Raw genomic sequence first — 57349 nt, 5'->3', positions numbered from 1 at the left:
GCGATAGATCGCCCAGTTCAGGCTCTTGGGATCCACGATCACGGGCTTGCCGAGCTTTCGCGCGGCATCGATGGTGTGGCGGATCACGCGCGCCGTCAGCACGCCCTTGGCGTAGTCGGACAGCAGCACGATGTCGGCGCGCGCGATCTGCGGCAGGATCGCGTCGATCAATTTCGTTTCGACGTCATCGGACGCAGGCAGCGCCTGCTCCCAATCCGCGCGCAGCATGTGCGTGGAAAAATGCTCGGAGACGAAACGGACTTTTCGCGTGGTCGGCCGCGAGGGGTCGCACACCAGCACGCCTTCGATCCGGGCTTGCTCATTGAGCGCCGCCTTGAGCCGTGCACCGGCCTCGTCCTCGCCGACGAGACCGACGAAGATGCAGCGCGCGCCTAGCGAAGCGATATTGCGCGCGACGTTGCCCGCGCCACCGATGTGGATCTCGCTGCGCTGGGCGGCGATGACAGGCGCCGGCGCTTCCGGCGAGATCCGCGACACCTCGCCATAGACGAACTCGTCCAGCATGATGTCGCCGATGCAGAGCACCGTGCGGCCTGAGATGGCTTGCGCGAGGGCATCGAAATCGAGAATGGGCGTCGGCATGGTCCAAAGGGCCTCAGCGAAAGCGATCGGGCCGGTCGAGATAATCCCCGACATAGGCCTTCACCGCGTCCTCGAGCGTCGTGAAGCCGCCGTTATAGCCGGCGCGGAGCAGACGATCGACCTCGCTCTGGGTGAAATACTGGTAGCTGTCGCGAATCTGCTCGGGCATGTCGATGTATTCGATGTTGGGCCTGGTGCCGAGCGCCGCATAGGCAGCCAGCATGAGGTCCTTGAAGCTGCGCGCCTTGCCGGTGCCGACGTTGAACAGGCCGGACACCGACGGAGTCGCCAACAGCCACATGATGACGCGCACGACGTCGTCGACATAGATGAAATCGCGGCGCTGGTCGCCGTGCTCGATGCCCTCGCGATGCGACTTGAACAGCTGCACGATGCGGCCAGCCCTCACGTCATCGAAGCGCCGCGCCAGCACGCTCATCATCGAGCCCTTGTGGTACTCGTTCGGGCCAAACACGTTGAAGAATTTCAGGCCGGCCCATTGCGGCGGGAGCCGGTCGCCGCGCGCAACGCGCTCGGCGACGGCGAGGTCGAACAGGTGCTTGCTCCAGCCGTAGAGATTCATCGGCCGCAGTTTCTTCAGCGCCGGCAAAGAGGCGTCGTCGTCAAAGCCTTCCATGCCGTCGCCATAGGTCGCCGCCGAGGATGCATAGATGAACGGCACCGCGTTCATCGTGCACCAGTCCAGAAGGCGCATCGACAGGCGGAAATTGGTCTCGATGACGAGGTCGCCGTCGGTCGCTGTGGTTGCGGAAATCGCCCCGAGATGGATCATGGCGTCTAGCTTGCGCCCCTTCAGCCAGTCGAGCAGCTCGGCCGGGGGAACGATATCCACAAGCTGCCGCTTGGCGAGATTGCGCCACTTGCCCTCGGTGCCGAGCAGGTCGCAGACCACGACGTCGCTACGGCCGGCCTCGTTCAGCGCGGCCACGACATTCGATCCGATAAAACCGGCCCCGCCGGTCACCAGCAACATTCCACCTACCTGCCCGATTTTCTTAAGGCCCGACCCTGCCGTAGCGCATCATCTGCCAAAGTGTAAGCATTTTGGGCAGGCGCTTTCTGGACTCGCGCTCTCCCTGCTTTACGTCCCGGCCCGGAGCGGCTAACCGAACCGCCACATCAGCTCGCCTTCGGTCCTATTAACGAATGAATCAAGATTCGCAACTTAGTGGAGATGCAGATCGGGACGACACACGCCCGATCCTGATCATTCCCTACATGTGGATCGGCGATTTCGTCCGGAATCACACCGTGGTGCGGGTCCTGACGGAGCGCTGGCCGAATCGGCCGGTCGATCTCCTCACCACGTCGCTGTGCGCCCCGCTGGTCGATTACATGCCCGGCGTGCGCGCTGGCATCGTCTGGGACATGCCGCGCAGTCGGCTGGCCGTGGGCCGGCAGCTCGGCCTGGCAGAACTCATTCGGAAACGGAGCTACGGCACCGCCCTGGTGCTGCCCCGGACCTGGAAGGCCGCCATCGCGCCTGCGCTGGCCGGTATTCCTGAACGGGTCGGCTTCGTCGGCGAGTTCCGGTTCGGGCTGCTCAACCGCTGGCGCTGGGGTGAGAAGAAGCTGCCCCGCTTCATCGACAAGAACGCCGCCCTGGCCCAGCCCGACGGCGCGCCCCTGCCGGCGGAATGGCCGGTGCCGCAACTGCGGGTCCCGGCCGAGGAGGTCGCCCGCTGGCGCCAGGCCAATGGCCTCAGCGCTGGCGCGGCGGTGGCGCTCGCCCCCGGCTCGGTCGGCGTCTCCAAGCGCTGGACCTATTATCCGGAGGCCGCCCGCTTGCTGGTCGAGCGCGGCCTCGAGGTCTGGGTGGTCGGCGGCCCCGCCGAGAAGGGTCTTGCCCAGGAGATCGTCGCCGCCGGCGGCCCGGGGACCGCTGGCGGCCCAGGGGTGCGCGATCTCACCGGCAATGATTTGCGCAACGGCGTCCTCGCCATGGCCGCGGCGGGCGTTGCGATCTCCAACGATTCCGGCCTGATGCACATCGCAGCCGCCCTGGGCACGCCGACCATGGGCATCTTCGGTCCCACCAGCCCCTACCTCTGGGCCCCGCTGAACGGCCTCGCGGCCACCGTGGTCCAGGACAAGAGCGTGCTGTCCTGCCAGCCCTGCCAGAGCACGATCTGCAAGATGAACGACCACCGCTGCATGCGGGATATTGCGGCGGCGGAGGTGGTGGGGATCGCGCAGAGGGTGTTGGGGGAGGCGGGGGCGAGGGCAAAGACGTAAGTGGTGAAAGGCCTATGGGGAATCCATCCACGCGTAGTCTTGCCTTGATTTCAACATAGGGTGCCTTCCGCTCCTTCGCCCTTAATATGGCGCGCTCCAAGTTTTCTTTCGGAAGGCCTTCGTCATCTTCAATTTGCGCGTCGCTTACGCCATCATCAAATTCAATGTCGACGAAAATTCGTTCGTTCGCATCCTGATCCAACGGGAGTTTCAAACGATAGTATATCGATAACCTCCGGAACGAGCCGGGCACCTTTGGTCGTTCACATCTGCACGTGTCTTGTCCTTAGTTTCGGCTTCCAGTGCACCGGTGACGACGACCATGCATTCTTCTTTGGCGGCCCATCCGTAAAGGCGCGCCCCAGCAGGATGAAATTTCCAAACGCCCTTATTGGTCGGGCGCATTCTTTTCAGATCGCCGCCGCCAGGTCTCTCGGAGCAGCGCAGATCACAAAACATTTGTTCAATGTGCTCTCCAATGGTTTTGCCACCAATCTTGAGATCTTCATCATGCAGGGGATCGGTATCAAACCAGTTCCAAAAAGAGGGCTCTATCCAAAGCTGCCGGATTGGTTGCCTGGTTTCCCAATCAGGGAGTTCATAGAGCTCCAGCCCGGCCCCTCGTAAAGCATCCTCTACTGTTGCCATATAAGTCAACAACTGTTAGTAACAAGTTATCGGGAATGATTTACGCCTAATAGGAGTGTCACATTATTGCTACTAGAAGTTGGCCACTAGAACAACTAAAGGCGGTATAGCTCTCCTTCAGGTTTGACGCTTGTGGCCGGCTCCACCCGGCAAAAACAAAGTCCGAAACCGATGACGGCACGGGCTCGACGAATTTTGACTGGTTCTTGGAGGCAATTTCCCGCCTCTTTCAAGCGGGCATTCCATCGGCCCCAGCCTTCCCGCCCATCCCGGGCGCTGCGGCGACGCCGCTCTTGCGCATCCTCCGTCAAATCCTCAATCTCGCCGGTGGTGCCGACCATGACGGCTGCACCGCTCAACGGCGCTTTTCGCGCCTCTTGGCATTCTTTAGCCGAGTGCTTAGCGGTAAGCTTCGCAAGGGAGCGGCAATGCGCACGTTTGGGATTTGGGTTTTCGGGCTGTTAGCCAGCGCCATCTTCGGCGGCCTGATTGGCGACCGGCTCTATACTGGCATTGGCACAGATGGTGGGTTCTTCGGGATTTTGGCCGGAGCGTTCGCGTTTGCCTGCATGAGGCTTTGGCTCGGCCAACCGCGTCAAAATTCAAGCTAAGACACAACCGAGCTTTTGGGACGATACCTGTCTAGCACTGTTTTGCCCGACGGGTCAAATCGACTTCGCAAAATCCGCAAGAGACCGCACCGGTCGCCAAGCCGTTGATTCCGTTATCCCCGGCTACTGTGCATGGGGTTGTTTTGCGAGTTTTTTTGTCGCGATGGCGAAAACCGACGTTCAGAGCAGCGACCAGTAGACCGCGCCGATGCGCGCCGCCTCGGCATCGAGGCTGAACTTCTCGAGCACCCGCGCCCGCCCGCGCTCACCCATTGCGGTCGCCGCGGCCACATCGCGCATCAGCGGCTCGAGCGCGGCGACCAGTGCGTCGGCATCTCCCGTCGGGATCAGCACGCCAGTGACGCCATCTTCGACGACAAGCTCCGCCGCGCCGGCGCGTGCGGCGACCAGCGCGCTGCCGGCCGCCATCGCCTCGATCAGCGTCAGGCCAAAGCCTTCGTTGCGTGACGTGAAGGCGTAGATCGTCAGGCGCTGATACCAGCGCTGCACCGCTTCGATCGGCAGTTCGCCGGTGATGACGATGCGCGATTGCAGGTTGGCTGCTTCGATGCGCTTCTTCAGGTCATTGGCAAAAGGAGTTTGCTCGGGCGTGACCTGACCGACGATGACGGCGGTGAAGTCAGGATAGCGCGGCAGCAAGCGGCACATCGCATCGACGAACACATCGGTGCCCTTCTGCGCCCGCACGCGGCCGAAGCAACCGATGGCGTAACGGCCCGGCAACGCGGCTTCCGCGAAGGCAGCAGTGCGATCGATCGGCGGCGCATAGATGTCGGTGTCGACGCCGTGCGGGATTACCGTCGCCTTCACCTTCAGGAACGAGGCCGAGAGATCTGATGTCGCGATGATCGCATCCATGCGCCGGATCAGCCAGCGCGTGATCCAGCTGTGATGCCGCTGCGCCGCCGAGGTAAACACGAGCTTGAGCGGCCAGCCAAGCGCGCGCAACACGACGCCCGCGATCATCTCGTTGTTGCGGCGCGCATGCCAGATCACGGGCCGCCTGCGACCCCACAGTTTCAGAAAATCGGCAACGCCGAGGCGCGCGATCCCCTCCGGCGCGTCCGAGCCGAACCAGGCCGCGCGAAACAGCTTTGCCAGCCGCGGCGCCACCATCCGGTTGGTCGCGGTGACCCCGGAATAGCGCCTGTGCAGATTTGGCACGATCACTTCGAGATCATCGGGGGGATTGGCCACGTCACGCTCCGTTTAGCAGGCCCCCTATACGCAACATTAAGCATAGTGACCAGTTCAGCCGCGCCGATACCCCCTCTTCACCACGCAAGCGCTAGTTTGCGCGTTGATCGAAGACGGGTGAGATCATGACTGTGCTAGTCACCGGCGGTGCCGGCTACATCGGAAGTCACACGGTCCTGGCGCTGGCGGAAGCCGGCGAGGACGTCGTCGTGATCGACGATCTCTCCACCGGTTTCTCCGCTTACCTGCCCGAAGGCGTGCCGCTGTTCATCGGCGATGCCGGCGATGAAAACCTGCTCGAAGGCGTGATCGCCCAGCACGATGTCGAGAGCATCATCCATTTCGCAGGCTCGGTCGTCGTGCCGGACTCGATGCGCGATCCGCTCGGCTACTACCGCAACAACTTCATGACCGCGCGCAACCTGCTCAACGTCGCAGTCAAGCGCGGCATCGGCCGCTTCATCTTCTCCTCGACCGCCGCGGTCTACGGCAATCCGGACCAGGTGCCGGTGCCCGAGCACGCGCCGACGCGGCCGCTGTCGCCTTATGGCTCGTCGAAGCTGATGACCGAGATCATGCTGCACGACGTCGCCGCCGCCTACGGCATGCGATATGTGACCTTGCGTTACTTCAACGTCGCCGGCGCTGATCCGCAGGCGCGCATTGGGCTCGCCACCGTCGGCGCCACACATCTGCTCAAGATCGCGGTGGAGGCCGCCACCGGCCAACGCGCCAAGATCGACGTGTTCGGCACCGACTATCCGACCCCGGACGGCAGCTGCATCCGCGACTTCATCCACGTCACGGACCTCTCGCAGGCGCATCGCTCGGCGCTGGCCTATTTGCGCAATGGCGGTGCCTCGACGACGCTCAATTGCGGCTATGGCCGCGGCTATTCGGTGCTGGAGACCATCGACGCGGTGCGCCGGGTGTCGGGCCGCAGCTTCGCCGTGCAATACGCCCCGCGCCGGCCCGGCGACATCATGACCATGGTCGCCGACACCAGCCGCATCCGCAGCCTGCTCGACTGGCGGCCGCAATACGAGGACCTTGAGACCATCGCGGCCCATGCGCTGGCCTGGGAGGACAAGCTGTTCCGCGAGCGCCACGGCGAGCTCCGCCACGCTGCCTCGGCCTAGAATCATCCCAAGCGCAAGCCCTTAATTGGACTTGAAAAACCCGGCTTGAGCGGGCACAGAGGCCCATCGATCCCTGACGCGCGGGCAGGATTTGTCCTGCGCCGTCAATGGACACCGGATGGCCCAGTTTCCAAAGAAAATCACCGACGATCCCTACGCGGCAGCGGTCCTGATTCGCCGCCTGGTCACGGAACAGGGCGTCGTCTACTGGCGGCGCTACCTCGTTGCCTTCGCGCTGATGGCGCTTGCCGCCGGATCGACCGCGGGCGCAACCTATGTGCTTGGCCAGGTCATCAACCAGGCCTATGTCGACAAGAACATCCCGGGCATCGCGATGTTCTCAGGGCTGACGGTCGCGCTGCTCTTCATCAAGGGCGTGGCGACCTACGGCCACATGGTGATCCTGACCAAGATCAGCAACGCCATCCTCGCCACCAACCAGCGCCAGCTGTTCGCCAAGCTGATGCGCGAGAGCGTCGGCTTCTTCTCCGAGCGACATTCGTCCGAGTTCCTGGCGCGGCTGACGGCCGGCGCGAAATCCATCACCGATGTCCTCAACATGCTGGTCAACGCCATCGGGCGCGACCTCCTGATGCTGCTCGCCATGATCGGCGTGATGGTGTGGCAGGATCCGCTGATGTCGTTCATCGGCCTCGTCGCGGTGCCGCCGGCGATGCTGGTGCTGCGCAAGCTGGTCAAGCGCATCAAGGGCCTCGCCTATAACCAGTTCACCGGCACCGCCGACATCATGGAGACGATGCAGGAATCGCTGCAGGGCATCCGCACCGTCAAGGCCTTCACGCTCGAAGACACCATGCAGAAGCGCATCGACGAGAACATCGCGATCGTCGAGCGCAACGCCAACAAGATGGCCCGCGTCGCCAACCGCTCCAATCCGCTGATGGAGATGCTCGGCGGCTTCGCCGTCGCCGGCTGCCTGATGTATGGCGGCTACGCAGTGGTCGCGCTCAACGCCACGCCCGGCGCGTTCTTCTCCTTCATGACTGCGTTCCTGATGGCGACTGAGCCCGCCAAGCGGCTGGCCCGGCTCAACATCGACCTCAACAGCCAGCTGGTCGGCGCGCGCATGCTGCTCGAAGTCGTCGACAGCCCGGCGAGCGAGCAGTCCGACGACGACAAGCCGGCGCTGAAGCTCTCCGATGCCCGCATCGAGCTGCGCGACGTCAGCTTCGCCTATCGCTCGGGCGAGACCGTGCTCAACCGCATGAGCTTCACAGCCGAGCCGGGCAAGGTCACCGCGCTGGTCGGCCCGTCCGGCGGCGGCAAGTCGACCGTGCTGGCGCTGCTGCTGCGCTTCTACGAAGTGACACAGGGCGACATCGTGATCGACGGCCAGTCGATCTCGTCGGTCTCGCGCAAATCGCTGCGGGCGCAGACCGCCTATGTCGGCCAGGACGTCTATCTGTTCCGCGACACCATCCGCAACAACATCGCCTTCGGCAAGCCGGGCGCAAGCGAGGACGAGATCATCGAGGCTGCGAAGGCGGCCTGCGCGCATGACTTCATCATGGGCTTCCCGCTCGGCTACGACACGCCGGTCGGTGAGCACGGCACGCAGCTCTCCGGCGGCCAGCGCCAGCGCATTGCGGTCGCGCGCGCGCTGCTCAAGAACGCGCCGATCATCCTCTTGGACGAAGCCACCGCCGCGCTCGATTCCGAATCCGAGCGGCAGGTGCAGGAGGCGATCGAGCATCTCTGCCAGAACCGCACCACCATCGTGATCGCGCACCGCCTGCACACCATCATGCACGCAGACAGCATCCTGGTGGTCGAAGGCGGCGAGATCGTCGAGCAGGGCCGCCATGACGAGCTGCTCCGCCGCGGCGGCCGCTACGCCTCGTTCTTCCGCCTGCAACATCGCGACGCCGGCGCTCTGGCGCCGATCAGCGCAACAGCATAGAGTTCCTCATCAACCTCAAGAGCAGCGAGACCGCTACATGAACGCCGCCTCCTACGTCATCCCGCTTCCGCCCCAGGCTTCGCTTCCCGTCGTCGGCGAGAGCGGCCGTTATCCGGTGCGCCGCATCTGGTGCGTCGGCCGCAACTATCTCGAGCACATCCGCGAGATGGGCAATGACGAGCGCGCCCCGCCGTTCTTCTTCGCCAAGCACGCCGACATGCTGGTGCCCGATGGCGCCACCATCCCCTATCCGCCGCTGACCAAGGATCTGCATCACGAGGTCGAGCTGATCGTCGCGATGAAAAGCGGTGGTCTGAACATTCCCGCCGACAAGGCGCTGGACCACGTCTACGGCTACGCCGTCGGCATCGACCTCACCCGCCGCGACCTGCAGATCGCCTCGCGCAAGAAGGAGCGCCCGTGGGAGATCGGCAAGTCGTTCGACTATTCCGCGCCCTGCTCCGCGCTGCAGCCGGCTTCGAAGATCGGCCACCCCTCCAAAGGCAAGATCTGGCTGACGGTCAACGGCAAGGAAGCGCAGAAGGGCGACCTCACCGAACTGATCTGGAACGTGCCCGAGATCATCTGGCAGCTCTCGCAGCAGGTGAAGCTCGCCGCCGGCGACATCATCATGACGGGCACGCCCGCCGGCGTGTCGCAGCTCCAACCCGGCGACAAGCTCGAATGCGGCGTCGACGGCGTCGGCACGCTGAAGGTGAGCATCGGGCAGCCGGAATAAGCCGCAGAACATCTCGAAATCGAAAGGCCCCGGACAGGTCCGGGGCCTTTGCATGTCGATCGCGAAGGAAGCCGATCTACCAGGCCTTCACCGACCGATTGGCATGGCTCGCCTGCGGCACGCCGCGATTGAGCGACATGTGCGAATGCACGCACAGCCATCCATCGCCATTTCTTGAAAACACCATCGTCGCCCGGCCCGGTCGCGGAAACGCGCTACCATCGGAGTGATAGCCCGTGCTCGTCCACGGCGCGATCACAGTCGCCATCGCGCCATCGGCGGACGCCAGAACAGAGGTCTGCTCGAGGACGAAACGAAAGTCACTCGTCTTAGGCCAGACGTTGTCCCATTGCGTCTTGACCCATTGATCGAGGCCGGGAATGACATCGTTGTGCGTGCCGAAGGCAAGCACGTCGGGATGGAAGAGTGGCCGCGCCGAAGCGTAGTCGACCTCGCGGACATAGCCCGCGAAGGTCTCCAGCCAGTTGCGGAAGAACTGCGTGATCTCTGCGTTAGCGATCGGCAAGGGCGCCATTGCCTGGATCATTCACCGCAGCGCCGACAGCACGATCAGTCCGAGGATCAGCGCCGTCAGCGAGTATTTCAGCGTGTAGTAGATGTTGCGGTTCCACTCCTTGACCTTGCGGCTGGCGAGATGGATCTCGTAGAGCTTGCCGAACACCTTGTTGAGCACGCCGACATTCTCGCCGTCGACGTTCTGGGTCGCCGACGCCTTGACAATGTGATGGCTGACCCAGCGGTTGATCGCGGTCATGAAGCCGAACTTCATCGGGCGCTCGACGTCGCAGAACAGGATGATGCGGTTGACGTCGGTCGCGTTCTCGGCGCTGTGGATGAAGGTCTCGTCGAACATGAAGGCTTCGCCGTCGCGCCAGACGCATTCGACGCCGTCGACGAGAATCCGACACTTGTTCGAATTCGGCGTGACCAGGCCGAGATGATAGCGCAGGGAGCCCGCGAAGGGATCGCGATGCGCCCCGAGCTTGCCGCCCGGGGGCAGCATCGCGAACATCGCGCCGTGCACGCTCGGGATCGCGTTCAAGAGCTCCACCGTCTTCGGGCACAGCGTGCGCGCCGAGGGCAGGAAGTCGTCGTACCATTTCAGGTAAAAGCGCTTCCAGCCGCTCTTGAAGAAGGAATAGAAGCCCCAATCGTTGTTCTTGGCGGCGGCGCGGATGAAACCTTCGTCGAACAGGCGCACGGCTTCGTCGCGAATGGTCTCCCAGTTCTCGCTGAGCGGCTTCAGCTCGGGAAACTGATCGACCGAGATCACCGGCTTGTTTGGGACCGCCGACCCCGCATACATCAGCACATTGTACGGTGCGAGATAGGTCGAGTGATCGCCGAGCTGGCGCGCGAAGCGCAGCCGCTGCTTGCCGCGGAAGTGAACGTAGATCGTCGAGGCCGCCAGCACATAAAGAATGACGAGTTGCGGCGCAAAAAGCTGTTTCAACATTTCCCCAATCCCAAGTGACCCAGCCGGGGTGTCGTGTAGCCCGACCCGGCCCGAGCAGCAAGATATTCACCTGTGGGTTGCAATCACGCCGGAGAGAGCAAGGGGATGGAACTTGGGGCCAAACCGGGCCCGAATCAGGCCCGCGACAGCGCCTGAAGGCCCTTGAACGTCAGCCGCTTGGGATCGGTGACGCCGGCCAGGTAGAGTCGGCGGATGAAGGCGATAACGGCGTCGCGGTCGCAATCGGTCAGCGCGACGACAGCATCGACCGCGATTTTCTGGGCTTCCATTAGGCTCACCTCGGCCTTGCGAGTAACCCGGCCGGTACAGGCTAGGACTCAGCCGTTAATCCGGCGTTAACCGTCGGGCAGGATGGCCGATTCAGACGGGCGGCCAAATACGCAATAACACTGGTGGGCCGGACGCACCGCTCGCCCCCACCCGCGATGATATCCTGATTCCGATGCGCGCTATTCGGCGCCGGACATTCTCGCATTGTGTGTCAATGATTTCAGCAATTCGGCCTGCTGTCGCACCAACTCACACTGCTTTCGCACATGTGAACTCGACAACTCGATCCACTGCGAGAGCGTTCTCACGCGGCTCAACTCGCGCGCATACTGCAGCGTCGCGCCTGCATTCACTTTCATCAATTCGAGCACGACAGCGTGGCACTCGGCGGCAGCTCCGTCCAGGACGTCACTTTCCGGAGTGGCAATATCCTTCGTATATTCGAACGCTGTATGCACGCCTAACTTCATTGCCTCGAGAGCACGCGCCTGCATCGCGTTGGCGATCTCCACGGCAAGCGCGGAGGTGTTGCCGGCACTTTGGAATTGCGTCGAAGGCAACTCCACCTTGGTAGACGGGCAGGTCCCGGCGCTGTCGATTACCGCGGGAATGGTCGTATCCGCAGGCATCTTTCGAGCAGACATCTTTCGAGCTGGCGTCTTTCGAGCAGGCCTCTTGGCCGCCCGCTCGCTCCGGTGTCCATCGCCCGCTGGGATGGCGACCGGATTCGGCGGCGTCCCCAAAAGGCTCTCGTCGATGGTACGACTCACGACCGCAGTCAGATCCACCAGCGACCGACGTCTGGCGCGCACCCCATCAGCAGGCTGTCTCGACTGCGCTTTGCCCATAACGATTCGACTCCGTGAAGATGTGCTCCGAAATCCACCGCCACAGCCCGACGATCTCGTCCGAGGCTTTTCCCTCCGGTGCAAACTCGGTAACGCCCAAGCCTACCCCCAAAGCATCCTGGTGGTCGTTGCGCTGTCCGATGAAGGGGAGAGCAAGCACGCCAAGCGAGTTGAGCGACGTGGCAGCTTCACTCAGGCGGCACCCCCGCGTGGGCGTCTGATTGAGGATGAAGGCAAATCGGCGGTTACCCCTGCGAATGGCCAACAGCGTAGGAATGGCGGCTTCGATATCGGCCAGGCTCGGACGCGCCGGAATGAGACAGAGGTCGGCATTGCTGATGGCACGCATCGCCAAGGCGTTATTCGTGGCGGCCGTGTCGATGATCGCGAGCCGAATCCCTTCAACCTGGAGCCGAGATAGCACCGGCTCGATCTCCGCCGGATCGGCAACGCACTCGACAAGGGGAAAGCAATTCTCGCGACGCTCCTTCCATCTCGAGATGGTGCCCTGCGCGTCCGCCTCGATGAGAGCGACTCGCTCCTCGCGTTCCATTGCGGCCACCGCAAGCCCGACAGCCAGCGTACTCTTGCCGCTTCCGCCTTTTTGCGTGACCAGAGCAAGCACGTGCACGTCCCGCGCTCCCATCAATGCCAGCGACGCGGAACTCAGGCGCTGTCGGAAGTAAATTGCATGCGACGCAACAATACTACTTCAAGTCGCGGTTCGGCTCAAGCGATCGGCGGGTTCCCCCGACAATATACGGCGATCAGGAATACTTCATCACACCATCGTCGATCCGGCCGAAGCGCAACGAGACGATGTCGAGCGCGTAATTCTGGTACAGCCGCCAGGGCCGCTTTGAGCCCTGCTTCGGCATCTTCGCAATCGAGCGCTGCACGTAGCCCGAGGTGAAATCGAGCGAGGGCTGGAGGGTGACCTCCGGGTCGGCATTGTGCGGCACGCACTGGCGGAAATTATGCCGGTCCATGTAGTTGATGAGCCGGCAGACGTATTCGCAGGTGAGATCGCATTTCAGCGTCCAGGATGCGTTGGTGTAGCCGAAGGCAGAGGCCATGTTCGGCACGTCGGCATACATCATGCCCTTGTAGGTCAGGGCATCGGCGAAATTGACGGCGCGGCCATCGACGCTGACCTCGAGGCCGCCGACGACCTGGAGCACCAGCCCCGTCGCCGTCACGATGATATCGGCGGCAAGCTCGCGTCCATCCTCGAGGCGGATACCGTCGCGCGTAAAGGTGTCGATCTCGCTGGTGACGACGGCGGCGCGCTGCTCGCGGATCGCCTTGAACAAATCGCCGTCGGGAACGAGGCACAGCCGCTGGTCCCAGGGATTGTAGCGCGGCGTGAAATGGGTGGCGACGTCGTAGTCGGGGCCGAGCGCGATTTTCACGCCCTTGAGAATGAGGTCCTTCACCTTGGCCGGTCGGCGCCGGCTGAGCTGGAAGAAGAACATCCCCCACATCACGTTGCGCCAGCGGATCAGGTGATAGGCGAGCCGCGCCGGCAGATTGCGTCGCAATTTGTTGGCGAGGGGATCCTGCGCCGGCCGCGATACCACATAGGTCGGCGAGCGCTGCAGCATGGTGACGTGCGCAGCCTTCTTGGCGAGCTCCGGCACCAGCGTCACCGCTGTGGCGCCCGAGCCTATTACGACGACACGCTTGCCCGCGTAGTCGATGTCCTCGGTCCACTTCTGCGGATGCACGATGCGGCCGGCGAAATCCGCCGCGCCCTTGAACTCCGGCGTGTAGCCAGCTTCGTACTTGTAATAGCCCGAGCACATGAACAGGAAATTGCAGGAGAAGCGCACGAGCTCGGTTACGCCCTCACCCGTGGTGCGCTCGGCCTCGACGGTCCAGCGCGCATCCGACGTCGACCACGCCGCGCGCTTGACGCGGTGATGATAGCGGATGTGCTTGTCGATGCCATTCTCGGCTGCAGTCTCGCGGACATAGTTCAGGATCTGCTGCCCATCGGCGATCGCCTTCGGATCGGTCCACGGCTTGAACGAATAGCCGAGCGTGAACATGTCGCTGTCGGAGCGGATGCCGGGATAGCGGAACAGGTCCCAGGTGCCGCCGATGCAGTCACGCCCCTCCAGGATGACATAGCGCTTGGCCGGACACTTGGTCTGCAAATGATAGCCCGCGCCGATGCCGGACAGGCCGGCACCGACGATGAGGACGTCGAAATGTTCTTGCATGGTTTCCTCCGCTAGCGAGGATTGTCCGCCCGCCGCCGCTGGCCGTCAATTGGCAATCAGCCGTGCCGCAACTGCAAAGCGAGTTGAATTCCATGCGCTGAAACGACAAAGCCCCGGATCGCTCCGGGGCTTCGCATCGATGGTCGGTCGAACCGGTGGCTCAGTAGCGGTAGTGATCGCTCTTGTACGGGCCTTCCTGCTTCACGCCGATATAGTCGGCCTGGTCCTTGCGCAGCTCGGTGAGCTTGACGCCGATCTTGGCGAGGTGCAGGCGGGCGACCTTCTCGTCGAGCGTCTTGGGCAGCACGTAGACCTTCTTCTCGTACTTGCCGTCCTTGTTGTTGGCGAACAGTTCGATCTGCGCCAGCGTCTGGTTGGTGAAGGACGCCGACATCACGAAGGACGGATGGCCCATCGCGTTGCCGAGGTTCACGAGGCGGCCTTCCGACAGCATGATGATGCGGTGCTTGTCGGGGAATTCGATCTCGTCGACCTGCGGCTTGATGTTGGTCCACTTCAGATTGCGCAGCGACGCGATCTGGATCTCGTTGTCGAAGTGACCGATGTTGCAGACGATGGCGCGATCCTTCATCGCGCGCATGTGCTCGATGGTGATGATGTCCTTGTTGCCGGTCGCGGTGACGAAGATGTCGGCGCGGGGCGCGGCGTCTTCCATGGTCACGACCTCGTAGCCTTCCATCGCGGCCTGCAGCGCGCAGATCGGATCGACTTCCGACACCATGACGCGGCAGCCGGCCTGGCGTAGTGAAGCCGCCGAGCCCTTGCCGACGTCGCCGAAGCCGGCGACCATCGCGACCTTGCCCGACAGCATCACGTCGGTGCCGCGGCGGATGCCGTCGACCAGCGATTCACGGCAGCCATAGAGGTTGTCGAACTTCGACTTGGTGACGCTGTCGTTGACGTTGATGGCGGGGAACAGGAGCGTGCCCTTGTTGGCCATCTCATAGAGGCGGTGCACGCCCGTGGTGGTCTCTTCCGAAACGCCCTTGATGTTCTTGGCGATCTCGCCGAAATAGCCCTTCGGCTTCTCCTTCAGCAGGCGCTTGATCAGCGCGTAGAAGATCTCCTCTTCCTCGGAGCCCGGCTTGTCGAGGAAGGCGGTATCGCCGTTCTCGGCGCGGACGCCGGCATGCACCAGCATGGTGGCATCGCCGCCGTCATCGAGGATCATGTTCGGCGTGCCGCCGCCATGCCAGTCGAACAGCTTTGCGGTGTAGTCCCAGTATTCGGTCAGCGTTTCGCCCTTGACGGCGAAGACGGGAATGCCGGCGGCGGCGATCGCGGCCGCGGCGTGGTCCTGGGTCGAATAGATGTTGCAGGAGACCCAGCGGATGTCGGCACCGAGGGCGGCGAGCGTCTCGATCAGCACCGCGGTCTGGATGGTCATGTGCAGGGAGCCGGCGATGCGCGCGCCCTTCAGCGGCTGCTTCGGGCCGAACTCCTCGCGGGTGGCCATCAAACCGGGCATCTCGGTCTCGGCGAGCGAGATCTCCTTGCGGCCGAAATCGGCGAGCGAAATGTCCTTGACGATGTAATCGGTGAAGCCGGGCTTCGCGTTCATTGGAGGTTCCTGTTTGTTGACTCGTCATTCCGGGGCGCTGGTGAAACGAGCGAACCCGGAATCCTGAGGTTCGAGATTCCGGGGTCGCCGCTGTCGCGGCACCCCGGAATGACGCAAGAGAACTAGAGCGCGCGCTTGAGCTGCTCGACGAGGTCGGTCTTCTCCCAGGAGAAGCCGCCCTCGTTGTCGGGCGTGCGGCCGAAATGGCCGTAGGCCGAAGTGCGCGCGTAGATCGGACGGTTGAGGTCGAGATGGGTGCGGATGCCGCGGGGCGTGAGATCCATCGCCTGCGCCGCCGCCTTCTCGAGCTGGTCCTCCGGCACCTTGCCGGTGCCGTGGGTGTCGATGTAGATCGACAGCGGGCGCGCGACGCCGATGGCGTAGGCGAGCTGCAGCGTGCAGCGGTCGGCAAGACCGGCGGCAACGATGTTCTTGGCGACGTAGCGCGCGGCATAGGCCGCGGAGCGGTCGACCTTGGTCGGATCCTTGCCGGAGAACGCACCGCCGCCATGCGGGGCCGCGCCGCCATAGGTGTCGACGATGATCTTGCGGCCGGTCAGGCCGGAATCGCCGTCGGGACCGCCGATGTAGAACTTGCCGGTCGGGTTGATGTGCCAGATCGTCTTCGGCGTGATCCAGTCCTTCGGCAGCGCCTCGCGCACATAGGGCTCGACGATGTCGCGCACCTGCTTGGAGGTGAGGTCCTCGATCAGATGCTGGTGCGAAACCACGATCTCGCGCACGCCGACCGGCTTGCCGTTCTCGTACTGCACGGTGACCTGGCTCTTGGAATCCGGACCGAGCACTTTCTCTTTGCCGGAGTGACGGGCTTCGGAGATCAGGCGCAGGATCTTGTGGGCGTAGAAGATCGGAGCCGGCATCAGATCGGGCGTCTCGTTGGTGGCGTAACCGAACATGATGCCCTGGTCGCCCGCGCCCTCTTCCTTGACCTCGCCCGGCTGCAGCGCGTCGACGCCCTGGGCGATGTCGGCCGACTGCGGGTGCAGCAGGATTTCGATGTCGCAGGTCTTCCAGTGGAAGCCTTCCTGCTCGTAGCCGATGTCCTTGATCGCGCCGCGGACGACGCCCTCGATCTGCTCGTTGGTGACCGACTTCGGACCGCGGGTCTCACCGGCGATCACCACCTTGTTGGTGGTCGCGAGCGTCTCGCAGGCGGCGCGGATCTGCCAGGGATCGATGCCCGCCTTCGGCCCTTCACGATAGAACAGATCGACGATCTCATCGGAGATCCGGTCACAGACCTTGTCCGGATGGCCCTCGGACACGGACTCGCTGGTGAAGAGATAGGACGCGCGCATCAGTAACCCCTTGTTCCGCCGCTAGCCGGCGGGCGTTTGCGATGTTTACTCTTGATGATGTCAATCACGCCGACGCGAGATGACGTAGGATTCGTCGAGAAACCAGAGCCCATTGTACTTTCGCAGCACGTCCCTGGCGGCATCCAGAGTGCGGCCGTTTTGAGTCATTTCCGTCAACCGGTCGTCCTCAATCTGAGCGACATACACCGCCGCATTCCACGCTGCAAAGGCCGTCGAGGTACCGATGGTGCCGGTGACCTCGTTGGGCAGCGCTTCCATATCATACCTGAAGATCGAACGGTTATCCGCGTAGGCATTAAAATTTAAGTCGCGGCCCACCGATCCAAGTTCATACTTAACTGCACGCAGTAGCTCATGACGGCTGACTGAGAAAGGATTTTCTCCGGGCCAGATCGCCCGGATCATTTCCATGCCCGGATCCTGGCCATGGGAGTGGATTCCGATCAGCCTGCCGCCCGGCCGAAGCGCCCGCGCCAGGGGCGCAATGATCCGCTTGGCTCGGAAATTGACCGAGGACAGCGCGCGGTAGGGCTGGGATGCGATAACGAGGTCGAAATTGGCTTCGGTCTGACCCGGCCGCGGAATGGTCGAATCCAACAGGAATCTATGGTCTTCGCGATAGAGCACGAGGACGACGGGCCGCTCGTAGAGCGGCATGGCCGTGCGTGGGCTGATCGCAGCGCGCCAGTTCTGCTCCAAAAACGGCCTCAGCTCCGCGATCTGCTGCTCGAACTCGCCCGATGAAGCGCCGCGGAGCGGCACCTCGTGCCAGACAGTGGCAGCCGCCGCAGCAGGCGACGCCGGCGTGAGCCAGGGCGCCTCCGCGTAAAACATGTTGGTGAAGACGAATACCGACGCCGGATGCTCGAAAATGCGGTCCGGGACCTTCTCCAGCGTCAGCCGCAGGTCCTCGAGGCTGAGCTCCTTGCCCGCGACATAGAAGGGCATGTGCGGAAAGCGCTGGTGCGTTGCGCGCAGCACCCGCGCCAGCACCGTGCCGTCGCCGACACCCGCGTCGAACAGGCGCAGCGCCGGCGGGCGCGGATGGATGGAGGCAAGCTCCAGCGCGACCCGGTCCGCGATCACCCGCTTTTCGCTGCAGGTATGGACGAACAGCAGGTATTTTTGGCGATTCTCGAAGAAACGGAAATTGCCGCGCGGGTCTCGCTTCTCCGGCGGCACCTGAAGCCCCCGCGGCGGCGGCAGGCCGCCCGTCGTCGATGCAGCAATATAGGCCTGGATCCGCTCCAGCGTGTCGATGGTGATACGCTTTCCCTCGCGCAGGCGATGCACCAGCTTCCCATCATTCACCGCACGCCGGCCGAAGGTCGATTCCGCCATGTCCGCCTTGCGGCAGAACTCGGTGATCTGGCTCAGGATTTCGTCGTTTTTCATGAGTGGGAAAATGTTGGGCAGGCCAGTTGGGTCCTACGTCTTAGCAAATTCTGCCCACTCAGGGAATAGCATATGCGGGCGCCGCATGCCCCCCGGGGAGCCGTGACCCCCTGCGCCTCGCCAGACAACAAACAAGCGCTTCTCCTCTCGCATGAGACCATCGCCATGCGTCGCCTTCTCGTCGCGCGCTGGCCTATGAGGCCAAGGGCGACTACGCCCACGCCCTTGAGGACTACGAGGCGACGCTGGCGATCGTGGCCTCCGACGCCGGCAGCAAGGCCAACCAGGCCATGGACACGATCATGGCCGGCCTCGACGACCAGGTCCGCACCAACATTTTGATCTTCGATGCCTGCAGCAACAACCCGATGGCGCAGCAGGTCGCATCTGCCGGAAACAATCGCGGCATCGAGGGTGCCTCGGGCCTCGCAGCGCCAACGAGTCTCGGCACCGGTGCGACATCCGGCACGCTGATCGCATTCGCGACCGCGCCGGGCCAGGTGGCGCTTGACGGCGAAGGCGCCAACTCGCCGTTCTCCGCCGCTCTCTCGCGCCATATCGGCACCCCCGGGCTGGAGGTGCAGCAAATGCTGACGCGGGTGCGGGCCGAGGTGGTCTTGACCACGAAGAACAAGCAGGTGCCGTAGTCGAATTCGTCGCTGCTGGGCGAGGTCTATCTGGCGGAGAAGTGAAGTTCTCTCGCGCTCCGGACGCAGCGCAGCGCTTCTTCAGCGGTGCACTGCAGAGCCGGGGCCCATGCCACCGAGCGGCAAGTATAGCAGGGTGGGTCCCGGCTCAGCGCAGCAACGCTAAGAGCGTTGCTGCGCGTCCGGGACACGAGCTCGGCTAGTTGCGGGCCTCAATTGCCCCACACTTCCTTCGCGATCTCCACCGCAAGGCTCAGCTTCGCCCACTGCTCTTCCTCGGAGAGGATGTTGCCCTCCTCCGTCGAGGCAAAGCCGCATTGCGGCGAGAGTGCGAGCTGCTCCAGCGGCGCGAACTTGGCGGCTTCTTGCAGGCGGCGCTTGATGTCGTCCTTCTTCTCGAGCTCGCCGAACTTCGAGGTGATGACGCCGACCACGACGACCTTGTTGCCCTTGGGCAGGAAGCGCAGCGGCTCGAATCCGCCGGCGCGGTCGCTGTCGTACTCCAGGAAGTAACCGTCGTAATTGGTGCCGGCGAGCAGTGTCTCGGCCACCGGCTCGTATCCGCCCGAGGAAATCCAGGTCGAGCGGAAATTGCCGCGGCAGACATGCGTCGTCACCACCATGTCGGCAGGCTTCTCGGCCAGCGCGTAGTTGATGATGCGGGCATAGATCTGCTGCAGGCCGTCCGGATTGTCGCCGCGCTCGCGCGCCTTCTGCAATTCGTCCTGCGAGCAGAGATAGGCCCAGACGGTATCGTCGAACTGGAGATAGCGGCAGCCGGCGTCGTAGAACGCCTTCACCGCCTTGCGGTAGGTCTTGCCGAGATCCTCGTAGAAGGCGTCGAGATCGGGATAGACGTCCTTGGAGATCGACTTGCGGCCGCCGCGGAAGTGCAGCACAGCCGGCGACGGGATCGTCATCTTGGCGGTGACGTGGGCCTGATCGGCGACCTTCTTCAGGAAGCGGAAGTGGTCCAGCATCGGGTGGTCGTCGGGAAAGTCGAGCTTGCCGATGACGCGGACCGCATCGTGACGGGTCTGCACGCCCGTGAACTGGATACCGGTGTCGGGGTGGAACAGCTCGCAGCCGGTGAGCTTGGCCAGGAAGTCGAAATGCCACCAGGAGCGGCGGAATTCGCCGTCGGTCGCAAGCTTCAGGCCGATCGAGGCCTGCTTGTGCACGACCTTCTCGATTTCCATGTCCTCAATCTTGCGCAGATCGTCGGCCGAAATTTCGCCCTTCTCCAGACGGCTGCGGGCTTCCTTGATCTTGGCTGGACGCAGAAGGCTGCCGACCTCGTCGGCGCGGAAGGGGGCTTTGGTTCGCTGCATTGTTGTTTCTCCCGAATTCAGTCGGCGCAATTTCTACTCCCTCTCCCCGCAAGCGGGGAGAGGCAAAGATCAGTGGGTCGCCGCCCCTGCGACACCGAGGTGCCGCTCCAGGACCGACGGGTCGGCCTTCAACGCGGCACTCGGGGCGTCGTGGACGATCGTTCCGCGCTCCAATATCACAACGCGGTCGGCGAGCCCCAGAATCTTTTGGGCATTCTGTTCGACGATGATCGAGCAGATGCCCCCGGCCCGGGTGATGGTCCCGATCGCCTTCAGCAGCTCCTCAACGATGATAGGAGCAAGGCCCTCGGTCGGCTCGTCCAGCAGCAGCACTTTCGGATTGAGGGTCAGCGCGCGGCCGATCGCCAGCATCTGCTGCTCGCCGCCTGACAGCTGGTTGCCAAAGTTGCTCCGCCGCTCCTTCAGCCGCGGGAACATCTCGTAGACCTTCTCGACCGTCCAGGCACCGGGTTGCGCCACCGCGGTCATGTTCTCTTCCACCGTGAGCGAGCGGAAGATGTTGCGCTCCTGCGGCACCCAGCCGATGCCGGCGCGCGCCCGCTGGTCAGGCCGCAAACTCGTGACGTCGGTGCCGGCGAGCGTGACGCTGCCTGCGAAGCGGCGGGTGACGCCGACGATGGAGTTGATCAGCGTGGTCTTGCCGGTGCCATTGCGCCCGAGCAGCGCCAGCACCTGGCCCTCGGCGAGGCGGAGCGTCATCTTCGGCAGCACGACGGCCTCGCCGTAGCCGGCGCGCAGGGAATCGATTGCGAGCAGGTCAGACATTGACCGCCTCCTCGCCGAGGTAGACGGCCTTCACCTGCGGATCGCGCGCGACCTGCTCGGGTGGCCCTTCCGTGAGCAGCGCGCCAGCGACCAGCACCGAGATGCGGTCGGCAAACGAGAAGACGAGGTCCATGTCATGCTCGATCAGCAGCACCGTGACGTCGCGCGGCAGCGCGCCGACGACGGCGAGAATGTCGTGGCGCTCACTTTCCGGGACGCCGGCCGCGGGCTCGTCCAGCAGCAGCACGCGCGGCTTGGCCGCAATCGCGACCGCGATCTCCAGCAGGCGCTGCTTGCCGTAAGGCAGCGTCACGGTCTGCTCGTTCATGACGTCGAGCAGATGGAACCGCGTGAGCAACTCGGCGATCTCGCCGTTGACGTCGCTGCGCGTCCCCATCCGCCGCCACCAGTCGCCGCCATGGCCGAGGCGTTCGGAGACGGCAAGACCGATGGTCTCGAGCGGGGTCAAGTCGGGATAGAGCTGGTTGATCTGAAAGGTGCGCGACAGGCCGCGCAGCACGCGCTTGTGCACGGGCAGATCGGTGATGTCCTGGCCTTCGAGCAGGATGCGGCCCGAGTTCGGCTTGAGCACGCCGGTGAGCTGGTTGATGACCGTGGTCTTGCCGGCGCCGTTCGGGCCGATCAGCGCATGGCGGGCGCCCTGCTCGATTCTGAGCGAGAGATCGCGGGTGACGCGCAGGCCGCCGAACTGCTTTTCGAGATTCTTCGTTTCGAGCGCGATGGTCATGCGTCGCTCTCCGGCACGGCGACGACGACGGCCTTGCGGCCCGCAACCTGCCTGATGATCAGGTTGGGCACATAGAGCACCCAGCGATGCAGGCGCTGACGGCCGACCAGCACGATCACGACCAGCACGAGGCCGATCCAGAACTGCCAATATTGCGGCGTGATGGTGGAGAACAATTCCTGGAGCATGCGGAACACCACCGCACCGATCAGTCCGCCATAGAGATAGCCGGTGCCGCCGATCACGAGCACCAGCATCAGGTCGGCGGAGCGCTCGAAGGCGAACACGTCGAGCGAGGCGATTGCGGTGGTCTGGGTAAACAGCGCGCCCGCGATGCCGGCATAGAACGCCGCCAGCGTGTAGATCGCGATCAGGCGGCGGTTGACGGGAATGCCGATCGCGGCGGCGCGCAGTGGATTGTTCTTGATCGCGCGCAGCGACAGGCCGAACGGAGAGTGCACGACACGGCGGGCGAGCAGGAACAGCACGAACAGCACGGCCAGCGAATAAAAGAAGCCGGCCTTGCCGAACATGTCGAACGGAATCTCGCCGAAGATCGGCTGCATCTCGATGCCTTGCAGGCCGTCGGTGCCGCCGGTGATGTTGGAGAAGCGCTCGGCGAGCGCCTCCAGCAACAGCGCGATGCCGAGCGTCACCATCAGGCGCGTCAGGTCGACGCCGCGGATCACCAGGAAGCTGGTGGCAAAACCCAGCACCATCGCGGCGAGCCCTGCGACGATCAGCGCGAGCACGGGCTCGTTGATGATCCCATGCAGGGCAAGAAGTCCCGCGGCATAAGCGCCGACACCGAAGAAGGCGGCATGGCCGAGTGAGACGATGCCGGCGTAACCGAGGATGAGATCGAGCGACATCGTGAACAGCGCCAGCCGCAGGATGTCGGTCATGATCAGATAGCGCGAGGGAAATGCGAAGCCGCAGGCCAGCACGATCAGCCAGAAGGCGATTTCGCCATAGTGCCAGCGCGCCTGGCGCTGGGCGTGATAACCGACGTCGGAAGCAGCGCTCATTGGCGAACTCAACGCGCGGCCGTGCGGCCGAACAGGCCGTTCGGGCGCCAGATCAGGATCACGATCATCATGGTGTAGATCACGAAGGGGCCCATCTTCGGCACGTAATATTTGCCGGCGACGTCGCCGATGCCGAGCAGAAGCGAGGCCAGGAACGGGCCTGTTATCGAGGAGGAGCCGCCGACGGTGACCACGATCAGGAAGTAGATCATGAACTTCAGCGGGAAATATGGGTCGAGACCGAGGATCTCGGCGCTGAGCGCACCGCCGAGGCCGGCGAGCCCGCATCCAAAAGCAAAAGTGAAGGCGAACACCTGCGGCACGTTGATGCCGAGGCCGCTGGCGGCGCGCGGATCGTCGACCGCGGCCCGCAGGCGGCTGCCGAAACGGGTCTTGGCCAGCACCATCTGGAGGCCGATGGTGAGCAGGCCGCAGATCACGATGATCATCAGCCGGTAGCGGCCGATGCCGACCCCGAACAGGTCGAACTGGCCCTGGAGTGCGGCCGGCAGGTTGATGAACACGCGCGAGGAGCCCTGGATGTAGTCGACGGCTGCGACCGACATGAAAGTCAGGCCGATGGTGAACAGCACCTGATCGAGATGGCTGCGGGTGTAGAGATGTCGATAGAGCGTACGCTCGAGCGCGATGCCGATCGCCGCGGAGGAGACGAAAGCGAGCGGCAGGGCGGCGAAGAACGGCCAGCCCATCCGATTGACCAGCACCATGCAGACATAGCCGCCGGCCATGGCGAAGGCGCCGTGGGCGAGATTGACGAAGTTCATCAGGCCGAGCGTGACCGCGAGCCCGCAGGCGAGCACGAACAGCAGCATGCCGTAGGCAACGCCATCGAACAGGTTGGTGAGGATTGCGGTCATCGTCTCAGCTTGGAGTTGGTCGTCATGGCCGGGCTGGTCCCGGCCATCCACGTTCTTGTCCGGACTTTCTTTTCTTGGCTTCGCGTGGATGCCCGGGACAAGCCCGGGCATGACGCGGAGCAAGGGGCATGAGATCACGGGTTCGCGCTAATGCGCGCCTCCGGGATGACGCGCTTGCGCGCGTCACTTCTTGGTCTTGCCGAGGTCCTTGACGGCTTCGAAGGTCGCGAACTCGACATTGTAGAGCTCGCCGTCGACCTTCTCGACCTTGCGGATGTAGATGTTCTGCACGATGTCGCGGGTCTCGGGGTCGATCGAGATCGGGCCGCGCGGGCTCTCCCACTTCTGTCCCTTCATGGCCTCGATCAGCTTGTCGCCGTTCGTGTCGCCGCCCGTCTTCTTCAGCGCCTCGTAGATCAGATGGGTGCCGTCATAGCCGCCCACGGCCATGAAGCCCGGACGGTTGCCGAATGCCTTCTTGTAGGCCGCAACGAAGTCCTTGTTCATCTGCGAGGGGTGCGCTGCGGAATAGAGATGCGCGGTGACCGTGCCGAGCACGGCATCGCCCATGTTGTTGAGCAAATCGTCATCGGTGACGTCGCCCGGTCCGATCACCTTGATGCCGGCCTTGTCGAGACCGCGCTCGGCATATTGCTTCATGAAGTTGCCGCCCTGGCCCGCCGGCACGAAGACGAAGATCGCATCCGGCTTGGCGTCCTTCATGCGCTGGAGGAACGGCGCGAAGTCGGGGTTTTGCAAGGGCACCTTGACCTCTTCGACCACCTCGCCGCCGCCGGCGGTGAAATGCTGCTTGAAGAAGTTCAGCGCGTCGTTGCCCGGCGCGTAGTCCGAGGTCAGCGTTGCGACCTTCTTGATGCCGTTCTTGACGGCCCAGTCGCCGATGATGGTCGAGGACTGCGCCAGCGTGAAGCTGGTGCGCACGATATAGGGGGAGCGCTCGGTGATGATGGAGGTGCCCGCCGCCATCACGACTTCCGGGATCTTGGCCTGTGTCGCCAGCGGCGCGGCGGCGAGCGCGGCCGGCGTGACGCCGAAGCCGGCAATGAAATTGACCTTGTCGTTGACGATCAGCTCCTGCGCGGCGGTCTTGGTCTTGTCCGGGATCGCGGCGTCGTCCTTGAGGATGATCTCGACCTTCTTGCCGGCGACGGTGTCGCCCTTCTGCTGCATGTAGAGCTTGATCGCGTTCTCGATCTGCTTGCCGGTCGAGGCCTGGCCACCGGTCATCGGAAGGATCAGACCGATCTTGACGCTGTCTGCGGCCTTGGCGGGCGCGAGGCCGGCAAGGCCTGCAATGGCAGCGACCGCTGCGGTACGTGAAAAAATCTTGCGTTCGAACATCAGATGTCCCTCCCCTCATTCCTGAACGTCTTGTGAGCCGGACCGAGTACCCGGTCCTTGCCGCGCTTCACTCACGGACCAGCCATGGCGTGCGGCCACATGGCGTCCTCTGCAACCCCGTTGTCAATCGGACGTTGGGCGACCATTCGGCGCAAGCCGCGTGATCTGCCTCAACGACGGCAGGGAGAGATTTGTACGATTGTACAAATAAAATGGTCCTGTCAACGAAAAAGCCCTTGTGGCTTTGGCGGTTGGGCGATGGCGTGTTGATGCGCCATTTTAGGGAATGCCGCACGATACGGTGAGTGGCGGAATCCACCTCTCATTTGCAGAATCGGGACATCTCACGGCTTTGCGGTGAGGCCGCTTCGTGGCGCTTGCCGAGCAAGATGGCGAATACGATATGTATACCGTACCAGGTAAAGCCTCCTTATCAAGGGCTAAAATTGCTTACTATAATACCGTTAATGTATACAGTATCGTCGACCCTCGAATAGGCCAATTTTACATGTTGAGGGTTATAGTTCGCCGCTGACGCCCATCCCGGCGCTCCCTCCTCTGCGCCCGATCGGGCGCGACCTAGAAGATGTCCATGCGTTCCCGTTCGCTTTCGATCGCTGCCGCAGTCTCCCTGCTCGCTTGCAACCTTGCAGGCTGCGGTACGGTCAACGAAAAACTCTCAGCCGGCATGGGTGACTACGTCCCGCAATGGGCCGGCGGCCTGCCGGCCGATGCTCCGCCGCGACCGGGCACACCACAATACGACGCCTACATGAAGGAGCGCGAGCGCAAGCGGCTGATGCCGGCGGCCGATCGCGAGAAGGAGGAGCAGGCGCAGAAGGGCGCGACGGGGACGACGTCGGCTGGCGCGGTGCGTTGAGGGGCGAATGGCGAATAGGGAGTGGCGAATATCGCCCCTCTTCCATTCGCTACTCGCCACCCCCTATTCGCTAGTCCACGAACACCACCGTCTTGCGGCCGTTGAGGATAACACGGTCGTCGAGATGGTAGCGAATGGCTCGTGCCAGCACGCGGCGCTCGATGTCACGGCCTTTGCGGACCAAATCGTCCGGCGTGTCACGATGGCTAATGCGCTCGACGTCCTGGTCGATGATCGGGCCCTCGTCGAGGTCGCGCGTGACGTAATGCGCGGTGGCGCCGATCAGCTTGACCCCGCGCTCATGGGCCTGGTGATAGGGTTTTGCGCCCTTGAATCCCGGCAGGAACGAGTGGTGGATGTTGATGCAGCGTCCCGACAGCTTTGCCGAGAGGTCGTCGGACAAAATCTGCATGTAGCGGGCGAGCACCACCAGATCGGTCTTCGTCTTGCCGACGAGGTCCATGATCTGCCCTTCCTGCTCGCGCTTGGTCTCCTTGGTGACAGGCAAGTGGTGGAACGGGATGCCGCCGAAATCGAGCCCGGCATAGACCTCGCGCGGATGGTTGGAGACGATCGCGGTCGGAATCATCGGCAATTCGCCGGTGCGCCAGCGATAGAGGATGTCGACCAGGCAGTGGTCGGATTTCGACACCAGCAGCATCACCTTGCGATGCGCAGCGCGGTCGCGCATCTGCCACTCCATGCCGAAACGCTCGGCGATCGCGGCAAAGCCGGTCTGGAGCGCCGACAGTTCCACGGCAAGATCGGCCGCCGTGAACACCACCCGCATGAAGAACTTCTCGGTCTCGACGTCATCGAACTGCTGGGCGTCGAGGATGTTCTGTCCGTTGTGGGCGAGGAACGTCGACACTGCCGAGACGATGCCGGGGCGATCCGGACAGGACAGGGTCAGGACATATTGATGGTCGGGCATGTTGATGAACAGGCTTGGCTCTTGATGAAGGTTTGTGCAGCGGAACTGTCAGCGATTTGCGCCCTGCTCTAGCACCGACCCCGCCCTTGCGCCAATCCCGCGCGCGGAGTCAGGATGAACGGACGATTGCGATTGTCTGACCGGAGCACACCCATGGCCGACCGCTTGAACGGCTACCGCATACTGATTCTGGAAACGCGGGAGGAGGCGCAATTTTCGAAGCTTCTGGTCGAGCAAGGCGCCGAGGTCGTGCAGTGCCCGATGTTCACCATCCATGATGCGCCGGACCCGGCCCCGGTCGAGGCCTGGATTCGCCGTGCCATCGACAAGCCCTTTGACGATCTCGTGCTGATGACGGGCGAAGGCCTGCGTCGCATCATGAAGCTCGCCCGCGCCCGCGGACTCGACGGCGCCCTTGTCGCAGCGCTCGCCAAGGCGCGAAAATTCACCCGCGGCCCCAAGCCGGGCAAGGCGCTGCGCGAGATCGGCCTCGAAGCGCAGCAGACCACAGAGAAGCCGACCACCGAAGGCGTGATCGAGATGCTGGCTAAGCTCGACCTGAAAGGACGGCGCCTCGGTCTCCAGCTCTATCCCGACAAGGATCACGGCGCGCTGACCGGCGCGCTTGCCGCGCAAGGCGCCGCCGTCGATACCGTGCTGCCCTATGTCTACGATTCCAAGACAGCGGATGCGAACATCGTCGCCGCCATCGACGACATGGCCTCGGGACGGATCGATTCCATCGCACTAACCAATCTCGGCCAGGTCCGCCGCCTGATCGAGGCCGCGAAGGCACATGGCAGCGAAGCGAAACTGCGTGCAGGCCTCGAACGGACGTTGATCGCCTCGGTGGGACCGGCGGTCTCCGGTGAACTCGCCGCGCACGGTCTGCGCACGGACGTCTCGCCGGCGGATGAAGCATATTTCATGCGTCCGCTGATCTCGGCGATGGCCGCGGCGCTGGCGGAACGGAAGCCGAGAGCCGCGGCGAGGTAAGAGCCGGGCGCGGGGGCGGCCTGCAGCGGGTGCGATTGACACAAGCATCGCGAGCGCTAGGTTGCGCGACCGCAAGAAGAAACAACAAGGGCAAGGGAATCGCCGTGACACGCGTCATCGCGTCGTGAGCGCCGCCGCACGACCTTCGGCGCTCGCGCCATTCCGCATCCGCAACTATCGCTTCCAGTGGCCGTCCGACCTTCTCACCTCCTGGGCCTTCGAGGTCGAGACGCTGGTGCTCGGCTGGTACATCATTGTCGAGACGGGCTCGGTGCTGCTGCTCACCGTGCTTGCTTCACTCCAGTTCGTCGGAACACTGGTCGCGCCCGTATTCGGCATGATCGGCGACCGCATCGGCCATCGCGATCTCCTGGTCGTGATGCGTCTTGCCTATACGGCGCTCTCGTCGACCATCATGGTCCTGGCGCTGAGCGGTCATCTGTCGCCGCTGAGCGTCATGATCATCGTCACGATCATGGGCCTGATTCGTCCCTCCGATCTCGGCGTCCGGGGCGCGCTGCTCGCCGACATCATGCCGGCCGAGCAGCTGGTAGGCGCCATCAGCGTTGCGCGCACGACCCAGGACAGCGCGCGCATTGCCGGAGCGTTGACGGGCGCCGGGCTGTTCGCCGTGCTCGGTATCGGCCTTGTCTATGTGGCAATCGCCTGCCTTTACTTCGTCGCAGCGCTTCTCATGCTCTGCCTGACCCGGCCGAAGAGGACCGTCACCACGAGCGATCTTCCCGCAAACAGCCACGCTGTTTCGCGGCTGTTTGGCGACCTCAAAGAGGGGATCGTCTATGCCTGGAACGGCCCGGGAATGCGCGCGGCGCTGTGCGTTGCTTTCCTGGCCAATCTCACCGCATTTCCCTTCACAGGCGGATTGTTGCCCTACATCGCGCGGGAGATCTTTCATACCGACCAGACCGGCCTCGGTTATCTCTCGGCGAGCTTCGCCGTCGGGTCGCTGATCGGCTCCATCACGCTCAGCCTGGTCAGTGGCGTGCGCATTGCCCGGCTTCTGATCGGCGCAACGCTGGCCTGGTACGCCATGCTGCTGGTGTTCGTCGAGGTCAGGACGATGCCTGTGGCGATGGCCTGCCTCGTTCTCGCCGGCATCGCGCAGAGCATGTCGATGATCTCGGCAGCCGTGATCCTGATGCGCACCGCGAGCGCACATCTGCGCGGCCGCGTCATGGGCGTGCGCATGATGGTGATCTATGGCTTGCCGATCGGACTGCTCGCGGCCGGCAGCCTGATCGACGTCATCGGCTATTCCGCGACGGGAGCGCTCTATGCCATCGCAGGATTCGTCGCGATGCTGGCGATCGCGATCCGCTGGCGCGCCGACCTCTGGCCGGTGCACGCGCCGGCCAATGCGCGCTAATCCCCGTATCCGCGCAGCCGCTCGATATCGAGGATGGTGACTCCGCCATACTCCAGTCGCAGCAGCCCCTCTTTCTCCAGCCGGTTCAGCGCGCGGTTGGCGTTCTGCCTGGACATGCCGGAGAGTGCGCCGATCTCCTCCTGGGTAATCTCCAGATGCGCGGTCGATTCCGGATAGAGGATCGGGTTGAACAGCGAGGCGATGCTGCGGGCGAGGCGCGCAGTCGCATCGAGCGTCCGGTTGACCTCGAGCATGCCGATGAACTGGCCGAGCCGTTCATTGAGCTGGCGCACCAGAAAGCGGTTGAAGCCGACGCTGTTCTCGAACAGCCACATGAAGGCGCTGCGTTCCATCAGCGCGACCCGGCTGTCACGCAGCGCGACCACGTCATAGCGGCGCGGCTCGTTCTTGAGCACGCTGCCCTCGCCGAACCAGGCCCCTGCTGTCAGCCCGGCAAGGCTGGTCTCCTTGCCGTCGCGCGAGACCCCGCCCATACGGGCAAGGCCGCTCACCATGCCGGCCCAATAGGCAAAGATATCACCGCGCATGAACACGGTCTCGCCGGTGCCGTAGGACCGCTCCGTGATTCCGGCCCGCGCGACCTCGATCTCCGCTTCCGTGAGCTCCCGCGACCAGGCGGCGACGCGCTTCAGATGATCTTCTGAAATCATGATCTCGCGGCCAGCCGCACCGTTTCGTCACTCCGCCTTCTGTTGCATTGCAACATGATGGTTTCGACCGCCATTCGACCAAAGATGAAAGCCGCTGCCGCCCGAAAAAACTTTGTCGCAGAATTGTCAGCCGGGAGACATTTCAAAATAGCGCTTTCCCCTATTGAGGACCACCTTGGGCGATGCGGCTTTTGATCCCAAATGGGAGCGAGAGTGGTGCGGCTCCGGTCGAGACCATCTGCTGCATGGCCTCACCGCCGCCGCCGTACTAGGATCGCCCGACAGAACGGACGAAGAGCGCCGCTAAGAAAGCGCCATGACCGGGAGGGATTCGTTTGGTGGCTACCAGTCTCGAAGTGCGCGGCGTGTCCTTGCGATTCGGCGGCGTCAGAGCGCTGACCGATGTCGGCTTCGCCATCAGGGAAGGCGAGCTGTTCTCGATCATCGGCCCCAACGGCGCCGGCAAGACCTCGATCGTGAACTGTATTTCCGGCCGCTACAAGCCGACCGAAGGCCAGCTCTTCTACCAGGGCCGCGACATCACCGGCTTGACGCCGAATGCCCGCGCCTCGCTCGGCATCGGCCGCACCTTCCAGAACCTGGCGCTGTTCCACCACATGAGCGTGCTCGACAATATCATGGTCGGCCGCCATCACCTCCTGAAGAACAATTTCCTCACCGGCTCGCTGTACTGGCTCACCGGCGCGCGCAAGGAGGAGCTCGAGCACCGGCGCAAGGTCGAGGAGATCATCGACTTCCTCGATCTGCAGTCGGTGCGCAAGGCGACCGCCGGCACCCTCTCCTACGGCCTGCGCAAGCGCGTGGAGCTCGCCCGCGCCATGGCGCTGGAGCCGCACCTTATCCTCCTCGACGAGCCCATGGCCGGCATGAATTTCGAGGAGAAGGAGGACATGGCCCGCTACATCGTCGACCTCAACGAGGAGTTCGGGATGACGGTGGTGATGATCGAGCACGACATGGGCGTGGTGATGGACATCTCCCATCGCGTCATGGTGCTGGATTTCGGCAGGAAGATCGCCGAGGGCGATCCGGCCACCGTGCTCGCCGACCCGCACGTCAAGCGCGCCTATCTCGGCGAAGAGGACGAGGTGCTGATCGATCCCGACGATGCTCCTCCGGCGCAGGAGAGCGCGGCATGATGAATTATGCAGGCCGCGTCGCGCAGGCCGACACCTATCCGAAGATGCTCCGGCTCAATGCCAGAGAGCACGGCAACGAGATCGCATTGCGCGAGAAGGATCTCGGGCTCTGGCGCATTTTCACCTGGAACGACTATCAGGCACGCGTGCGCGACTTTGCGCTCGGCCTGGTCGAGCTCGGTCTTGGTCGCGGTGATGTCATAGGCATTATCGGCGACAACCGGCCGGACTGGGTCGCGGCGGAAGTCGCAACGCATGCCATCGGCGGCCTCAGCCTCGGGCTCTATCGCGACGTGCTGGATGAGGAGGCCTCCTATCTCCTGAACTATGGCGAGGCGCAGCTGGTCTTCGCCGAGGACGAGGAACAGGTCGACAAGCTGCTCACCCTTGCCGAGCGCGCGCCGAAGCTGAAGCACATCATCTATTCCGATCCGCGCGGGATGCGGAAATATGACGATCCCAGGCTGATGTCGGCGGAGAAATTTGCCGAGCTCGGCCGTGCGCGCGCCGCGCGCGAGCCGGAGCTCTACGACAAGCTGGTCGATGCCACCAAGGGCGAGGATGTCGCGATCCTCTGCACAACATCGGGCACCACCTCGCATCCGAAACTTGCGATGCTCGCCGCCGGCCGCGTGCTCGGCCACTGCGCGACCTATCTCGCCTTCGATCCGAAGGGACCGGACGACGAATACGTGTCGGTGCTACCGCTGCCCTGGATCATGGAGCAGGTCTATGTGCTCGGCAAAGGCCTGTTGTGCCGGATGAAGATCAACTTCGTCGAAGAGCCCGACACGATGATGAACGATCTGCGCGAGATCGCACCGACCTTCGTGCTGTTCGCGCCCCGCGTCTGGGAATCCATCGCCGCCGACGTCCGCGCCAAGGTGATGGACGCAACGCCGTTCAAGCAGCGCCTGTTCGACATCGGCATGAAGTCGGGCCTTGCCGCGCTCGAACAGGGCAAGCGGTCCGGCTTTGCCGACGCGATCCTGTTTCGCGCGCTCCGCGACCGCCTCGGCTTCACCCGCCTGCGCTCGGCCGCCACCGGCGGTGCGGCGCTCGGCCCTGATACCTTCAAATTCTTCCAGGCCATGGGCGTGCCGCTGCGCACGCTCTACGGCCAGACCGAGCTGCTCGGGGCCTACACGCTGCACCCCGAGGGCAAGGTCGATCCTGACACCACCGGCGTGCCGATGGCCGATAGCGTCGAGATTCGCATCGACAATGCCGACGTCCACGGCGTCGGCGAGATCGTGGTGCGGCATCCCAACATGTTCCTCGGCTATTACAAGAACCCGGAAGCGAGCGTCGCCGACATCAAGGACGGCTGGATGTGCTCGGGCGATGCCGGCTATTTCAACGATCATGGGCAGCTCGTCGTCATCGACCGCATCAAGGATCTTGCCGAAACTTCGCGCGGCGAGCGCTTCTCACCGCAATTCATCGAGAACAAGCTGAAGTTCTCGCCCTATATCGCGGAAGCCGTCGTGCTGGGAGCTGGCCGCGACGCGCTCGCGGCGATGATCTGCATCCGCTACTCCATCATCTCGAAATGGGCGGAGAAAAACCGGCTCTCTTTTACGACCTACAGCGACCTCGCCTCACGGCCGGAAGTCTATGCGCTGCTGCAGAAGGAGGTCGAGACCGTCAACGCCACGCTGCCGCCGGCCCAGCGCATCTCGCGTTTCCTGTTGCTCTACAAGGAGCTCGATGCCGACGACGGCGAGCTCACCCGCACCCGCAAGGTCCGCCGCGGCGTCATCAATGAGAAGTACGAAGGCATCATCGACGCGATCTACCGCGGCGATCCCGACATCCCCGTCGACACCGTGATCCGATTCCAGGACGGAACTACGCAGCGGGTGCGCACGACGCTGCGGGTCGTGGATTTGGGTGGACACGGGCACATGGCGGAGGCGGCGGAGTGAACCTGCGTCCAGCCAAGCGCGCGCTGCCCGTCGATGCGCCCTCTCCCCTTGTGGGAGAGGGCATCTCCGCAGCTCGCCCCGTCCTCATTCGGGTGAGGGGTCCTCTCTCCGCACCTTTCCTGCCGAGACAACCCCTCACCCGGCTTCGCTTCGCGAAGCCACCCTCTCCCACAAGGGGAGTGGGGAAGAGCGCGCCGGATTTGTCAGCGAGCACCACTACATGAACACCGCCTTCCTCATCCAGCTCCTGGTCAACGGCCTCGTGGTCGGCACGCTCTATGGCGTGGTCGCGATGTCGTTCGTGCTGATCTACAAGGCGACGCAGGTCGTCAATTTCGCGCAAGGTGAGTTGCTGCTGGTCGGCGCCTGGGTGTGCTGGGCGCTGCTCGCCAAATACCAGGTGCCGTTCTGGATCGGCATGCCGATCACGCTGGTGTTCATGTTCGTGTTCGGCATCGCGGTCCAGGTCCTGATCCTGCGGCCGATGATTGGCGAGCCCATCATCTCGGTGATCATGGTGACGATCGGCTTGTCGACGGTGTTGCAGGCCACGCTGAAATGGATGTTCGGCGTCAACCCGCAGCCGTTCCCGCGCGTGTTCGAAAGCCAGTCGGTCAGCCTGTTCGGCCTCCAGATCCAGACCGTCTATGTGATGAGCCTCGTCGTCTCGGTCGCGATGATGATCGGCATGGCCTGGTTCTTCCGCGCTTCGAAGTACGGCCTTGCGATGCGCGCCACCGCGTTCAACCAGCAGGTCGCACAGTCGCTCGGCATTTCCGTCAAGAGCGTGTTCGCGATGGCCTGGGCGATCTCGGCGACGGTGTCGGCCGTCGCCGGCGTCGTCGTTGCGGTCGTCAACGGCGTATCCTCGGGCCTTGCCGCCTACGGCATCAAGGTGTTTCCGGCGGCGATCCTCGGCGGGCTCGATTCCGTCGGCGGCGCCGTGCTCGGCGGCATCATCATCGGGCTGCTCGAGAATGTCGCCCAATATGTCGACAGCCAATATCTGCACTGGGGCAATCTCTACGAGATCGCGCCGTTCTACGTCCTCATCATCGTGCTGATGATCAAGCCCTATGGCTTGTTCGGCACCCACGACATCGAGCGGATCTGACCCATGGCCGGCCCTGCCCTCATCCCCGCTGGTGATTTCCGCACAACCTATGCCGCGGACACCACGATCTTCCCGACCACCACCAGCCGCAATTTTGCGATTCTCGGTGTCGCGTTGCTCTGTCTCGCGCCTCAATTCTTCAGCGGCTACTGGCTCAGCATTTTGATCCAGATCGGCATCTTCTCGATCGCGGCGCTCGGGTTGAACATCCTGGTCGGCTTCACCGGGCAGATATCGATCGGACACGCCGCCTTCTTCCTGCTCGGCGCCTTCACCTCGGCCTATATCTCCAACAACGCGCCGATCCCGGTGTTCTTCGCGATCCCGCTCGCCGGAATCGTGACCGCGCTGGTCGGGCTGATCTTCGGCATTCCCGCGGCGCGGCTGAAAGGTCTTTACCTGGTCATTGCGACCCTTGCCGCACAATACATCCTCCTCGACTTCTTCTCCCGCGCCGAGTGGTTCTCGGGCGGATCGGTGCCGGCGAGCGCCGAGCCGTTCTCGATCTTCGGCTATACGCTGCGCGGCGACAGGCAGTATTTCTACGTCGTGCTGGCCTATGTGCTCTTGAGCTACATCCTCGTCACAAACCTCGTGCGCACCCGCGACGGCCGCGCGCTGGTGGCGATCCGCGACCATTATCTCTCCGCCGAGATCATGGGCATCAACCTCACCAGGTACCGCACGCTGTCGTTCGGTCTCGCCGCCTTCTTCGCCGGCATCGCCGGCGCGCTCTACGCGCACTACCAACTCGTGGTCTCCCAGGAAGGGTTCGGCATCGAGCGCTCGATTCTGTTCCTGGCCATGATCATCATCGGCGGCACCGGCTCGATCATGGGCACACTGATGGGTACCGCCTTCGTGGTGCTGCTGCCCGAGTCGATGGAGTTCATCAGCCTGTACTTGAAGGGCGGCGCAATCGACAAGGCGCTGTCGCTCAACACCAACATCACCTTCCTGCGCGAGATCGCGATCGGAGTGATCATTATCGCGTTCCTGATGTTCGAGCCGGACGGACTCGCGCACCGCTGGCGGCAGATCAAGGCCTATTGGAAACTCTACCCGTTCTCGCATTGAGCACGGCTACTTCACTTAAACGATAACAGGAGGAACCAACCCATGAAGACCAAATCGCTTTTGAGCACCGCGTCGCTCGCGTTTGCGATCGCTGGTTTTGCGGCCAGTGCGCAGGCCCAGATCGCCGTCGGCCATCTCGCCGACTACTCCGGTGCGACGTCGGACGTCGGCACGCCCTACGGCCAGGCCGTCGCCGACACCTTTGCCTGGATCAACAAGAACGGCGGTGTCGGTGGCAAGCAGGTCAACCTCGATACCAACGACTACGGCTATCAGGTGCCGCGCGCGATCGCGCTCTACAAGAAGTGGTCGGCGCCGGATGGCAAGGTTGCAGCGATCATGGGCTGGGGTACCGCCGATACCGAAGCGCTGACCGGCTTTGTCGCGCAGGACAAGATTCCCTATGTCTCCGCCTCCTACGCGGCGGCGCTGACCGATCCGGAAGGCGTGAGCGGCAAGGCCAAACCCGCGCCCTATAATTTCTTCTACGGCCCGAGCTATTCGGACGCGATGCGGGCATTGGTGACCTGGGCGGCGGAAGACTGGAAGGCCAAGGGCAAGAGCGGCAAGCCGAAATTCGTCCATATGGGCGGCAATCATCCGTACCCGAACGCGCCGAAGGCCGCCGGCGAGGCGATCGCCAATGAGCTCGGCTTCGAAGTGCTGCCGCCGATCGTGTTCGCGCTGACGCCCGGCGATTACTCCGCGCAATGCCTCAGCCTGAAGAGCTCCGGCGCCAACTACGCCTATCTCGGCAACACCGCAGCCTCGAACATCTCCGTGCTCAAGGCCTGCAAGTCCGCCGGCGTGGATGTGCAGTTCCTCGGCAATGTCTGGGGCATGGACGAGAACGCCGCCAAGACCGCGGCTGGCGCCGCCGACGGCGTCGTCTTCCCGCTGCGCACGGCCGTGACCTGGGGCGGCAACGCGCCAGGCATGAAGACGGTGATGGAAATCTCGAAAATATCGGATGCGAGCGGCAAGGCCTATCGCCCGGTGCACTATATCGCAGGCGTCTGTAGCGCGCTCTACACCAGGGAAGCGCTCGACTGGGCCGCCAAGAACGGAGGTGCCAGCGGTGAGAACGTCGCCAAGGGCTTCTACCAGAAGAAGGACTGGGTGCCGGCCGGCATGGACGGCGTCTGCAATCCCTCGACCTGGACCAACAAGGACCATCGCGGCACCCTCAAGGTCGATCTCTATCGCACCAAGGTCTCCGGTTCGACCGATGGCGACCTGAACGACCTGATGGCCAAGGGCACGATCAAGCTCGAGAAGGTCAAGACCGTCGAGCTGCCGCGCAAGCCGGAATGGCTGGGGTGGTGAGGCCGGCTTTCACCACACGAACACTGTCATCCCCCGCCTCGTGCGCATTGCGCACTGGAGCGGGGGATCCAGTACGCCGCGACTTCTCGATGAATCTACGGCGCCTCTGGAATACTGGGTCACCCGCCTTCGCGGGTGACGACAGCGGAGAATGAAGACGCATGTCCCAAACCATTGAAGCAACCCGCCCAACTCCCACCGCTGTCGCGACGCCGCCCCTCCTCGCCGTGCGCAACATCGAGGTCGTCTATGACGACGTCATCTTGGTGCTGCGCGGCCTCAGCCTAGACGTGCCCAAGGGCGCGATCGTGGCGCTGCTGGGGGCCAACGGCGCCGGCAAGTCGACGACGCTGAAGGCGATCTCCGGGTTGCTCAAGACCGAAGACGGCGAGGTTACGCGCGGCGAAATCCTGTTCGAGGGCGACCGCATCAACGGTATCGACCCCGACAAGATCGTCCGCCGCGGCATCTTCCAGGTGATGGAGGGCCGGCGCATCGTCGCCGACATGACGTCGCTGGAGAACCTCAAGCTCGGCGCCTTCACCCGCAGGGACCGCGAGGTCGATGCCGATCTCGACATGGTCTTCAACTACTTTCCGCGCCTGAAGGAACGCACTGGCCTTGCCGGCTACCTCTCCGGCGGTGAGCAGCAGATGCTCGCGATCGGCCGCGCGCTGATGGCGCGCCCGAAGATGATCTTGATGGATGAGCCTTCGATGGGCCTGTCGCCACTGCTGGTGAAGGAGGTGTTTTCCATCATCCAGAAGATCAACCGCGACCTCGGCGTCACCATCCTGCTGGTCGAACAGAACGCACGCGCTGCGCTCTCGGTGGCAAGCCACGGCTACATCATGGAACAGGGCAAGGTCGTGCTCGACGGCAGCGCCGACGAATTGCGCGACAACGAGGACGTCAAGGAATTCTACCTTGGCGGCGCCGGCGACCAGCGCAAGAGCTTCAAGAACCTCAAGAGCTTCAAGCGGCGCAAGCGCTGGCTGTGATCCACAAGAGCCTAGCCGAGCACCTGCTCCGCTTCCGTGACCGCGCAGAGAACATGATAGAACGACGACGCAGGAATGGTGTCGATCAGCGATTTGCCGTCGCGATCGAACTGGTCGTACCAGCCGCCCTTGACGGGATGGCTGAGATAATGCCGTTCGAGCCGCACCAGCGCCGCGCGCGCCTCGTCCGCCGCACCCGCCTCGCCGGACTCGGCTTGCGCGATCCACGCCTTCGCGATCTCGGTCTGCGGCCACAGCCGGCGCGTGCTGCGGCGGATGTTGCCGACGTCGTCCCCTTCGTCGATCAGGCAGCCCGTGGCCTCGTCGCGGTAGCGCAGCGCAGTCGCCAGCAGCTCCGCACGCCGCTGTCCGGTCGGGCAGCCCGTGATGCGCTCGAAACCCTTCAGCAGCCAGACCCATTCTGCCTGGTGGCCCGGCTCGACGCTGACCGGCTCGATCTTGGACCAATCCTCCTCGAAATATTCCGTCAGAATGCGCTTCTGCTTGTCGTAGAGATTGGCCAGGAACAGTGCGAAGAATTCTCCGGCACGGTTCTGGAACGAAAGATCGTGGGTCGCCTCGAAGCACGCGATCAGCGCCTCGAACAGATGCATGTGCGGGTTCTGCCGGCGCGGCAGCGAGACTGGAAGGCCTTCGTGAACGCCACCATGCGGCGAGCGCAGGTGGCCGTCGAGGAAGGCGAGCAGCGCATCGATCTCGGCGCGGACCTGCGCATCCTGGTCGAGCGCGTAGACGCTGGCGAGCGCAAACAAGATGAAGGCGTGGTCATAGGCATCGCGCCGGGCATCCAGCACCGATCCTTCCGGCGTCAGCCGGTGCACATAGCCGGGGCGGCCATCGGGCGCTTTCGCTCTGGCCAGCAGATGCTCCAACCCCTTCAGCGCGATGGTGCGTCCCTCAGGGTACCAGCCCATTTGTGCCGCCTTGGCGTAGCACCAGATCTGGCGGGCCTGCACGAACACGCGCCGGGGCGCGGCCGCATCCGCCGCGCCGTCGCGGTGCAGCCTGTCGATGAAGCCGCCCGCGGCATGATCCCAGCCGACCGTCGACCACAGCGGCAGCGCCTCGTCGATCATACGGCGCTTCAGTCGCGCGACGACGTTCGACACCTCGTCCGCCGCAATGATTCCATCGTCCGCCATCGGGTCCCTTTCAAGCCTCGCCAATGGCGGTCTGATAGCCATGCCGGTGGCGGTGCGCAACGGATGCCAACACGGAAAGAACAGCCATGACCGCCCATTACGACGCGCGCGAGACGCGTGAGCAAGCCGCGCGCGAGGCCGACCTGTTCTCCCGCCTACCGGAGGTGCTGCGAGCCGCGACGGTCGCCCCGGCCTATGCCGAGCGGCTCAAAGGTTTCGATCCCGCCGCAGTGACCTCCAGGGCGGCTCTGGCGGGCCTGCCGGTGTTGCGCAAGTCGGAACTGCCCGCCCTGCACAAGGCCTCTGCGCCCTTCGGCGGCTTTGTGGCAGGGGCCCCCGGCTCGTTCGCCCGCCTCTTCACCTCCCCCGGACCGATCTTCGAGCCGGAAGGGCGGCAGGCCGACCCCTGGCGCGGCGCACGGGCCCTGTTCGCGGCCGGGTTCCGCTCCGACGACATCGTCCTCAATACCTTCAGCTACCATCTCACCCCCGGGGGTTTCATCTTCGATGCGTCGGCGCGCGCGCTCGGCTGCGCGGTGATCCCGGCTGGCCCCGGCAACACAGAACAGCAATTCGAGCTGATCGAGGCCTACCGGCCGGTCGGCTATAGCGGCACGCCGGACTTCCTGAAGATCCTGCTCGATGCCGCGGCGAGCGCGGGTCGCGACGTCTCGTCGATCAGGCGGGCGCTGGTCTCGGGCGCGGCCTTCCCGCCCTCGCTCCAGGCCGAGATCAAGGCGCGCGGCATCGACGCCTACCAGGCCTTCGGCACCGCCGATCTCGGCCTCATCGCGTTCGAGACCGAGGCGCGCGAAGGCATGGTCGTGAACGAGGACCTGATCCTGGAGATCGTCACGCCCGGCACCGGGGATCCGGTGGCGCCCGGCGACGTCGGCGAGATCGTCGTGACTTCGCTCGACCCGCACCATCCCTGGATCCGGCTCGCGCTCGGCGACCTCACCGCGGCCTTGCCCGGCACGAGCCCATGCGGGCGTACCAATATGCGGATCAAGGGCTGGATGGGCCGCGCCGACCAGACCACCAAGATCAAGGGCATGTTCGTCCGGCCCGAGCAGGTCGCCGAGATCGGCAAGCGCCACTCTGCGCTCGGAAGACTACGTCTCGTCGTCACGCGCCAAGGCGAGACCGACGCAATGACGTTGAGAGCGGAAACGGCGGCCGCGAGCGAGGCGCTACGCGAAGAGATCGCCGGCACTTTGCGCGCCGTGACAAAACTCGGCGGCACCGTCGAGCTGGTCAGCCCCGGCGCGCTGCCGAACGACGGCAAGGTGATCGCAGACGAGCGCTAGCCTCAGCTCGATTTCGACAGCCGGTAATTGCCGAGATAGAGCACATCCAGGCCCGAGCAGAAATACGTATGCAGCGCCTCCAGCGGTGCGTTCACCGTCGGCTGCTCGTTGATGTTGAGGCTGGTATTGATCAGCACCGGCAGCGAGGTCGCCTTCGCGAACTCGCCGATAAGGCGGCTATAAAGCCGATTGCTGTTCGCATGGACGCTCTGGATGCGCGCGGTGTTGTCCACATGAACCACCGCAGGCATGGTCTCGGCGACCTTCCCGTTGACCGGGAACGTCACCACCATGAACGGCGCGTCGAACGTGTCCTCGAAATACTCGGCCTGTCGCTCATACAGCACTGACGGACAGAACGGACGGAACTCCTCGCGATATTTGATGGTGAGATTGATGCGATCCTTCATGCCCGCATGGCGCGGATCGGCCAGGATCGAGCGATTGCCGAGCGCTCGCGGGCCGTACTCCATCCGCCCCTGGAACCAGCCCACCGTCTTCTGCTCCGTCAGGTCGGTGACGCAGCGCGACACGGGATCGTCGAGCAGCTCGAACCGCGCACCGATCTTGTCCAGCGTCTCCCGGATCGTGTCGTTGGAATATTCCGGTCCCCAGTAAGCGTGGGTCAACGGTGCGATCGCATGGCCCGCCTCGGCGCACTTCATCATCGCTGTTCCAAGCGCCACGCCGGCATCGTGCGGCACCGGAGGAACGTAGAGACGCTTCACGGATGGCTCCGCCGCGATCTCCATGTTCATCTTGCAGTTCAGTCCGACGCCGCCGGCTATGCAGACGTCGCCGCATCCGGTCTCGGCAATCGCGGAGCGGATCACCTCGGTGGTGACGATCTCGAGCTGCTTCTGGCCGCTCGCGGCGATGTTGGTCAGGCGCTGGTCGAGCGGTTGGCCGCGCAGCCGCCGCGGACCCAAAATCTCCTCCATCTTCTCGGTGAAGATGCGTTCCTGCCGCGTCGAGAAATCGCTGGTGAAGATGTCAGCGTCGCGCCGGCGCTTGTCGAGCTCCGGATCGAGCTCGTAGTTGATGCCGGCAGGACGCAAGAGCTTCGCGAACTTGTCGAGATAGTCCGGACTGCCATAGGACGAGAGGCCCATGACCTTGTACTCGTCATTGGTCATCTGATAGCCGAGATACTGCGTCAGCATCCCGTAGTAGAGACCAAGACTGTTGTGGCGGCCAAACCGCGTCAGCACGCGGAAGTCATTGCCGCGCGCGTGGGCGACGAGGCCGGAGCTGGAATCGCCCGAGAAATCGAAGCACGCCACGGTCGCCTCGGAAAAACCGGATCCGTAGAACGAGCTCGCGGCATGACAGAGATGATGGTCGTAAAGCTCGATCTTCGGGCTGTGGCCAAACTGATATTTGAAATATTCGGTGAGGCGCTGCGCATAATTCGTGTAGGTCTTCAGCGGCGAGCAGATCCAGTCGACCTCGCGCATGGTGATGCCGGCCTGCTTCAGGCAGAATCCGATCGCGCCACGCGGCAGCTCGCCGCGCGCATGTTTCGCCAGCGTGAAGCGCTCCTCCTCCGCGGCTGCTATCAGCTCGCCGTCGCGCAGCAGCACCGCCGCACCATCGTGATGCCCGTGCTTGATCCCTGAGCTGATTCCGATCACATACATGTCGCGTAGACCCCTTGCGGAGCCTTCTATAGAAACCGCTGCCAATGTAAATCGGCCACGGGCCGACCGGAGTGCTTGACGGCAGCCATATTGGCGCGACGCCCCCGGCGCAGGAACCTTGCATCGTCCCTGCGGCTCCCGTATTACCAACCCCTGCTACGATATGGCCTGGAATTGGCCCTTCCTGGACACCCAAAACGTGCTTGAACGAACCCTCGTCACCATCGCCGAGACCGAGACCATTGAGGAAGCCTTCCGGCGCCTGAATGCGAACATGCTCGGCATCCTGTTCGCGCAGGACGCGAGCGGACGAATCGTCGGCGCCGTGACGGACGGTGACATCCGCAGGCGCATGCTGACCGGCATCACGATCCAGGACCGGGTTGCGTCCTGCATCAATCGCAACTTCGTCTGGGCGCCGACCGGCGGACCGCGCGAGCAGATCCTCAAGCTGCTCGACCAGCGTGTGCACGTGGTGCCGATCCTCGATGGCGAGGGGCGGCTGGTCGACGTATTTAGCCGCGAGCTGTTCAACCTGTCGGAAGAGAGCGAGGTGTTCGCGCGCGCCCGTTCGCCGGTGCGGATCAGCTTCTCCGGCGGCGGCACCGACCTGACCCATTACTTCGTTGCGAATGACGGAGGCGCGGTCATCAGCGCCACGATCAAGATGTACGCTCACGCGACGCTGCGGCGCCGTAGCGATCCCAGCATCCGGATCTACTCGCACGACTTCCGCCGCACGGTCGAGGCCGACAATCTCGCAGAACTCGGAACGGGCGGAGATCTCGCACTGATCAAGTCGGTCGTGCGCCTGATCAAGCCGACTTACGGGTTCGAGCTCGAGGTGTCCGCCGACTTCCCGGTCGGCTCCGGCCTCGGCGGCTCCGCGGTGGTCTCGTCCGCGATCATCGGCTGCTTCAACGAATTCCGCGGGGATCAGTGGGACCGCCACGAGATCGCGGAGATGGCCTTCCAGGCCGAGCGGCTGATGCTCAACATCCCCGGGGGCTGGCAGGATCAGTACGCCACCGTGTTCGGCGGCTTCAATCACATGGAGTTCTTCTCCGACCAGAACACCATCGTGCCGCTTCGCCTCGATCCCAACATCATCGCCGAGCTCGAGGAGAGCCTGGTGCTCTGCTACACCGGCTCCGGCCGCGATTCCGGCGCCATTCACCGCGACCAGAAGGCTCAGCACGAGACCAGCGACGCCGTCGCCGCGGCTGCCAAGCAGAAGGAAGTGACGCGCGACATAAGGCGACATCTGCTGCGCGGCCAGCTCCTGGAATGCGGCCGGCTGATCGACGAAGCTTGGCACGCCAAACGGAAACTGAGCTCGAAGATCTCGTCAGACGCGATCGACGCGATCTACGATTTTGCCAAACAGCATGGCGCGGTCGGCGGCAAGCTGCTCGGCGCTGGCGGCGGCGGTTACTTCATGTTCTTCGTACGCCCGTTCGAGCGCTACCAGCTCATCGCGGCGCTGGAGCAGCAGGGACATAGCTGTTCGCGCATCATGTTCGAGGAGAACGGGCTGCGGACGTGGAAGTCGCGCGTTCCCGCGCAGCTCGCCTGACGCATATGAGACGAGAATGTTGATGACATCGCCCAAACAGCCTGCTCCGGTCCGCATCGGCAACCGTCTTCTGGGCGATGGCGAACCTTGCTACGTCATCGCCGAAATCGGCAACAACCATAATGGCGATTTCGACCGCGCCATTGCGCTGGTCGATGCCGCGGTCGCGGCCGGGGCCGATTGCGCCAAATTCCAGATGCGCAAGCTCGACGAGGTCTATCGCGCCTCGAGCCTGTCCGGGAAGGACGACGACCTCGCCGTCGAATATACGCTCGATCTCCTGCGCCGCTTCGAGCTGCCGACCGCAGAGCAGAAGAAGATCGCCGAGTACTGCGCAGCGAAGGGTATCCAGTACCTCTGCACGCCCTGGGACGCCAAGAGCGTCGCCGTGCTCGAAGGCTTCGGTGTGCAGGCCTACAAGGTCGCCTCGGCCGACCTCACCAACCTGCCGCTGCTCGCTTGCCTCGCCGCCACCGGCAAGACGCTGATCGTCTCGACCGGCATGAGCACGACGGACGAGATCAAGGCCGCGGCGAAATTCCTCGACGACCGCAATGCCAGCTACGTGCTCCTGCATTGCCAGAGCACCTACCCGGCAGCGCTCCACAACATCCATCTGCGTTTCATGGAGACGCTGCGCGAGATTCACCCGGTCGTCGGCTATTCGGGCCACGAGCGCGGCATTGCCGTTTCGACGGCCGCCGTCGCGCTCGGTGCCCTCGTCATCGAACGCCACATCACGCTCGACCGCGAGATGGAAGGTCCGGACCATGCCGCAAGTCTCGAACCGGAGGAATTCAAGGCACTCGTCTCGGGCATCCGCGAGGTCGAGGCGGCGCGCGGCGAGAAGCTCGCGGAACGCGCGCTGAGCCAGGGTGAACTAATCAATCGCGAAAACCTCGCCAAGAGTCTGGTGGCCGCGCGCGACCTGCCGGCCGGCACCGTGATCTCCGAAAGCGACATCGCCGTGAAGAGCCCGGGACAGGGTCTGTCGCCGCTGAAGATGCCGGCGCTGCTCGGCCGCAAGCTGACGCGGACGATGGCGGCCGACGACTATTTCTTCCAAAGCGACCTCGACGAAGGCGCCGCAAAGGCACGGCGCTACCGCTTCGATCGCCCCTGGGGCGTGCCGGTGCGCTATCACGATACCGAGCGGTTTCTGGAGATCTGCGAGCCCGACATCATCGAATTCCATCTCAGCTACAGCGACATGGAGCGCGATCCGGCGGCGTATCTGTCCGGCACCTATGATCTCGGCTTCGTCGTGCATGCGCCGGAGCTGTTCGCCGGTTCGAAGCTGATGGACCTCGCAACGCCCGACGAGGCGCTGCGGCGCTACTCGCTCGAACAGACGCAGGCGGTGATCGACATCACCCGCGGCCTGAAGAAGTTCTTTCCCAAGACCAAGCGCCCGCCCATCGTCGCCAATATCGGCGGCTTCACCATGGACGAGCCGCTGCCGCCGGAGGAGAAGGCCGAGCGCTACCGCATCTTTGCGCAGAGCTTGACCGAGCTCGACATGGACGGCGTCGAGCTGACGCCGCAGACCATGGCGCCGTTCCCTTGGCATTTCGGCGGCCAGCGCCACCAGAACATCTTCATCTTCCCGGAGGAATCGGCGGCGTTCTGCGCCAAGCATGGTCTGCGCATGTGCGTCGATATCTCCCACACCAAGCTCGCGGCCAATCATTTTGGCTTCGACTTCGCTCAAGGCCTTGCCCAGCTCGGGCCGCACACCGCGCATCTGCATTTCGGCGACGCCAAGGGGCTCGACGGCGAAGGTCTTCAGATCGGCGAAGGCGAGATCGATTTCGACGAGATCGGACAGGTGCTGCGCAAGCATGCGCCGACGGCGTCGTTCATTCCCGAAATATGGCAGGGCCACAAGAACATGGGCGAAGGCTTCTGGACCGCGCTCGAGCGCCTCGAGGGACACATCTGATGGCGCGCAAGACGCTGGCCGTGATCGCCGCGCGCGGCGGCTCCAAGGGCATCCCGCACAAGAACCTGCTCGATCTCTGCGGCAAGCCGCTGATCGCCTGGACGGTCGAGCAGGCCCGCGCCGCACGCGGCGTCGACGTGGTGGCGGTCTCGTCGGACAGCGACAACATCCTTGCCGCGGCCGAGGCCGCCGGAGCCGTCGGCGTGCGGCGTCCGGACGACATTTCGGGTGACCTTGCCTCCTCCGAATCCGCCTGGCTGCATGCCCTTGATGCGACCGAGGCGCGGATGGGCCGGTTCGAGCGCATCGTCGCGCTTCAGGCCACATCGCCGATCCGCGAGCCCGGCGACATCGAGAGCGCGCTTGCGACCTTCGATCGCGACCATCTCGACAGCCTGCTCTCGGTCTGCGAGGTCGAGGATTACTTCAACTGGCGGATCGGCGCGAACGGCCCGGAGCCGATCAACTATGACTATCGCAACCGCCGCATGCGGCAGCAGATCGAGAAGCGCTACCTCGAAAACGGCTCGTTCTACGTCCTGATCCCATCCCTCCTGCGCGAGCAGAACAATCGTCTCGGCGGCAAGATCGGCTTCCACGTCATGGAGCGCCACAAGATGTTCCAGATCGACCGTCCCGAGGACGTCAAGCTTTGCGCCGCCATCATGCGCAGTTACGGCTATGCCTGATCTCAGCGCCTTCTCTCTCGCAGGCAAGATCGCGGTGGTCACCGGCGCCTCGCGCGGCATTGGCGCGGCGATTGCGAGCGGCCTGCAGGACGCGGGAGCCGCTGTGTTCGGCCTCAGCCGGTCCGGAACCGCGCCGCAGGGCGTCACCGCCATTGCCTGCGACCTCTCCGACGACGGCGCGATCGAAGGCGCATTCCGCACCATCGCGGCAAAAGGCGGTCGTATCGACGCACTCGTGAATGCCGCCGGCATCAGTCTTCCCGCTCAAAGCAGCGAAAGCGAACTCGCACGCTTCCGCGCCACGGTCGCAACCGACCTTACCGGCGTCTACGCCACCATCATCGCCGCCCATCCACTCCTGAAGAACGCGGGCTCGGCGGCAATCGTCAACGTCACCAGCATCAATTCGGTCCGCGGCTTTGCCCGGCAATCCCGGTTACGTGGCGGCGAAGGCGGGTCTTGCCGGGCTGACGCGCGCACTCGCCGCCGACTATGCGAGCGACCGCATCCGCGTGAACGCGCTGGCACCCGGTTATGTCGCGACCGAGATGACCGCGAAAAGTTTTGCCGATCCTGCCATGCACGAAGACAGGCGGCGTCACACTATGCTCGGCCGCTGGGGCCAACCCGCAGACATGGTCGGCGCCGCCATCTTCCTGGCGTCGGACGCCTCGGCCTATGTGACCGGCCAGGAAATCTTCGTCGATGGCGGCTGGATCGCCAAGGGCCTCGCCATAAGTTCGGACAGCACATCGTGACCGCGACACCAGAACGCATCGGCTTCATGCAGGGACGCCTGTCGGCTCTGGTCGACGGCAAGATCCAGGCGTTCCCGTGGAATGAATGGCGCGAGGAGTTTCCCCGCGCCAAGGCGCTCGGCCTGACACGGATGGAATGGACCATCGATCAGGAACGGCTGCGGGAAAATCCGCTCATGACCGAAGCCGGCCAGGCGGAGATCATCGCCCTGGCGCGCGAGAACGGGTTGCGCATCCCGAGCCTGACCGGCGACTGCTTCATGCAGGCGCCGTTCTGGAAGGTCGATGCCGTCGTGCGTGACGCTCTCGTCAACGATCTCGATCTCCTGATTGCCGCCTGCAGCCGGATCGGCATCGAGTTCATCGTGATCCCGCTGGTCGACAACGGCAAGATCGAGCGCGAGAGCGAGAGCGACACGCTCAAGCGGGTGCTGATCGCCCGTCGCGAACAGCTTGTTAGACAGAACGTCAAGATCATCTTCGAATCCGATCTGCCGCCGCGCGATCTCGCCCGCTTCATGGAGGCGTTTCCGGCAGACGTCTTCGGCATCAACTATGACAGCGGCAACAGCGCCTCGCTCGGCTACGACAGCGGCGCGGAGATCGACGCTTACGCGCCGCGCATTCTCAATGTGCATGTGAAGGACCGCGTACGCGGCGGCACCACCGTGCCGCTCGGCACCGGCAACGCCGATCTCGCCAAGACGATCCGGCTGATCGAGCGCTCCGGCTACAGGGGACAGTACATCCTGCAAACCGCGCGCGCCGCCGATGGCGACCATGCCGGCGCGCTCGCCCGGTATCGCGACATGACGGTCGGCTGGATCGAGGACGCGGCGCGATGAAGCTCGAGCTGGAAGGCCGCGTCGCTCTCGTCACCGGCGCCACCCGCGGCATCGGCCTTGCCATTGCCGCTGCACTTGCCGCGGAGGGAGCGAGAGTCGCGCTGGCTGCACGCGGCTCGGATGCGCTGAACGCGGCGCGTGCGACCGTCGGCGGACAGAGCTCGATCCATATCGCCGATGTCACCGATCCGGCCGCCGCCGCGGCACTGATCCAGGACGTCGAGCAGCAGTGGGGGCGCCTCGACATTCTCGTCTGCAACGTCGGCAGCGGCGCCTCCGTCCCGCCGGGCAAGGAAACCTCGGCGGAATGGTCGCGGGTGATGGACCTCAACCTCTTCGCCACGACCAACATGATCGAGGCCGCACGGCCGCTGATGGCGCGCGGCGGCGGCGACCGGTCCATCGTCTGCATCTCCTCGATTGCAGGCATGGCGGCGCTGGGCGCGCCCGTCACCTACTATGCCGCAAAGGCGGCGCTGAACGCGACCGTGCGCGGACTGGCGCGACCGCTGGCGCTCGACGGTATCCGCATCAATGCGGTCGCGCCTGGCAATATCCTCGCCGCCGGCGGCACCTGGGCGCGCAAGCTCGCCGAGAACAGGGCGGCGGTCGAAGACATGCTTGCGCGGGAGGTGGCGCTGCGCCGGCTCGGCAAGCCCGAAGAGATCGCCGACCTCGTCGCATTCCTTGCCTCGCCCCGCGCCGCCTTCATCACCGGCAGCGTCATGGTCGCCGACGGCGGCCAATTGCGCAGCTGAACAGGAGCTCCCGATGGCAAGCCCGTCCTCCCGCTATGATCTGACCGGCCGCACCGCTCTCGTGACCGGTGCAGGCGGCCTGCTCGGGCGGCAGCATGTCGCCGCGCTCTCCGAAGCGGGCGCGCGCGTCGTCGTCACTGACGTCGGACTTGCGCAGGCCGAAGCCGCCGTTGCCGCCCTCAAGCAGAACGCGCCGTGCGCCGATCTGATCGCGCTTGCAATCGACGTCACCACGCTTGATTCGGTGCGCGCTGCACACGAGCAACTTTCCGGCCGCAGCGTCTCCGTCGACATCCTCGTCAACAACGCGGCGATCGACCCGAAGGTGACCTCCGCACCCGGCGTGATGCATTCCTCCCGCTTCGAGGCCTTTCCGGTGCCACAATGGCAGACCGAGATCGCCGTGGGCCTGACCGGCGCGATGCTGTGCGCGCAGGTGTTCGGCGGCGCGATGGCATCGCGTGGCCGCGGTGTGATCCTCAACATCGCCTCCGATCTCGGCGTGATCGCGCCGGACCAGCGGCTCTACCGCCAGGCGCAGGTGACGCGCGAGGAGGAACAGCCGGTGAAGCCGGTGACCTACTCCGTGATCAAGCACGGCTTGATCGGGCTGACGAAATATCTGGCGACGTACTGGGCCGATCACGGCGTCCGCGTCAACGCGATCTCGCCGGGCGGCGTCTTCAACAACCAGGATCCCGCCTTCGTCGAACGACTGACGCGCCTGATCCCGATGGGCCGCATGGCCGATGTCGACGAGTATCGCGCCGCGGTGCAATTCCTTTGCTCGGATGCCTCGAGCTACATGACAGGACAGAACCTGGTCATGGATGGCGGACGGAGTGTGTGGTAGCGGCACCAGCACCACGCGACCGGTCTCCAGTTCGAGGCTGATACCAAGCCGGTTTCTGGGAGTTGCTCATTGGCCTCAAAGCGCTCATTCCGAGAGAAACGTCTGCAGGGCGAGGACTGCGAGCAATCTCTGGATGGTCAGGGACGTTGCTGAACCGAGCCCCACAATTGCCGAACGAAAGCGCATCAATCTGAACGCCTCACCATTTGGCAACGCGCGCTCCGACGCCGATCTCAGCCGCTGCCGGCTTGCGCCTCGTCCCTTCCTTCCAGCAATTTTCCGAGTCCTTCGCTAGCCACGAAAGCGAGCCCCGCCAGCGCGGGTACGATCAGTCGCGTCTCGGAAAAATCGGCGATCAGGAAGACAAGCCCCACATGAACCAAGCAAGCCGAACCGACCACGGCGATCGTCCGGGTCAACGCAAACGTCCTCACAATAACGATTGCAAGCACGGGGCTGGCGATGGCCACGACAAGCTTCATTGTCTGAAGATTGGCGACCAGCTTGCTGAAGTCACCCTTCGTAACCAGGAACGACCCGTAATCGGTTGCGGGTTGCATCCAGATAAGCAACTTCGGCACAGCCAGCGAAATGCCGATCAGCGCGGCAAACATGCCCCACTCCTTCGCACTGGGCCAGCGTCGCTCGAACGCCGCTAGGCCCAACAGCGCGAAGGCAGGCGCGAACACGATGTCGGCGCGTGCAAAACTGATGATCAACCCCGAGATGATGGCGGCCGGATAGCGCCGGGACACGATCAAAAAGAGCTGCCAAAACAATCCGCCCGCGAGGAACACCGGGCCCATGCGTCCCGGATAGATCGCTGCCTGCGTGTAGAAGGCGAACAGGAAAAGACAAAGCCACGCCGAGGTGCGCGACAGCAGGAGAGTTGCGAGCGCAAATACCGCCAGAAACGACAGCGAATCGAACATGTAGTTGATGGCTATATGCGTCCGGTAGGTCGATCCCCTGAGATGATCATCGCCAAGGACCTGAACGTAGACCTCCACGATCTTCGAGATCAGCGGTCGCATTACGCCCTCGACGAGATTCATGTGGGCGAACTCGCGCTCGTGATCGAGGCTATACTGCATCTGATCGCGCAGCAGATTCGCCTCATGCCCAGTGATCGACGCCGCGAGGCAGCAGCTCACGAGCAGACCAAGGACGACCGGATTGAGGAAGCTTCGCCGGATGTGAAAGAGAATCGCGAGCGGAGCGAGCGCAACGATGACGAAAATCGCAATTCCGACGTAGCGCCACGCACCGGGCAGGTACCTGTCAGAAAGCTCGAGGCGCCACCAAATGACCACAAGGATGTTGGTGACGATCCAAAACCCCAGCACGAGCCGAAGCGGCGGCGTCGACATATCGTCGTCGAACTTGATGAAACGGCTCAGCAGATCGGGCGGCGACGTCTGAGATTGGCGCTGAGACAACTGATGTGCCCGATCTAGTGCTGGAGGATGCCGGCGAGATTCATGTGCGCCGGACGCGAGTGTTCGATGCCCAGCAGCGTCCGTCGGTTATCGTTTGTTCGCTGCAAATGCAGGCTCGCGAGCGTGATCCCGGTGCAGGTAGTGACCGTTGTCCCGCGTCCGTCGAACGGCTTGAGGAAATCGAACACGCGGCTGCCGAACATGTCGACGACCGACATCTCGCGCGCACCAAGCGGCGGTATCTCACCGAAATCGCCCTCGATCTGCTCGCCGTCCCCGCGGATCAGCTTTGACGTCGGCCGCGCCGCATGAGCGTATTCGGGGTCGGACGAGTGATTGATCAGCAACAGGCTGCTGACGATGTCGGCGGTCGCAATGATCTTCGGATTGATCCCGGTGAACCCGACATGCGCCTTCAGCCTGCCCTCGTTCAAAGGCCGGGCAAACGCGCCGGTGCGATAGATCGCGACGTTGTCCTGATCGATGTAGGTCATCGAATAGCTGGCAGGCGAAGAACGGAAGCCATCCATGCGCCCACGCGACATCACCGCGATGACCAGATAATCGTCCTGGGGCAGCTTGAGCGAGGCGAAAAGACGGGACAGTTCGATCTCGACGGAGGCGCCCGGCGCATAGTTTTCCGGAAACTCATAGGTCGCCCGGTACTCGCCGTCGCGCGACAGGATGAGTAGCTTGAATCTGAGCTTCTTGCTGAAGCCGGAAGCGACCAGGCTGGCGAGCTCGGGAACGAGATCCTTGACCGTTTCGCGAAAATTCTTGCGCAGGCTGCCGGCGACGAGACTGCGGAGATACCTGATGTCGACCGGACGATACCAGGCAGGAATCGAGAAACCCATACGCGACTCGACGCCTGCAAACGTCGGAAACATGAATCTGGGCTCGTGGGGCTTCCAGGGACTGGATGGGAAACGAGTCACGGACGCGCCCTTTAAAAGTGATGCAAGCTGAACTTGCCGTTGGCAAACTCATAATAGCTGAACGGACTGGCGATATTGGTGCCTTTGAACTCCAGGGCAAAACCTTCAGCAGCGCCGATCAGCCTTTCAGCCTCGGGGAAAAGCTCCAGCGTGCTGATGCGGACGGCGCCCATCGGCGCGATTGTCGGAAGAGTGCGCTCGCCCAAGGCGGTGCCATCCAGGGCCATGAGCCGAGCCGTCCCAACCGAAACGCCTTCGGATGCCATGCAGGAGTTCACGAGCACCACGCCCGACTCCTTCAGAAATCGCGTGAGGTAGGACTGCATCCAGGCAGAGGTCGGAAACGGCGCCGCTGCGACGGGCTCGCGCTCGTGCGACAACGTTACCGCACCGTGCTGCGAGAAATACTGTGCGTAGTACCCGGTCGTCACCTTCCGTCCGGGACGAAGCTTGGTCTCCTGTTTCGGTATCAGCGCCATCGCCACCGTTCCCGAAATGCGCTGACACAGCTCCGAAGTCTGCAACTGCAACTGCCCGTTGGCGCTGAGCTCCCTGTGGAAATATCCGGCCGGCTTACCTGCTCCATCAAAGAACCAGGCATGAGCATCCACTTCCGGGTGATCCTTCATGAAAACCGAGAAGTAGTTGAATGCGCAGACTTCCGTCGTGACGGTGTCGTCGTTGCGCAGGTAGAGCACGGCGGGCGGATAGCCCCTCGCGACAGCCTCTCCAATCGGCAATTCACCGGACATTCGACAAGACTCGGCGGGGGAGCAAGGGATCGGCACGGACTAAACCGACTGGTGGCATTCTGCCAATCATACGCGATAGCCTCGCCGGCATGCTAAAATGTCGATCTCGATTTCGAGGCTTGTTTACTCTCAACCGAAAGGGGAATCAACCGGCTGCGCCGCCGCACGGAGCGATGCGGGATTAGCCCAATCGCACGAACATCGCGATCATGGTCGACGGCAATCTGTCTGTAGCCGCATGGTTCGTCGGAAAGATGATACGCGGCTCAGGTTCTGCTCCCTTTGTACGCTGTGGGTTCCTTTCTCGAGATCAACATCAGTTCGCGATTTCGATTTTGCGGCGCCGATCTCGCACCCGGGCTGACGGCGCCGGTCGGGATGACGTCCGGGATGCCTCGGGCCGATGGCTGTTTAGTCTTGGCGGCACGCGAAGGGTCGCCTGCCCCCTAGAATCCTTGCATTGCGGCTGCGGCTCCCGTATGACCGAAACCGGCTATGTGACCTGGTACCCGCCTGAAACAGGCCGGAACATCGGCCTTTCCTGGACCTACACCGTGCTTCAACGATCGTTCGTCAGCATCACTCCAATCACGGCCATTCCAGCGAGGAAATGCTGACGTGCGCTGGCAGACAAAGGCGCGAGCGTTCTCGGTGTTGTCGAACATCCCCTGGGGCGAAGACCTGCACTACACCCTGCAGCGCTACGTCACACGACGGCTGCCGCGCCCGGAAAAGCAGGTCAGGTCCATCTACACACTTGCGCAGCGGCTGCTGGGCGTCCACGAGAGATACAGCCTCCGTCCGTTACGGGATTCTATTTGCTTCGAGTTCGGCGCCGGGCGCGATCTGATCATCCCGCTTGCCTTCAGTGCACATGGAGCCCGGCGGTTCATCACCGTCGACATCGAGCGCCTAGCGAAGCTGGAGCTGATCCGCTCCAATGCAGCCGTGATTTCTCGACTGAGCGGGACCGACCACCCCGACTTGAATTCCCTGGAGGACCTCGAGCGTTACTGGCGAATCGACTACCGCGCACCGGCCGATGCCCGAACGACGGACCTGTCGGCCGGTTCAATCGACTGCGCGGTCTCGGTCGAAACGCTCGAGCACATTCCCAAGAGCGACATCGCGGCAATCTTGAAGGAGCTGCGACGCATCATGCGCCCTGACGGGCTGGTCCTCATGCAAATCGACTACGGCGACCACTTCAAGGGCTTCGATCCCTCGATCAGCTCATTCAATTTCCTGACTTACTCCGACGAGGATTGGGCGCCCTTCCAGTCTCGCTTCCAATACGTCAATCGTTTGCGCCATAGCGAATATCTGCAGCTGTTCAGCGAGGCTGGGTTTGAACTGCTCTGCGACCAACCAGACCGCCGGCCACCGGAGCAGCAGATCCTCGAACGATTGGCACCGCGCTTCAAGAGCTTCTCCCCGGAGGATCTGTTCACGCTCGGCTCTCTGATCGTTGGGCGCCCGGCCGACCGGTCAAATGAAATTTGAAGATCGCCAATTCTCGGCTGCTTCGCCGGCACCCACTCTAGAGATCTTGCGATGTGGACGACCACATTTGTCCTGACCTTCCTGTTCTTCCTGATCCAGCTCGGCACCGGGTTTTCGATCTTGGCCATTGCGCCAGCGAAACTCGTCGCGGTGTGCCGGCTCACGAAGGCCCAGTTCGTCGTCCTTGGATTTACCGTCGGCGCCTCTACAACGGGCATCCTGCTCGGGGGGCTATCGCTGTTCGTGAGCGATATATGGCTTCAGTTCGCGACGATGGTTGTCGTATCCTGCTTCGGACTTGCCTGGTCATGGCCCAGCTGGGGCCCGAGCCGCGATGAAACGCGCACGGCGGCCACTTGGTGCATTCTGTCGCTACCGATTGCACTCATGATATGGTGGTGGTCGTTCGGCGCATTTTCCAGCTTTCCTTATGCGGACATCGGCGCGGATGTTCACTGGATGAAGACTGCGCAAGAGTACGCCGATGGTGGTGTCATCAATCCGTACGCGGCCCAGTCCTATGTCGATCTTCGTTCGGCGCTCGCAGGTGCCCTCGCTGGAACGCTTGGCTTGGACCTTCTGAGATTTAGCTGGACCTATCGTTTCTTCTCGATCCTGTTCCTCCTGTTGGCGTCCTATGCCTTCGTGCAGGGCGTCTATCCCACTTCCCCGCGGAAATGGATCGCCTTCTTCTTCGCCGCAACCAGCAGCGCCGTCGTCCTGATGACAAATGGCAGCCTGGCCGTCGCCAGCAGCGTTGTGTTTCTTGGCGTGCTGATAGGCAATGCGCAGCGGGATGCAAACGGCCGGTCGGCGCGATCTGCCGTGCTGTTGACCGTTATCGCCGGCGCAACGCTGCTGCTCGCGTTCGCCTTCAACAACAACACGCTAGTGCTTGCACTGCTTATGGCCGGGCTGTTCCTGCTCAGGATTCTGAGCGGCGCCGGAAGGTTTGGCGGGATTTTCTTTCTTGGTTGCATCTGGCCAGCGACGCTACTGCTTGCACATCGCGGCTCTTACCTGTTCGTTCCGACCGTTCTAGCCACCTGGCTTATGTATATCGCCATCGCGCGGATGATTACCGTCTGGCCGTCGCCCAGCATCGCGGTCCTGCGACTTCTGTCCTTCGCGCTGCCCCCGATCATTCTCGGAATTGTCGTCTGCGTTACTGGAATGCGCTTCGGCTACATTCCTCCAATGAGCGCCAACGACACTTTTTCCTCGATTACGGAATTGGTCCTGGGCAGAAGGATCGAAGGCGGCGAAGAGCTGTTCCTGGGCTCCGGACCGCTGGTCGCCACGATCGAACTTGGCCGGACGATAGGTCCGCTCCTCTCCATCTGCGTCACGCTGGGCGTTGCATGGTGGTGGATGACCCGACCTGCCCTTCGGGTTTCCCCCGGTGCGATCGAACGTCGTGACGACGGCTTCGTGATACTCGTGTGGTCCTGGATTGCCGGCTGCGGCCTCAGCCTTGCCGTACTCTCCGGCTTCCCGTTCCTGTATCGCACCAGCACGATCATACTGTCGCTGTTCACGATCACGGCCACTGAGGTCTTTTGTCAGTTGCTGATCGATTTCAGTCCTTCCTCGCGATATCGGCGGGCCCTGGTTGCCACGGCGGTCACGCTGCTTGCGACCGTTCTTGTGGTTCTGGTCTACGCGTTTGCCTGGCGAACCGGCCTGCCCTTTGCCGGCTATCAGGCGGTCCTGCGACCGGTGGAATTGGCAGGCATCGCGCTACTCGCGACGCTCTCGCTATTGACCCTGATCCAATCGCGGCGGATCTACATTTACGGTCTGGCGGGAATCGTGGGCTTGGGCGTGGCTGTCGACAAGATCGGTCTGTCCGGCATTAACAGGAGCTACAGTTACGGCGCGCTTCCCGACCGCACGGCAATCGTCTCACACTACAATGCCGATGAACTTGAATTGGCTCGTTGGCTCCGCGACAATCTGCGAAAGGGAATTATTCTCTCGGACCCGTATACCTTGGGCATAGTCCAGGCACTCACGGGCGCGCCGGCCGCCTATCTGTTCTCCAATCTGGACACCGTGAACGAAGCGGTCGCGAAGCGGGCAAAATTGGTCGTGGGCACGATTCTGCAGCCGACCGAAGGAGATCAACGGCTTGCACACACTTGCAGCTTGATCGCCCCTCTGGTCGGCGCCATCAACTCGGAGGCCTTCTTCCAGATGCGAAGGGCCGATGCTTTGGGCGGCATCATGCGATCGGTCCGCGGTGCGCCGGCAGCGAGTCAGGAAGTGGCCCAGCCGCTTTCCGACATAACCGCATCCGGAATCCCTGAAATTCCGCCTGAGGAGGCCAAGTCCACGATCCAGAACATTCTGGAGACGGGCGAGAACGCCTGGAACCTCGTCGCGCTCATCACGCCCCGCACAGTCGAGTGGACCCATCTCGCAGCCGACCAACGCCTCAGCTATTTTCCTCCCGCGGCGCCGATGGAGCCCACTATCACTGACGCGCTTCGCGCGAGCCCGTTTCCGGTCCTGTTTGCCAACAGGCAGACGGTCGTCGTTCGCATTCCCTGCTCGCGCTGATATGAAAGCAAGACGGAAATTGCCCTTCGCATTGTCGCAGATTGGCGTCACGCTCGATCGTTCCCGCTGTCAAAAGGACATATCATGTTGAGACAGGCCGTCATCCTCATCGGAGGGTTGGGTACGCGGCTTGGCGAACGCACCAAGGCGGCGCCGAAGCCGATGCTCGACATCGGCGGGCGACCGTTTCTCGACACGCTGATCGATGAACTCGCCCGCTATCACGTATTCGACGAAATCCTCTTGCTTGCCGGCCACAAGGCCGACATCGTCGAGACCCACTATGCCGGCGCGGCCAGGGGACGGGCAAAGATCCTGGTGTCGCGCGAGACCGAGCCGCTCGGCACCGGCGGCGCGCTCGTGAACGCGCGCGATATGCTGCACGATCGTTTCCTGCTGCTCAACGGCGACTCGCTGTTCGACTTCAACCTGCTCGATCTGATCGCGCGTGCGCAGGGTGGTCGGGTTCACATGGCACTGCGCGACGGCGTCGTCGGAGACCGCTACGGGCGCGTCGTGCTCGACGGCGAGGTGGTGCGCGATTTCATCGCCCCGGGTACGGGGGCCACGGGACCGGTCAATGCCGGCATCTACGTCGTCGACAAGTCCGTTCTCGCTGACATCGCGAAGCTTCCCGCTTCCCTCGAACAGGACGTGTTTCCCGGCCTTGCTTTGCGCGGTGAGCTGCGCGGCACGTCCTATCGCGGCTATTTCATCGACATCGGCATCCCCGATGATTTCGCGCGCGCCGACCGCGAGCTGCGCGAAAAGCTGCGGCGCCCCGCCGTCTTCTTCGACCGCGACGGCGTCCTCAACCACGACTCGGGCTACACGTTCGAGACGCACAAGCTTGAATGGATCGAGGGGGCACGCGAGGCGGTGAAGGCCGTCAACGACGCCGGCTATTTCGCCTTCGTCATCACCAATCAATCCGGCGTCGCGCGCGGCTACTACGAGGAGCATCACATCGTCGCGCTGCACCGCTGGATGGCGGACCAGTTGGCGCTGACCGGTGCGCATATCGATGCATTCGAATATTGCCCCGATCACCCCGACGGAACCGTCGCGCGCTAT

The 57349-nt window shown here is 63.4% G+C and carries 50 protein-coding genes and 1 pseudogene (2 of these 51 running past the window's edge); 25 read left to right on the top strand and 26 right to left on the bottom strand.

Annotation, left to right across the window (positions count from 1 at the left end; all coding sequences use genetic code 11):
• Nucleotides 1–603 carry the 5' portion of a D-glycero-beta-D-manno-heptose-7-phosphate kinase gene (rfaE1, locus tag ACVIIV_RS19260; protein WP_456748775.1) on the bottom strand. It extends 882 nt beyond the left edge of the window, so only the first 603 of its 1485 coding nucleotides appear in the window; its start codon is at nt 601–603; its stop codon lies beyond the left edge, outside the window.
• 13 nt (nt 604–616) lie between these two features.
• Nucleotides 617–1597: an ADP-glyceromanno-heptose 6-epimerase gene (rfaD, locus tag ACVIIV_RS19255; protein WP_456745568.1), complete on the bottom strand. Its 981-nt coding sequence runs from the start codon at nt 1595–1597 to the stop codon at nt 617–619.
• Between the two features lie 173 nt (nt 1598–1770).
• Between rfaD and waaF the strand changes: the two genes are divergently transcribed.
• Nucleotides 1771–2859 (top strand): lipopolysaccharide heptosyltransferase II, encoded by a 1089-nt coding sequence (gene waaF / locus ACVIIV_RS19250; RefSeq protein ID WP_456745567.1) that lies wholly within the window; start codon nt 1771–1773, stop codon nt 2857–2859.
• A 210-nt stretch (nt 2860–3069) separates the two neighbouring features.
• Here the strand turns inward: waaF and ACVIIV_RS19245 are convergent, their stop codons facing one another.
• Nucleotides 3070–3519 carry a hypothetical protein gene (locus ACVIIV_RS19245; RefSeq protein ID WP_456745566.1) on the bottom strand — a complete coding sequence of 150 codons (450 nt, stop codon included), beginning with the start codon at nt 3517–3519 and terminating at the stop codon, nt 3070–3072.
• A 194-nt stretch (nt 3520–3713) separates the two neighbouring features.
• Between ACVIIV_RS19245 and ACVIIV_RS19240 the strand changes: the two genes are divergently transcribed.
• Nucleotides 3714–4118, top strand: coding sequence for a hypothetical protein (locus ACVIIV_RS19240; RefSeq protein WP_456745565.1), 405 nt, complete (start codon nt 3714–3716; stop codon nt 4116–4118).
• 180 nt (nt 4119–4298) lie between these two features.
• Here the strand turns inward: ACVIIV_RS19240 and ACVIIV_RS19235 are convergent, their stop codons facing one another.
• Nucleotides 4299–5336, bottom strand: a complete 1038-nt coding sequence (locus tag ACVIIV_RS19235) for a glycosyltransferase family 4 protein (protein WP_456745564.1) — start codon at nt 5334–5336, stop codon at nt 4299–4301.
• Nucleotides 5337–5461: 125 nt separating this feature from the next.
• Here ACVIIV_RS19235 and galE point away from each other — a divergent pair, with 125 nt between their 5' ends.
• The 3 genes from galE to ACVIIV_RS19220 all read left to right on the top strand — a co-directional run bounded on the left by galE (nt 5462) and on the right by ACVIIV_RS19220 (nt 9135).
• Nucleotides 5462–6475: a UDP-glucose 4-epimerase GalE gene (gene galE / locus ACVIIV_RS19230; RefSeq protein ID WP_456745563.1), complete on the top strand. Its 1014-nt coding sequence runs from the start codon at nt 5462–5464 to the stop codon at nt 6473–6475.
• A gap of 118 nt (nt 6476–6593) precedes the next feature.
• On the top strand, nt 6594–8396 hold the full coding sequence (locus ACVIIV_RS19225; RefSeq protein WP_456745562.1) for an ABC transporter ATP-binding protein: 1803 nt from the start codon (nt 6594–6596) through the stop codon (nt 8394–8396).
• A 37-nt stretch (nt 8397–8433) separates the two neighbouring features.
• On the top strand, nt 8434–9135 hold the full coding sequence (locus ACVIIV_RS19220; protein WP_456745561.1) for a fumarylacetoacetate hydrolase family protein: 702 nt from the start codon (nt 8434–8436) through the stop codon (nt 9133–9135).
• A 76-nt stretch (nt 9136–9211) separates the two neighbouring features.
• Here ACVIIV_RS19220 and ACVIIV_RS19215 read toward each other — a convergent pair whose 3' ends face one another.
• The 9 genes from ACVIIV_RS19215 to ACVIIV_RS19175 all read right to left on the bottom strand — a co-directional run bounded on the left by ACVIIV_RS19215 (nt 9212) and on the right by ACVIIV_RS19175 (nt 18293).
• Nucleotides 9212–9670 (bottom strand): YybH family protein, encoded by a 459-nt coding sequence (locus ACVIIV_RS19215; RefSeq protein WP_456748774.1) that lies wholly within the window; start codon nt 9668–9670, stop codon nt 9212–9214.
• 12 nt (nt 9671–9682) lie between these two features.
• Nucleotides 9683–10612, bottom strand: coding sequence for an aspartyl/asparaginyl beta-hydroxylase domain-containing protein (locus ACVIIV_RS19210; protein ID WP_456745560.1), 930 nt, complete (start codon nt 10610–10612; stop codon nt 9683–9685).
• A 134-nt stretch (nt 10613–10746) separates the two neighbouring features.
• Entirely contained in the window at nt 10747–10902 is a 156-nt protein-coding gene (locus ACVIIV_RS19205) for a hypothetical protein (RefSeq protein ID WP_014493894.1), read from the bottom strand.
• 180 nt (nt 10903–11082) lie between these two features.
• Entirely contained in the window at nt 11083–11751 is a 669-nt protein-coding gene (locus ACVIIV_RS19200; protein ID WP_456745559.1) for a phasin family protein, read from the bottom strand.
• Nucleotides 11720–12376 carry a nucleotide-binding protein gene (locus tag ACVIIV_RS19195; protein ID WP_456745558.1) on the bottom strand — a complete coding sequence of 219 codons (657 nt, stop codon included), beginning with the start codon at nt 12374–12376 and terminating at the stop codon, nt 11720–11722. The genes ACVIIV_RS19200 and ACVIIV_RS19195 overlap by 32 nt, the downstream gene beginning before the upstream one ends.
• Before the next feature lie 142 nt (nt 12377–12518).
• On the bottom strand, nt 12519–13976 hold the full coding sequence (locus ACVIIV_RS19190; RefSeq protein ID WP_456745557.1) for a flavin-containing monooxygenase: 1458 nt from the start codon (nt 13974–13976) through the stop codon (nt 12519–12521).
• 160 nt (nt 13977–14136) lie between these two features.
• The gene (ahcY, locus tag ACVIIV_RS19185; protein ID WP_456745556.1) at nt 14137–15558 is read right to left on the bottom strand and encodes an adenosylhomocysteinase; all 1422 of its coding nucleotides are present in this window, start codon (nt 15556–15558) and stop codon (nt 14137–14139) included.
• A gap of 122 nt (nt 15559–15680) precedes the next feature.
• Entirely contained in the window at nt 15681–16877 is a 1197-nt protein-coding gene (gene metK / locus ACVIIV_RS19180; RefSeq protein WP_456745555.1) for a methionine adenosyltransferase, read from the bottom strand.
• 60 nt (nt 16878–16937) lie between these two features.
• Nucleotides 16938–18293: a hypothetical protein gene (locus tag ACVIIV_RS19175; RefSeq protein ID WP_456745554.1), complete on the bottom strand. Its 1356-nt coding sequence runs from the start codon at nt 18291–18293 to the stop codon at nt 16938–16940.
• Between the two features lie 290 nt (nt 18294–18583).
• Between ACVIIV_RS19175 and ACVIIV_RS19170 the strand changes: the two are divergent.
• A pseudogene (locus ACVIIV_RS19170) lies at nt 18584–18940 on the top strand (caspase family protein); the annotation flags it as partial.
• A 212-nt stretch (nt 18941–19152) separates the two neighbouring features.
• Here the strand turns inward: ACVIIV_RS19170 and ACVIIV_RS19165 are convergent.
• The 6 genes from ACVIIV_RS19165 to ACVIIV_RS19140 form a co-directional block, all read right to left on the bottom strand.
• Nucleotides 19153–20271, bottom strand: coding sequence for a cobalamin-independent methionine synthase II family protein (locus ACVIIV_RS19165; RefSeq protein ID WP_456745553.1), 1119 nt, complete (start codon nt 20269–20271; stop codon nt 19153–19155).
• A 69-nt stretch (nt 20272–20340) separates the two neighbouring features.
• Nucleotides 20341–21057, bottom strand: a complete 717-nt coding sequence (locus tag ACVIIV_RS19160; protein ID WP_456745552.1) for an ABC transporter ATP-binding protein — start codon at nt 21055–21057, stop codon at nt 20341–20343.
• Nucleotides 21050–21805 (bottom strand): ABC transporter ATP-binding protein, encoded by a 756-nt coding sequence (locus ACVIIV_RS19155; RefSeq protein ID WP_456745551.1) that lies wholly within the window; start codon nt 21803–21805, stop codon nt 21050–21052. The genes ACVIIV_RS19160 and ACVIIV_RS19155 overlap by 8 nt, the downstream gene beginning before the upstream one ends.
• Nucleotides 21802–22833 (bottom strand): branched-chain amino acid ABC transporter permease, encoded by a 1032-nt coding sequence (locus ACVIIV_RS19150; protein ID WP_456745550.1) that lies wholly within the window; start codon nt 22831–22833, stop codon nt 21802–21804. The genes ACVIIV_RS19155 and ACVIIV_RS19150 overlap by 4 nt, the downstream gene beginning before the upstream one ends.
• Nucleotides 22834–22841: 8 nt before the next feature.
• Complete coding sequence (locus ACVIIV_RS19145) at nt 22842–23711, bottom strand: branched-chain amino acid ABC transporter permease (RefSeq protein ID WP_027576764.1); 870 nt, start codon at nt 23709–23711, stop codon at nt 22842–22844.
• 183 nt (nt 23712–23894) lie between these two features.
• Nucleotides 23895–25073, bottom strand: coding sequence for an ABC transporter substrate-binding protein (locus ACVIIV_RS19140; protein WP_456745549.1), 1179 nt, complete (start codon nt 25071–25073; stop codon nt 23895–23897).
• 586 nt (nt 25074–25659) lie between these two features.
• On the opposite strand from ACVIIV_RS19140, the gene ACVIIV_RS19135 reads away from it, so the two are divergent.
• Nucleotides 25660–25953, top strand: coding sequence for a hypothetical protein (locus tag ACVIIV_RS19135; protein ID WP_456745548.1), 294 nt, complete (start codon nt 25660–25662; stop codon nt 25951–25953).
• Between the two features lie 70 nt (nt 25954–26023).
• Here ACVIIV_RS19135 and purU read toward each other — a convergent pair whose 3' ends face one another.
• The gene (purU, locus tag ACVIIV_RS19130) at nt 26024–26887 is read right to left on the bottom strand and encodes a formyltetrahydrofolate deformylase (protein ID WP_456745547.1); all 864 of its coding nucleotides are present in this window, start codon (nt 26885–26887) and stop codon (nt 26024–26026) included.
• 153 nt (nt 26888–27040) lie between these two features.
• Here purU and ACVIIV_RS19125 point away from each other — a divergent pair, with 153 nt between their 5' ends.
• A complete protein-coding gene (locus ACVIIV_RS19125) occupies nt 27041–27883 on the top strand; it encodes a uroporphyrinogen-III synthase (RefSeq protein WP_456745546.1) in 843 nt (280 codons plus the stop codon).
• Between the two features lie 124 nt (nt 27884–28007).
• Nucleotides 28008–29270 (top strand): MFS transporter, encoded by a 1263-nt coding sequence (locus tag ACVIIV_RS19120; RefSeq protein WP_456745545.1) that lies wholly within the window; start codon nt 28008–28010, stop codon nt 29268–29270.
• On the opposite strand, the gene ACVIIV_RS19115 is transcribed toward ACVIIV_RS19120, so the two are convergent.
• Nucleotides 29267–29941, bottom strand: coding sequence for a Crp/Fnr family transcriptional regulator (locus tag ACVIIV_RS19115; RefSeq protein WP_456745544.1), 675 nt, complete (start codon nt 29939–29941; stop codon nt 29267–29269). The genes ACVIIV_RS19120 and ACVIIV_RS19115 overlap by 4 nt on opposite strands.
• A 338-nt stretch (nt 29942–30279) precedes the next feature.
• Between ACVIIV_RS19115 and ACVIIV_RS19110 the strand changes: the two genes are divergently transcribed.
• From ACVIIV_RS19110 to ACVIIV_RS19085, 6 genes are all read left to right on the top strand, one after another.
• Nucleotides 30280–31101, top strand: coding sequence for an ABC transporter ATP-binding protein (locus ACVIIV_RS19110; protein ID WP_456745543.1), 822 nt, complete (start codon nt 30280–30282; stop codon nt 31099–31101).
• Entirely contained in the window at nt 31098–33029 is a 1932-nt protein-coding gene (locus ACVIIV_RS19105; protein WP_456745542.1) for an AMP-binding protein, read from the top strand. The genes ACVIIV_RS19110 and ACVIIV_RS19105 overlap by 4 nt, the downstream gene beginning before the upstream one ends.
• A gap of 220 nt (nt 33030–33249) precedes the next feature.
• Nucleotides 33250–34143 carry a branched-chain amino acid ABC transporter permease gene (locus ACVIIV_RS19100; protein ID WP_027576773.1) on the top strand — a complete coding sequence of 298 codons (894 nt, stop codon included), beginning with the start codon at nt 33250–33252 and terminating at the stop codon, nt 34141–34143.
• A 3-nt stretch (nt 34144–34146) separates the two neighbouring features.
• The gene (locus ACVIIV_RS19095) at nt 34147–35220 is read left to right on the top strand and encodes a branched-chain amino acid ABC transporter permease (RefSeq protein WP_456745541.1); all 1074 of its coding nucleotides are present in this window, start codon (nt 34147–34149) and stop codon (nt 35218–35220) included.
• Between the two features lie 42 nt (nt 35221–35262).
• Nucleotides 35263–36546, top strand: a complete 1284-nt coding sequence (locus ACVIIV_RS19090; RefSeq protein ID WP_456745540.1) for an ABC transporter substrate-binding protein — start codon at nt 35263–35265, stop codon at nt 36544–36546.
• 161 nt (nt 36547–36707) lie between these two features.
• Nucleotides 36708–37547: an ABC transporter ATP-binding protein gene (locus ACVIIV_RS19085; RefSeq protein ID WP_456745539.1), complete on the top strand. Its 840-nt coding sequence runs from the start codon at nt 36708–36710 to the stop codon at nt 37545–37547.
• A gap of 11 nt (nt 37548–37558) precedes the next feature.
• Here ACVIIV_RS19085 and ACVIIV_RS19080 read toward each other — a convergent pair whose 3' ends face one another.
• Nucleotides 37559–38710 carry an AGE family epimerase/isomerase gene (locus ACVIIV_RS19080; RefSeq protein ID WP_456745538.1) on the bottom strand — a complete coding sequence of 384 codons (1152 nt, stop codon included), beginning with the start codon at nt 38708–38710 and terminating at the stop codon, nt 37559–37561.
• Nucleotides 38711–38796: 86 nt separating this feature from the next.
• On the opposite strand from ACVIIV_RS19080, the gene ACVIIV_RS19075 reads away from it, so the two are divergent.
• Nucleotides 38797–40020 carry a phenylacetate--CoA ligase family protein gene (locus tag ACVIIV_RS19075; RefSeq protein ID WP_456745537.1) on the top strand — a complete coding sequence of 408 codons (1224 nt, stop codon included), beginning with the start codon at nt 38797–38799 and terminating at the stop codon, nt 40018–40020.
• 2 nt (nt 40021–40022) lie between these two features.
• Here the strand turns inward: ACVIIV_RS19075 and ACVIIV_RS19070 are convergent, their stop codons facing one another.
• The gene (locus tag ACVIIV_RS19070) at nt 40023–41660 is read right to left on the bottom strand and encodes a carbamoyltransferase family protein (protein ID WP_456745536.1); all 1638 of its coding nucleotides are present in this window, start codon (nt 41658–41660) and stop codon (nt 40023–40025) included.
• A 199-nt stretch (nt 41661–41859) separates the two neighbouring features.
• On the opposite strand from ACVIIV_RS19070, the gene ACVIIV_RS19065 reads away from it, so the two are divergent.
• Genes ACVIIV_RS19065 through ACVIIV_RS19040 form a run of 6 tightly spaced genes read left to right on the top strand, consistent with a single transcriptional unit; the run spans nt 41860 to nt 49081 of the window.
• Entirely contained in the window at nt 41860–43236 is a 1377-nt protein-coding gene (locus tag ACVIIV_RS19065; protein ID WP_456745535.1) for a GHMP family kinase ATP-binding protein, read from the top strand.
• Between the two features lie 22 nt (nt 43237–43258).
• The gene (locus tag ACVIIV_RS19060; RefSeq protein WP_456745534.1) at nt 43259–45178 is read left to right on the top strand and encodes an N-acetylneuraminate synthase family protein; all 1920 of its coding nucleotides are present in this window, start codon (nt 43259–43261) and stop codon (nt 45176–45178) included.
• Nucleotides 45178–45867 (top strand): acylneuraminate cytidylyltransferase family protein, encoded by a 690-nt coding sequence (locus tag ACVIIV_RS19055; protein ID WP_456745533.1) that lies wholly within the window; start codon nt 45178–45180, stop codon nt 45865–45867. The genes ACVIIV_RS19060 and ACVIIV_RS19055 overlap by 1 nt, the downstream gene beginning before the upstream one ends.
• The gene (locus tag ACVIIV_RS19050) at nt 45860–47470 is read left to right on the top strand and encodes an SDR family NAD(P)-dependent oxidoreductase (protein WP_456745532.1); all 1611 of its coding nucleotides are present in this window, start codon (nt 45860–45862) and stop codon (nt 47468–47470) included. Before ACVIIV_RS19055 ends, ACVIIV_RS19050 begins: the two co-directional genes overlap by 8 nt.
• Entirely contained in the window at nt 47467–48228 is a 762-nt protein-coding gene (locus ACVIIV_RS19045; RefSeq protein WP_456745531.1) for an SDR family NAD(P)-dependent oxidoreductase, read from the top strand. Before ACVIIV_RS19050 ends, ACVIIV_RS19045 begins: the two co-directional genes overlap by 4 nt.
• 13 nt (nt 48229–48241) lie before the next feature.
• Nucleotides 48242–49081, top strand: a complete 840-nt coding sequence (locus ACVIIV_RS19040) for an SDR family oxidoreductase (RefSeq protein WP_456745530.1) — start codon at nt 48242–48244, stop codon at nt 49079–49081.
• A 233-nt stretch (nt 49082–49314) separates the two neighbouring features.
• Here ACVIIV_RS19040 and ACVIIV_RS19035 read toward each other — a convergent pair whose 3' ends face one another.
• From ACVIIV_RS19035 to ACVIIV_RS19025, 3 genes are read right to left on the bottom strand one after another with little or no spacing between them, the layout of a single operon-like run.
• Complete coding sequence (locus tag ACVIIV_RS19035; RefSeq protein ID WP_456745529.1) at nt 49315–50520, bottom strand: hypothetical protein; 1206 nt, start codon at nt 50518–50520, stop codon at nt 49315–49317.
• A 14-nt stretch (nt 50521–50534) separates the two neighbouring features.
• Nucleotides 50535–51410, bottom strand: coding sequence for a hypothetical protein (locus ACVIIV_RS19030; RefSeq protein ID WP_456745528.1), 876 nt, complete (start codon nt 51408–51410; stop codon nt 50535–50537).
• Between the two features lie 59 nt (nt 51411–51469).
• A complete protein-coding gene (locus ACVIIV_RS19025) occupies nt 51470–52210 on the bottom strand; it encodes a hypothetical protein (protein ID WP_456745527.1) in 741 nt (246 codons plus the stop codon).
• Nucleotides 52211–52828: 618 nt separating this feature from the next.
• Here ACVIIV_RS19025 and ACVIIV_RS19020 point away from each other — a divergent pair.
• From ACVIIV_RS19020 to ACVIIV_RS19010, 3 genes are all read left to right on the top strand, one after another.
• Nucleotides 52829–53713, top strand: a complete 885-nt coding sequence (locus ACVIIV_RS19020) for a class I SAM-dependent methyltransferase (RefSeq protein ID WP_456745526.1) — start codon at nt 52829–52831, stop codon at nt 53711–53713.
• A 51-nt stretch (nt 53714–53764) separates the two neighbouring features.
• Nucleotides 53765–56275, top strand: a complete 2511-nt coding sequence (locus ACVIIV_RS19015; protein WP_456745525.1) for a hypothetical protein — start codon at nt 53765–53767, stop codon at nt 56273–56275.
• An 84-nt stretch (nt 56276–56359) separates the two neighbouring features.
• On the top strand, nt 56360–57349 hold the 5' portion of the coding sequence (locus tag ACVIIV_RS19010; protein WP_456745524.1) for an HAD-IIIA family hydrolase. Its footprint extends 213 nt past the window's final position; the window shows 990 of its 1203 coding nt (coding positions 1–990); it begins with the start codon at nt 56360–56362; the stop codon falls past the right edge of the window.

Source organism: Bradyrhizobium sp. USDA 4354, assembly GCF_054060315.1.
The sequence above is the reverse complement of the archived record's forward strand: the minus strand, read 5'-3'. Positions and strand labels throughout refer to the sequence as shown.

Coding starts and splice junctions, on each gene's coding strand:
- rfaD (WP_456745568.1), bottom strand. CDS start 1,597: ATGTTGCTGGTGACCGGCGGGGCCGGTTTTATCGGATCGAATGTCGTG.
- waaF (WP_456745567.1), top strand. CDS start 1,771: ATGAATCAAGATTCGCAACTTAGTGGAGATGCAGATCGGGACGACACA.
- galE (WP_456745563.1), top strand. CDS start 5,462: ATGACTGTGCTAGTCACCGGCGGTGCCGGCTACATCGGAAGTCACACG.
- ACVIIV_RS19225 (WP_456745562.1), top strand. CDS start 6,594: ATGGCCCAGTTTCCAAAGAAAATCACCGACGATCCCTACGCGGCAGCG.
- ACVIIV_RS19220 (WP_456745561.1), top strand. CDS start 8,434: ATGAACGCCGCCTCCTACGTCATCCCGCTTCCGCCCCAGGCTTCGCTT.
- ACVIIV_RS19215 (WP_456748774.1), bottom strand. CDS start 9,670: ATGGCGCCCTTGCCGATCGCTAACGCAGAGATCACGCAGTTCTTCCGC.
- ACVIIV_RS19210 (WP_456745560.1), bottom strand. CDS start 10,612: ATGTTGAAACAGCTTTTTGCGCCGCAACTCGTCATTCTTTATGTGCTG.
- ACVIIV_RS19205 (WP_014493894.1), bottom strand. CDS start 10,902: ATGGAAGCCCAGAAAATCGCGGTCGATGCTGTCGTCGCGCTGACCGAT.
- ACVIIV_RS19200 (WP_456745559.1), bottom strand. CDS start 11,751: ATGGGCAAAGCGCAGTCGAGACAGCCTGCTGATGGGGTGCGCGCCAGA.
- ACVIIV_RS19190 (WP_456745557.1), bottom strand. CDS start 13,976: ATGCAAGAACATTTCGACGTCCTCATCGTCGGTGCCGGCCTGTCCGGC.
- ahcY (WP_456745556.1), bottom strand. CDS start 15,558: ATGAACGCGAAGCCCGGCTTCACCGATTACATCGTCAAGGACATTTCG.
- metK (WP_456745555.1), bottom strand. CDS start 16,877: ATGCGCGCGTCCTATCTCTTCACCAGCGAGTCCGTGTCCGAGGGCCAT.
- ACVIIV_RS19175 (WP_456745554.1), bottom strand. CDS start 18,293: ATGAAAAACGACGAAATCCTGAGCCAGATCACCGAGTTCTGCCGCAAG.
- ACVIIV_RS19165 (WP_456745553.1), bottom strand. CDS start 20,271: ATGCAGCGAACCAAAGCCCCCTTCCGCGCCGACGAGGTCGGCAGCCTT.
- ACVIIV_RS19160 (WP_456745552.1), bottom strand. CDS start 21,057: ATGTCTGACCTGCTCGCAATCGATTCCCTGCGCGCCGGCTACGGCGAG.
- ACVIIV_RS19155 (WP_456745551.1), bottom strand. CDS start 21,805: ATGACCATCGCGCTCGAAACGAAGAATCTCGAAAAGCAGTTCGGCGGC.
- ACVIIV_RS19150 (WP_456745550.1), bottom strand. CDS start 22,833: ATGAGCGCTGCTTCCGACGTCGGTTATCACGCCCAGCGCCAGGCGCGC.
- ACVIIV_RS19145 (WP_027576764.1), bottom strand. CDS start 23,711: ATGACCGCAATCCTCACCAACCTGTTCGATGGCGTTGCCTACGGCATG.
- ACVIIV_RS19140 (WP_456745549.1), bottom strand. CDS start 25,073: ATGTTCGAACGCAAGATTTTTTCACGTACCGCAGCGGTCGCTGCCATT.
- ACVIIV_RS19135 (WP_456745548.1), top strand. CDS start 25,660: ATGTCCATGCGTTCCCGTTCGCTTTCGATCGCTGCCGCAGTCTCCCTG.
- purU (WP_456745547.1), bottom strand. CDS start 26,887: ATGCCCGACCATCAATATGTCCTGACCCTGTCCTGTCCGGATCGCCCC.
- ACVIIV_RS19125 (WP_456745546.1), top strand. CDS start 27,041: ATGGCCGACCGCTTGAACGGCTACCGCATACTGATTCTGGAAACGCGG.
- ACVIIV_RS19115 (WP_456745544.1), bottom strand. CDS start 29,941: ATGATTTCAGAAGATCATCTGAAGCGCGTCGCCGCCTGGTCGCGGGAG.
- ACVIIV_RS19105 (WP_456745542.1), top strand. CDS start 31,098: ATGATGAATTATGCAGGCCGCGTCGCGCAGGCCGACACCTATCCGAAG.
- ACVIIV_RS19100 (WP_027576773.1), top strand. CDS start 33,250: ATGAACACCGCCTTCCTCATCCAGCTCCTGGTCAACGGCCTCGTGGTC.
- ACVIIV_RS19095 (WP_456745541.1), top strand. CDS start 34,147: ATGGCCGGCCCTGCCCTCATCCCCGCTGGTGATTTCCGCACAACCTAT.
- ACVIIV_RS19090 (WP_456745540.1), top strand. CDS start 35,263: ATGAAGACCAAATCGCTTTTGAGCACCGCGTCGCTCGCGTTTGCGATC.
- ACVIIV_RS19085 (WP_456745539.1), top strand. CDS start 36,708: ATGTCCCAAACCATTGAAGCAACCCGCCCAACTCCCACCGCTGTCGCG.
- ACVIIV_RS19080 (WP_456745538.1), bottom strand. CDS start 38,710: ATGGCGGACGATGGAATCATTGCGGCGGACGAGGTGTCGAACGTCGTC.
- ACVIIV_RS19075 (WP_456745537.1), top strand. CDS start 38,797: ATGACCGCCCATTACGACGCGCGCGAGACGCGTGAGCAAGCCGCGCGC.
- ACVIIV_RS19070 (WP_456745536.1), bottom strand. CDS start 41,660: ATGTATGTGATCGGAATCAGCTCAGGGATCAAGCACGGGCATCACGAT.
- ACVIIV_RS19060 (WP_456745534.1), top strand. CDS start 43,259: ATGACATCGCCCAAACAGCCTGCTCCGGTCCGCATCGGCAACCGTCTT.
- ACVIIV_RS19055 (WP_456745533.1), top strand. CDS start 45,178: ATGGCGCGCAAGACGCTGGCCGTGATCGCCGCGCGCGGCGGCTCCAAG.
- ACVIIV_RS19050 (WP_456745532.1), top strand. CDS start 45,860: ATGCCTGATCTCAGCGCCTTCTCTCTCGCAGGCAAGATCGCGGTGGTC.
- ACVIIV_RS19045 (WP_456745531.1), top strand. CDS start 47,467: ATGAAGCTCGAGCTGGAAGGCCGCGTCGCTCTCGTCACCGGCGCCACC.
- ACVIIV_RS19040 (WP_456745530.1), top strand. CDS start 48,242: ATGGCAAGCCCGTCCTCCCGCTATGATCTGACCGGCCGCACCGCTCTC.
- ACVIIV_RS19030 (WP_456745528.1), bottom strand. CDS start 51,410: ATGTTTCCGACGTTTGCAGGCGTCGAGTCGCGTATGGGTTTCTCGATT.
- ACVIIV_RS19025 (WP_456745527.1), bottom strand. CDS start 52,210: ATGTCCGGTGAATTGCCGATTGGAGAGGCTGTCGCGAGGGGCTATCCG.
- ACVIIV_RS19015 (WP_456745525.1), top strand. CDS start 53,765: ATGTGGACGACCACATTTGTCCTGACCTTCCTGTTCTTCCTGATCCAG.